This is a genomic window from Aquitalea sp. ASV11 (assembly GCF_016429185.1).
Lineage (GTDB): Bacteria > Pseudomonadota > Gammaproteobacteria > Burkholderiales > Chromobacteriaceae > Aquitalea > Aquitalea pelogenes.
This window is the reverse complement of the sequence record NZ_JAELUD010000027.1, coordinates 1-50,705: the sequence shown is the minus strand read 5'-3', so window position 1 is coordinate 50,705 and position 50,705 is coordinate 1. Positions and strand designations below refer to the sequence as shown.

General features: G+C 58.7%; 47 protein-coding genes. 27 read left to right on the top strand and 20 right to left on the bottom strand.

Annotation, left to right across the window (positions count from 1 at the left end; translation table 11 throughout):
- Positions 1-204, top strand: a 204-nt coding sequence (locus JHD62_RS10770; protein WP_199102884.1) for a hypothetical protein, incomplete at its 5' end; no start/stop codon positions are given.
- A 756-nt stretch (positions 205-960) separates the two neighbouring features.
- On the opposite strand, the gene JHD62_RS10765 is transcribed toward JHD62_RS10770, so the two are convergent.
- The 6 genes from JHD62_RS10765 to JHD62_RS10740 all read right to left on the bottom strand — a co-directional run bounded on the left by JHD62_RS10765 (position 961) and on the right by JHD62_RS10740 (position 6,468).
- Positions 961-1,218, bottom strand: coding sequence for a hypothetical protein (locus JHD62_RS10765; RefSeq protein WP_199102883.1), 258 nt, complete (start codon positions 1,216-1,218; stop codon positions 961-963).
- Between the two features lie 390 nt (positions 1,219-1,608).
- Complete coding sequence (locus JHD62_RS10760; protein WP_199102882.1) at positions 1,609-1,989, bottom strand: hypothetical protein; 381 nt, start codon at positions 1,987-1,989, stop codon at positions 1,609-1,611.
- A 243-nt stretch (positions 1,990-2,232) separates the two neighbouring features.
- Positions 2,233-2,751: a hypothetical protein gene (locus tag JHD62_RS10755; protein WP_199102881.1), complete on the bottom strand. Its 519-nt coding sequence runs from the start codon at positions 2,749-2,751 to the stop codon at positions 2,233-2,235.
- A 195-nt stretch (positions 2,752-2,946) separates the two neighbouring features.
- Positions 2,947-3,438, bottom strand: a complete 492-nt coding sequence (locus JHD62_RS10750) for a hypothetical protein (protein WP_199102880.1) — start codon at positions 3,436-3,438, stop codon at positions 2,947-2,949.
- 799 nt (positions 3,439-4,237) lie between these two features.
- A complete protein-coding gene (locus JHD62_RS10745) occupies positions 4,238-5,419 on the bottom strand; it encodes an FAD-dependent monooxygenase (RefSeq protein WP_199102879.1) in 1,182 nt (393 codons plus the stop codon).
- 116 nt (positions 5,420-5,535) lie between these two features.
- Complete coding sequence (locus JHD62_RS10740; RefSeq protein ID WP_199102878.1) at positions 5,536-6,468, bottom strand: LysR family transcriptional regulator; 933 nt, start codon at positions 6,466-6,468, stop codon at positions 5,536-5,538.
- A 248-nt stretch (positions 6,469-6,716) separates the two neighbouring features.
- Between JHD62_RS10740 and JHD62_RS10735 the strand changes: the two genes are divergently transcribed.
- From JHD62_RS10735 to JHD62_RS10715, 5 genes are all read left to right on the top strand, one after another.
- Positions 6,717-7,328, top strand: a complete 612-nt coding sequence (locus tag JHD62_RS10735) for a short chain dehydrogenase (protein ID WP_199102877.1) — start codon at positions 6,717-6,719, stop codon at positions 7,326-7,328.
- Positions 7,329-7,398: 70 nt separating this feature from the next.
- Positions 7,399-8,283, top strand: a complete 885-nt coding sequence (locus tag JHD62_RS10730; protein WP_199102876.1) for a DMT family transporter — start codon at positions 7,399-7,401, stop codon at positions 8,281-8,283.
- Positions 8,284-8,486: 203 nt separating this feature from the next.
- Positions 8,487-9,560: a carbonic anhydrase gene (locus JHD62_RS22580; protein WP_233160845.1), complete on the top strand. Its 1,074-nt coding sequence runs from the start codon at positions 8,487-8,489 to the stop codon at positions 9,558-9,560.
- Positions 9,561-9,972: 412 nt separating this feature from the next.
- Positions 9,973-12,639, top strand: coding sequence for a bifunctional acetaldehyde-CoA/alcohol dehydrogenase (gene adhE / locus JHD62_RS10720; protein WP_199102875.1), 2,667 nt, complete (start codon positions 9,973-9,975; stop codon positions 12,637-12,639).
- Positions 12,640-12,770: 131 nt separating this feature from the next.
- On the top strand, positions 12,771-13,100 hold the full coding sequence (locus JHD62_RS10715) for a DHCW motif cupin fold protein (protein WP_199102874.1): 330 nt from the start codon (positions 12,771-12,773) through the stop codon (positions 13,098-13,100).
- A 68-nt stretch (positions 13,101-13,168) separates the two neighbouring features.
- On the opposite strand, the gene JHD62_RS10710 is transcribed toward JHD62_RS10715, so the two are convergent.
- Together JHD62_RS10710 and mfd are read right to left on the bottom strand one after the other, a co-directional pair.
- Positions 13,169-13,879 (bottom strand): ATP-dependent Clp protease proteolytic subunit, encoded by a 711-nt coding sequence (locus JHD62_RS10710; RefSeq protein ID WP_199102873.1) that lies wholly within the window; start codon positions 13,877-13,879, stop codon positions 13,169-13,171.
- Positions 13,880-14,058: 179 nt separating this feature from the next.
- Positions 14,059-17,457, bottom strand: coding sequence for a transcription-repair coupling factor (gene mfd, locus JHD62_RS10705; RefSeq protein WP_199102872.1), 3,399 nt, complete (start codon positions 17,455-17,457; stop codon positions 14,059-14,061).
- A gap of 185 nt (positions 17,458-17,642) precedes the next feature.
- Here mfd and JHD62_RS10700 point away from each other — a divergent pair, with 185 nt between their 5' ends.
- From JHD62_RS10700 to JHD62_RS10645, 12 genes are all read left to right on the top strand, one after another.
- On the top strand, positions 17,643-20,927 hold the full coding sequence (locus JHD62_RS10700; protein ID WP_370541054.1) for an EAL domain-containing protein: 3,285 nt from the start codon (positions 17,643-17,645) through the stop codon (positions 20,925-20,927).
- An 84-nt stretch (positions 20,928-21,011) separates the two neighbouring features.
- Complete coding sequence (gene rlmB, locus JHD62_RS10695) at positions 21,012-21,767, top strand: 23S rRNA (guanosine(2251)-2'-O)-methyltransferase RlmB (RefSeq protein ID WP_199102871.1); 756 nt, start codon at positions 21,012-21,014, stop codon at positions 21,765-21,767.
- A gap of 375 nt (positions 21,768-22,142) precedes the next feature.
- The gene (locus JHD62_RS10690; protein ID WP_199102870.1) at positions 22,143-23,639 is read left to right on the top strand and encodes a multicopper oxidase family protein; all 1,497 of its coding nucleotides are present in this window, start codon (positions 22,143-22,145) and stop codon (positions 23,637-23,639) included.
- A gap of 77 nt (positions 23,640-23,716) precedes the next feature.
- Positions 23,717-24,043 (top strand): metal-sensitive transcriptional regulator, encoded by a 327-nt coding sequence (locus JHD62_RS10685; RefSeq protein ID WP_199102869.1) that lies wholly within the window; start codon positions 23,717-23,719, stop codon positions 24,041-24,043.
- A 96-nt stretch (positions 24,044-24,139) separates the two neighbouring features.
- Positions 24,140-24,415, top strand: a complete 276-nt coding sequence (locus JHD62_RS10680; RefSeq protein ID WP_199102868.1) for a hypothetical protein — start codon at positions 24,140-24,142, stop codon at positions 24,413-24,415.
- A gap of 154 nt (positions 24,416-24,569) precedes the next feature.
- On the top strand, positions 24,570-24,947 hold the full coding sequence (rpsF, locus tag JHD62_RS10675) for a 30S ribosomal protein S6 (protein ID WP_089085557.1): 378 nt from the start codon (positions 24,570-24,572) through the stop codon (positions 24,945-24,947).
- An 18-nt stretch (positions 24,948-24,965) separates the two neighbouring features.
- The gene (priB, locus tag JHD62_RS10670) at positions 24,966-25,265 is read left to right on the top strand and encodes a primosomal replication protein N (protein WP_199102867.1); all 300 of its coding nucleotides are present in this window, start codon (positions 24,966-24,968) and stop codon (positions 25,263-25,265) included.
- Positions 25,266-25,270: 5 nt separating this feature from the next.
- Complete coding sequence (rpsR, locus tag JHD62_RS10665) at positions 25,271-25,498, top strand: 30S ribosomal protein S18 (RefSeq protein ID WP_011137185.1); 228 nt, start codon at positions 25,271-25,273, stop codon at positions 25,496-25,498.
- Positions 25,499-25,516: 18 nt separating this feature from the next.
- The gene (rplI, locus tag JHD62_RS10660) at positions 25,517-25,966 is read left to right on the top strand and encodes a 50S ribosomal protein L9 (RefSeq protein WP_045847268.1); all 450 of its coding nucleotides are present in this window, start codon (positions 25,517-25,519) and stop codon (positions 25,964-25,966) included.
- Between the two features lie 281 nt (positions 25,967-26,247).
- Positions 26,248-27,687 carry an FAD-dependent oxidoreductase gene (locus tag JHD62_RS10655; RefSeq protein WP_199102866.1) on the top strand — a complete coding sequence of 480 codons (1,440 nt, stop codon included), beginning with the start codon at positions 26,248-26,250 and terminating at the stop codon, positions 27,685-27,687.
- 18 nt (positions 27,688-27,705) lie between these two features.
- The gene (locus JHD62_RS10650) at positions 27,706-28,077 is read left to right on the top strand and encodes a nuclear transport factor 2 family protein (RefSeq protein ID WP_062788203.1); all 372 of its coding nucleotides are present in this window, start codon (positions 27,706-27,708) and stop codon (positions 28,075-28,077) included.
- Positions 28,078-28,148: 71 nt separating this feature from the next.
- Positions 28,149-29,393: an aromatic amino acid transport family protein gene (locus JHD62_RS10645; protein WP_199102865.1), complete on the top strand. Its 1,245-nt coding sequence runs from the start codon at positions 28,149-28,151 to the stop codon at positions 29,391-29,393.
- A gap of 90 nt (positions 29,394-29,483) precedes the next feature.
- On the opposite strand, the gene JHD62_RS10640 is transcribed toward JHD62_RS10645, so the two are convergent.
- Positions 29,484-29,813, bottom strand: a complete 330-nt coding sequence (locus JHD62_RS10640) for a DUF2322 family protein (protein WP_199102864.1) — start codon at positions 29,811-29,813, stop codon at positions 29,484-29,486.
- A 382-nt stretch (positions 29,814-30,195) separates the two neighbouring features.
- Entirely contained in the window at positions 30,196-30,777 is a 582-nt protein-coding gene (locus JHD62_RS10635) for a hydrolase (protein ID WP_233160844.1), read from the bottom strand.
- Positions 30,778-30,958: 181 nt separating this feature from the next.
- Here JHD62_RS10635 and JHD62_RS10630 point away from each other — a divergent pair, with 181 nt between their 5' ends.
- The 3 genes from JHD62_RS10630 to JHD62_RS10620 all read left to right on the top strand — a co-directional run bounded on the left by JHD62_RS10630 (position 30,959) and on the right by JHD62_RS10620 (position 35,156).
- The gene (locus JHD62_RS10630; protein ID WP_199102863.1) at positions 30,959-33,787 is read left to right on the top strand and encodes an FAD-binding and (Fe-S)-binding domain-containing protein; all 2,829 of its coding nucleotides are present in this window, start codon (positions 30,959-30,961) and stop codon (positions 33,785-33,787) included.
- A 341-nt stretch (positions 33,788-34,128) separates the two neighbouring features.
- The gene (locus JHD62_RS10625; RefSeq protein ID WP_131358193.1) at positions 34,129-34,641 is read left to right on the top strand and encodes a GNAT family N-acetyltransferase; all 513 of its coding nucleotides are present in this window, start codon (positions 34,129-34,131) and stop codon (positions 34,639-34,641) included.
- On the top strand, positions 34,638-35,156 hold the full coding sequence (locus JHD62_RS10620) for a GNAT family N-acetyltransferase (protein WP_199102862.1): 519 nt from the start codon (positions 34,638-34,640) through the stop codon (positions 35,154-35,156). The genes JHD62_RS10625 and JHD62_RS10620 overlap by 4 nt, the downstream gene beginning before the upstream one ends.
- A gap of 285 nt (positions 35,157-35,441) precedes the next feature.
- Here the strand turns inward: JHD62_RS10620 and JHD62_RS10615 are convergent, their stop codons facing one another.
- The 10 genes from JHD62_RS10615 to purM form a co-directional block, all read right to left on the bottom strand.
- Positions 35,442-36,686, bottom strand: coding sequence for a uracil-xanthine permease family protein (locus JHD62_RS10615; RefSeq protein ID WP_089085571.1), 1,245 nt, complete (start codon positions 36,684-36,686; stop codon positions 35,442-35,444).
- A 54-nt stretch (positions 36,687-36,740) separates the two neighbouring features.
- Positions 36,741-37,382 carry a hypothetical protein gene (locus tag JHD62_RS10610; RefSeq protein WP_370541053.1) on the bottom strand — a complete coding sequence of 214 codons (642 nt, stop codon included), beginning with the start codon at positions 37,380-37,382 and terminating at the stop codon, positions 36,741-36,743.
- Positions 37,383-37,482: 100 nt separating this feature from the next.
- Positions 37,483-38,115, bottom strand: coding sequence for a uracil phosphoribosyltransferase (upp, locus tag JHD62_RS10605; RefSeq protein ID WP_045847282.1), 633 nt, complete (start codon positions 38,113-38,115; stop codon positions 37,483-37,485).
- 130 nt (positions 38,116-38,245) lie between these two features.
- Positions 38,246-39,091 (bottom strand): EAL domain-containing protein, encoded by an 846-nt coding sequence (locus JHD62_RS10600; protein WP_199102861.1) that lies wholly within the window; start codon positions 39,089-39,091, stop codon positions 38,246-38,248.
- Between the two features lie 154 nt (positions 39,092-39,245).
- Positions 39,246-39,557, bottom strand: coding sequence for a Grx4 family monothiol glutaredoxin (gene grxD, locus JHD62_RS10595; RefSeq protein WP_045847283.1), 312 nt, complete (start codon positions 39,555-39,557; stop codon positions 39,246-39,248).
- A gap of 93 nt (positions 39,558-39,650) precedes the next feature.
- Positions 39,651-41,009: a chloride channel protein gene (locus tag JHD62_RS10590; RefSeq protein WP_199102860.1), complete on the bottom strand. Its 1,359-nt coding sequence runs from the start codon at positions 41,007-41,009 to the stop codon at positions 39,651-39,653.
- A gap of 105 nt (positions 41,010-41,114) precedes the next feature.
- Entirely contained in the window at positions 41,115-42,368 is a 1,254-nt protein-coding gene (locus JHD62_RS10585) for an RsmB/NOP family class I SAM-dependent RNA methyltransferase (protein ID WP_199102885.1), read from the bottom strand.
- A gap of 5 nt (positions 42,369-42,373) precedes the next feature.
- A complete protein-coding gene (locus JHD62_RS10580) occupies positions 42,374-43,540 on the bottom strand; it encodes a DUF3108 domain-containing protein (RefSeq protein ID WP_199102859.1) in 1,167 nt (388 codons plus the stop codon).
- A 12-nt stretch (positions 43,541-43,552) separates the two neighbouring features.
- A complete protein-coding gene (gene purN / locus JHD62_RS10575; RefSeq protein WP_199102858.1) occupies positions 43,553-44,182 on the bottom strand; it encodes a phosphoribosylglycinamide formyltransferase in 630 nt (209 codons plus the stop codon).
- A 94-nt stretch (positions 44,183-44,276) separates the two neighbouring features.
- A complete protein-coding gene (purM, locus tag JHD62_RS10570) occupies positions 44,277-45,314 on the bottom strand; it encodes a phosphoribosylformylglycinamidine cyclo-ligase (RefSeq protein WP_062788176.1) in 1,038 nt (345 codons plus the stop codon).
- A 304-nt stretch (positions 45,315-45,618) separates the two neighbouring features.
- Between purM and hda the strand changes: the two genes are divergently transcribed.
- The 6 genes from hda to JHD62_RS10540 all read left to right on the top strand — a co-directional run bounded on the left by hda (position 45,619) and on the right by JHD62_RS10540 (position 50,190).
- Positions 45,619-46,296, top strand: a complete 678-nt coding sequence (gene hda / locus JHD62_RS10565) for a DnaA regulatory inactivator Hda (protein WP_045847287.1) — start codon at positions 45,619-45,621, stop codon at positions 46,294-46,296.
- Positions 46,293-46,979 (top strand): HAD family phosphatase, encoded by a 687-nt coding sequence (locus JHD62_RS10560; RefSeq protein WP_199102857.1) that lies wholly within the window; start codon positions 46,293-46,295, stop codon positions 46,977-46,979. The genes hda and JHD62_RS10560 overlap by 4 nt, the downstream gene beginning before the upstream one ends.
- Before the next feature lie 64 nt (positions 46,980-47,043).
- The gene (locus tag JHD62_RS10555; protein WP_199102856.1) at positions 47,044-47,922 is read left to right on the top strand and encodes an ATP-binding protein; all 879 of its coding nucleotides are present in this window, start codon (positions 47,044-47,046) and stop codon (positions 47,920-47,922) included.
- Between the two features lie 2 nt (positions 47,923-47,924).
- Positions 47,925-48,800, top strand: coding sequence for a DMT family transporter (locus tag JHD62_RS10550; protein WP_233160846.1), 876 nt, complete (start codon positions 47,925-47,927; stop codon positions 48,798-48,800).
- Positions 48,801-48,817: 17 nt separating this feature from the next.
- Positions 48,818-49,759: a Nudix family hydrolase gene (locus JHD62_RS10545; protein WP_199102854.1), complete on the top strand. Its 942-nt coding sequence runs from the start codon at positions 48,818-48,820 to the stop codon at positions 49,757-49,759.
- A gap of 2 nt (positions 49,760-49,761) precedes the next feature.
- On the top strand, positions 49,762-50,190 hold the full coding sequence (locus JHD62_RS10540) for a hypothetical protein (RefSeq protein WP_199102853.1): 429 nt from the start codon (positions 49,762-49,764) through the stop codon (positions 50,188-50,190).
- Positions 50,191-50,705 lie beyond the last annotated feature (515 nt).

Sequence of the window (50,705 nt, the reverse complement as noted above, 5' to 3'; positions counted from 1 at the left end):
CCCCCCCCCCCCCCCCCCCCCCCCCCCCCCCCCCCCCCCCCCCCCCCCCCCCCCCCCCCCCCCCCCCCCCCCCCCCCCCCCCCCCCCCCCCCCCCCCCCCCCCCCCCCCCCCCCCCCCCCCTTTACACCCCCCCCCCCCCCCCCCCCCCCCCCACATCTTACTGTTCGTCGGCAGCGTCAGATGTGTATAAGAGACAGGGATAAAACGCGTTGGTGTCATGGTTGATTCAATTTTCATTCATTCTGTTTTGATAATATGTTTTGAACAAAATAGTGGGCAGTCTCTATTTACTAACAGTTGATAAGTCAATGTTTTGGATTGAACTTGCGCGAATAAAAGAACTTTCATCTCATTTGTTAGTACGGCTCTATCAAAATCAGAGCTTTCTGAGTTAATTCATGCGGATGACTCAATGTAAGCTACGTTTATGTTAAAAAAGTCATGCCATTCGCAATTGCTACAATTGCCAAGATTGGAATTTATTAGTTGTATGTAAAATTTATTCCTTGTTCTTATGCAAGAAGCTTGGTATATGAATGAATGACTTTCTTTGTTGTATTTATAATTTTGAATGCGTACTAGCGATTTATTTTTATTAAAAAATGCAACGCTTTGTGAAAAGCAATATGAGTCACTATTTTCATTATTTTTGTTTATGCATGTTGAAGTGATTATTATCATATTTTTATCGCAATTTAATAGGTCAATGTTTGCGTAGTATGTTTTTGATTCAAGTTTTTTATTTGTTATTGATTCTGCTTGTGTGGCTTCACTGATGTGTTGTTGTAAAAATATTGATATTATGATTAATTTGTATTTTGATAATGGTATTTGATTTTTCATATTTTTACTCATCATAAAATCTTTGTAAAAGCGGGTTGAAATTTTTGGCTTTTTCTATTGTCTGTCCGCATGATTCACCATTTTCAATGTCATCCCAAAAACTTTATATAGGTTTGTCATTGCTTTCTACTTGTTTCTGTGCATGGGTAGACGTTTGAAATCCTTAAACATCCATCTGTTATCTCTTCTTCGCTGCATATATATTCATAATTATTTTTATTATTACTTCTGTATATAGGGTGGCAAAATCCTGGACCTTCTATTCTAAAGTCAATATTTTTACCATCTATAATCTCTGTTGCACTAACTCCCATGATATTAAATTTACGTTTTATAGTTCCATCGAAATTCTTTTCATATAGGTAAGTGTGCATACCTGTACTTCCTGATGTGCATGTATTCCCAATTGAGATTATTATTCTTAATGTGTCTTTGAGGTTGGATTTTATCTTGGTAATATTAAATTTCAATTCACCACAGCCATTTTTGTCAATCAGATTATTTCCTCTATTTTCAATTGCTAAATCATTTATGATGAAATTTATTTCTGCTAAAGTTGCGCCAGTACCAACTAGCTGTTTTTGAAAATATCAAAATTTCCAGCGTTTGTGTAACTGCTCATTAAAAGTGTAATTAAAATTAATTTTACTTTGGGTGGTATTGTATTCATTGGGTATATGTAAATTTCTTTGGATATTTTCAATTGTAAAGTGTTGATGTGTCTTGATGATATATTTGTGGTTTTGGTTTTGTGGTATTCATTTTTAATATTCAGGTTTGATGATGTAAACTTTCCGGTTTGCATCTACTTTAAAGTTGTTCCATAGATGTAAATAGCTTATTTCATCAATATAAGCTGTTACTTGTAGTGTGCATGTACTGCTTTGTTTGAAGACTATATTTTGAAGTAAAAATGCGAAGCGTGTTGTTTTCGGAAGCTTTGAAGCTAGATTGCGAAATGCATTACTTTTGGTAACTATTTTTATGCTGGCATTTATTAAAATCTTTTTTTGTGATGACGAAATGCTTTTGCATTCTTTGGGTAGAAATGCTCCTGCAAATAGCGTTGGAGAGTTAGTGCTTGCAAAACAAGTGATGGTTATTGCAATGATGCATATGGTTTGTGTGAGTTTGCTTTTTTTCATTAAAGTGTCTCATTAATATGCGCATTAATTGGCTCTATATTGCATGGTACTTGGTGTAAGTATCTTGTTGGTTAAGATAATGCAAAAAATCTATACTCCCATTTTTATGGAAAAAGCCATGTGCGTATGGAAAGTTCAGTTGGTAGGGGGGAATAAGCATCTTTATTAAAGGTGGAGACGTCATTATCTCCGGGCAATGTTCTGTTCACGTTCGCTCATGGTTGTCTCTGGTGTTGATGGGTGTTAGTTAATAGATATGATTTTTCCATCTGTTAAAATAAATTCTCCTCTTAATTTTTTATTGCATCTTTTATTGTGTTTATATAATATTGCGAAGCCTAAAATTTTGTAATTGCCATTGTTCAATGTTTGGGCTGGTGTCTCTACCCTCGTTCCTGGTAATGTGATTCCATATCTAATTGGGAAATCATTAATCGTTCCGCTGCCCATTTGTCTTGTTGCTAGTGAATTCAATGACCAGTAGTACGTATTGCTTTCTATGCTATTTTTTTTGTGAGACACTTTTTCAACTAAAATGCTATGAAGCTCAGCATTGTCATCATTCTCTCTTCCTGCGATATCGATATAAAAATTATTGGTGTTGTCTTTGTAGGTAATGGTTTTGGCGAAATTGTCACACAGGCTTGTCGAGTAAGAGTCGCATCCATTTAATCCGCTGCAAATAAATATGCTTGAGATAAATTTAAAAAAATACCGCTTCAGAATTTGAACTTTATGAGTTGGCCATCTATTAAAATTCATATTTATCTCCGACGGCGTAATTTGTGCTGTTAAATCGCATTTAGTACGGTGGTGGTTGTGTCTTGTAGGAGTGGTTTGATGGTAATGAGTATTTGTTTGGTAATGTACAGTATTGTTTTGTATAATTCTTAATTGTGACTAATGGGTGGTTGATATTTCCATGGACAGTGCCTGGCATCCATGGGTGAGAAAGTTTTATTTATCTATATTTTCTATTGAATTGTTTGAAAATTTAAATTTCCCATTTAATCTATATGAATTTATCTTGCTATTTTCAGGGAAAACTACGGCGCCAATAATTGTGTATGTTCCATTTGTAATTTTTACTGGAGCTATGTCTAGTTTCATGTATTCTGAAAGATGTCCGTATTTTATTGGAAAGTCATTTGTTTTTTCGTAAATATTTCTTGCGGCACGAGACCCAATTGACCAGTAACTGTTTGACCCTATTACATTTCCGTTCAATTTTCGAATGGACATTAATTGAATTTTAATATATTTATTTTTATATTTTTCAGGAATATCTATGATGAGTTCATTATTTTTTCCTATGTGGGCGGTTGCTGTGATCCAAGACTCGCATTGAAGTAATGAGCAGGGATGGCATCCCGATAGTGCTACTAAAATCAGCAAATTCGCTAGGTATGTATGCTTACGATAATATGAGTTATGTATCATTGCCTTCATGCTTAATGATGAGATTCATTGGTAAGTTATGGTTTTGATTCTGCTTATGTAAATAGTCTGTTGGGACAGTATGGTTTTGGTGGCAAGGAATTGAGCGAATTTGGCTAACCCTTAGTGTCATGATTCAGTATCGTAAATGTGATGCTCCAGTGTAAAAGGAAAAATCTATTAAATTGAAATGAAGAGAGTATTTATATAAAGAATGGTAGTTTGATCTGAATTGAGAGGATGGCCAATCGGTGTGCTGATTCTGGCTAAACTTTTTTGGAATTTTCTTGTTATTGCTTATGTTGCCATTTTGCGTAATGAAAAATGATTTTTTAATTGGCTTGGCTGACTCATTTACTGACGTTGCTGTGGCATGGCTGAATGTTGCAACAAGTAATATAAAGTGAATGAATAATGCTCGCGCGTGTAATGGTGGCTGTGTAAGGGTGATGCGTGGCGATTGCAGGCTATTTGTGCCGCATGCGGTTTGCCTGTACTGGTTGCGCTTGATGCAGTGAAATGGGGAGGTAGTGTGTTGGCTCGGGTTGCTCTTACGCTGTGCGCAATTTCACTTTCCCTTGGCTATGGTGTAGCCGCGATTTCCTGGGATTGAATGCAGGCAGGGTGTTGAGGCAAAAGTAGCGCTTGGTGAATGATGCGGACGCATGTGTGTCGCTAAGTGGTTTCGGCGTGTTGCAGAAGGCTTGTTGACCGCCAAAGGGCGGGTATGGGGCTGCTTGGGAGGTATTGAGGCAACAGTAGGCACAACAGGGCCTTTCGGCTCTGCTGTGCCGGAAGCGCACAGGCTGTCTTAGCGCGGCAAGCCCAGCGCGTAGCGGATGACTTCGCGTTTGAGCGGGCCGGCCTTGTCGGCCAGTTTCAGCCCCAGTTTGCGGGCGGCCTTGAGCGGCGGGATGTTGTTGCTGAAGCCGAAGCAGAAGGCGTCCATGCCGGTCTGCATGGCCAGATTGGCCGGTTTGCGTCGCCGCTCGTAGGCTTTGAGCACGCTGATATCGGCAAAGTCGCGGCCTTCGCTGACGGCGCGGCTGATGATGTCGGCCAGTTCGGCCACATCCTGAAAGCCAAGATTGACCCCTTGCCCGGCCAGCGGGTGAATGGTGTGGGCGGCGTCACCGGCCAGCACCACGCCATCCTTGGCATACGTCGCCGCATGGCGACGGGTGAGGGCGAAGGAGCCGCGTGCCAGCAGCTGGCGGATGCCGCCCAGCTTTTGCGGGAAGGTGGCACTGAAGGCGGAAACCAGTTCTTCGTCGCTCAGTGCCACCAGGCGCTTCACTTCGGTGGGCGTGTTGTACCACACCAGAGAGGCATGTGGGCCGGTGAGCGGCAGGAAGGCTTGCGGGCCGGTGGCGGTAAAGCGTTGCCAGGTGATGTCCTGCTGGCCGTATTCCATTTCGCAGCTGGCCACCAGCGCATGCATGGGGTAGTCCCAGCTGGTAATGCCGATACCGGCTGCATCGCGCACCTGGGAGCGGGCTCCATCGGCTGCCACCAGCAGGCGGGCCACCAGCACGGTGCCGTCTTCCAGTGTGACGCGGGATGCCTTGGGCGAGTAGACAATGCTGGCAATGCGCGCCGGGCAGATATAGCGGATGTCGTCTTTTTCTTGCAGGCAGGCGGTGGTGGCCAATTGTACGATGCGGTTTTCCACGATGTGCCCCAGTGCGTCCACACCGGCTTCGGCGGCATCAAACAGGGTGCCGTTCTGTTCCTGGTCTTCCCATACCTGCATGCGGCGGTAAGGGGCGGCGCGCATGGCAAGGATGCGTGGCCAGGCGCCCAGGCGCTCCAGCAAGCGGGCCGATGCCGGGCTGATGGCGGAGACGCGCAGGTCCGGTGCCTGTGCCGGGTCAAACGCCGGGGGAGCGGTTTGCTCCAGTACGGCCAGCTTCAGGCCCTTGCCACTGAGTGCTGCGGCCAGGGCGCTGCCCACCATGCCCCCGCCGACGATCAAGATATCCAGATGTTCCATTACGGCCCTCATGCGGCGCATTGCGCCTGATTCTCGTTGCAGTATTGCGCGCGATTGTGCCAAAGGCGGGTACTGCCGGCTTTGGTCTGGATCAAGCGCGGGGCAGGTGCGCGGCTTCAGTCGCCGGAGTACAGCGGGCGCTCTTCCAGCACGGCGCGCAGGCGCGGGGTGACATGCTGGATGAAGGCTTCGTATTTTTTCGGCAGGGGCTGGCGGTAGGGAAATACCAGATACACCGGCCAGCTGCCGCCTTGCCAGCCCGGCAGTACCCGTACCAGATGCCCGCTTTCCAGATAATGGCTGGCCACATAGTGCGGCAGCAGGGCCACGCCGTGGCCGGCAATCAGGCCGGAGATGAGCGAGGCGTACTGGTCGCAGACCAGCATGGGGCGGGTGGTGATGGATTTGAGTTCGCCGTCTTTTTCCAGCCGCCATTCCCGGCCATAGACATGATGGCTGTTGAGCAGGATGCGGTGGCGGCACAGGTCGTCCGGGCTGTTAAGCGGCGGGGCCTTGGCCAGATAGTCGGGCGAGGCGTAGGGCGCTTCCCAGACAAAGCCCAGCGGCTTGGCCACCAGGCGGTCGTCGTGCACATTGCGTGAGCGGATGCAGAAGTCGACGCCGTCGTTGATCGGGTCTTGCAGGCGGTTTTCCGCACGCAGCTCCAGTTCCAGATCCGGATGGCAGGCTGCCAGTTCGGACAACATGGGAGCCAGCAGGTACTGGGCAAACGAGGCGGTGGCGCTGATGCGCAACGGGCCTTCGATCAGGCCCTGCGCTTCTTCGATATCAGGCCCTACTTTTTCCAGCATCTCGCGCAACTGGCGGGCATGCGTCGCCAGGCGCCGTCCGGTTTCGGTCAGTGCCACGCGGCGGGTATTGCGCAGCACCAGCACGGTGCCAAGCTGCTGTTCCAGCTCTTTCACCAGCTGGCTGATGCGGCTTTTGGCGCAGCCAATGTCATCGGCGGCAGCGGTAAAACTGCCTTTGCGCGCCAGCGCATCAAAAGCCAGCAGGGCATCGGGCGATGGAGTGGGATTTGTTTTCATGGCAGAACAGTGCGTGGTAAGGGCGATGTATTTGACGGCGTTTTTCACGATATTAGCATAGGGCTACCCAGTTTCCTGAACAGTGCCAGGAATTTTCTTAACATGCCGTCGGTCAGACAGGCTTATTTTGTATTGTTTTAAATTTTGAACATTGAAGTCATTTTGTTAGGATTATTCTGTGAAATTGTCCTGTGTATGATTGATTGGCATTATTTTCAGAACGATGCTTAATCAAGAAAGGCAAGACAATGAAAGTATTGGTTATTGGTGGACGTGGTGTTATCGGTAGTGCCGTGGTGGCATTGTTGTCAACAGAACATGAGGTGCTGGTGGGCGGGCGTCATGATGCTGAGGTGCGGGTGGACATGACTGACCCGGCCAGCATTGAGGCCATGTACCAGGCGCATCCAGACCTGGACGCGGTGGTGGTGACCGCCGGCCATGTGCCGTTCAAGCCCTTGCAACAGCTGAGCGAGGACGATTGGCAGTCGGGCCTGCATGACAAGCTGATGGGGCAGGTGCGTCTGGTGCAGATCGGTGCGCGCCATCTGCACGCGGGGGCGGTATTCGTGCTCACTTCCGGCCTGTTGGAGCGCGAGCATATCCTTGGCGGCAGTTGCGCCAGCGTGGTCAATGCCGGTCTGGCGGCCTTTGTGCGCTCGGCGGCACAGGAGTTGTGGGGCCAGGCGCGGGTGAATCTGGTCAGCCCCGGTGTCGTGGCGGGGGATAAGCGTGGTGCCGGGGCCTTTGCCGGTTTCATGCCGGTGAGCCGTGAGCAGATTGCCCAGAGTTATCTGCGCGCCCTGACCCAGCCCCTGACTGGCAAGGTGCTGGAAGTCTTTCCCGAAGTCACGCACTAAGGCCGGATGTGGGAAAATGAGCGCCGCCGGTGATACGCACCGGCGGTTTTTCTTTTGCCATGGATTGCTCATGTTGCCCACTTTTGCGCTCAGCGCCGCCATGCTGCTCTGGGCCAGTGCCTTTATCGCGCTGAAAATCGTCTTTGTCGTGTTCGACCCGCTGGCGGTGCTGTTTGCCCGCATGGTGCTGGCCAGTTGCTGCATTCTGCCCTTGTTGTGGCAGCGGGCAGAGCGTTGGCGTTACCAGCGTGGCGACTGGCGCTGGATGCTGGCCATGGGCCTGGCAGAGCCCTGTCTGTATTTTCTGTTTGAAGCCCAGGCGCTGGTGAATACCAGTGCGGCACAGGCATCGGTCATCACTGCCACCCTGCCTTTGCTCACCGGGGTGGGGGCCATGCTGTTCCTGCATGAAAAAATGAGCCCGCGTGCCTGGCTGGGGCTGGTCATTTCCTTTGCCGGGGTGCTGTGGCTGACGCTGGACAACCAGGTGTCCGCCCAGGCGCCCAACCCGGTCTTGGGCAATGCACTGGAGTTTTGCGCCATGTTGTGTGCCACCGGCTATGTGCTGATTGCCAAGCGCCTGTCGCGTCGTTATTCGGCGCTGGCCATTACCGGCATGCAGACGGTGCTGGGCAGCGTCTGGTTTGGCCTGGCGCTGCTTAGCCCCTGGGGCCATTGGCCCAGTCATTTTCCACTCTGGCCCAGCCTGATGGTGGTGTACCTGGGGGTGTTCGTCACCCTGGGGGCATATGGCCTGTACACCTGGGCTGTCAGCAAGATGCCGGTGTCGCGGGCATCGCCCTTCATCAATCTGATTCCCTTGTTTACCGTCCTGCTGGCGTGGTGGCTGCTGGATGAAACCCTGGTTCCGGCGCAATGGCTGGCCTGCCTGTTGGTGCTGGGTGGGGTGTTGCTGGGCGAGGGAAGGTCTTCTGCCAGACAGTCTGAAGGTTAAGTTTGGTAAAAACTGGTCGATATGGCAGATAACGATGTGCTGTACCATCGTCTGCACAAGGGTTAACGCGGCGTTGTCAGCGAACTGACACTATAAATAGCACAGGTCTTGTCGGCGGAAACCGCCGATCAGCCATTCTCTCCGACCGGGGGCGGTTCCAGAGTGAATGGCTTCTCTAAATCAATAACAGGATGCTAGGCGTGATGAACAAGACATGGCAGATCCGTTCGCGGCAGGCGGCGGTCATACTACTCGGGAGTGGTTTGCTGGTAACCGTGGCGCAGGCCGAAGAAAAGGCTGCGGCAGCAGCCGAACACGGCAAGCCCATTGTCTTGCCGGGCAAGCAGGCGGCATCAGCCGCAGCGGAAGCACCGACCAAGACCATCGTGTTGCCGGGCAAGCTGGCTGCATCCATGGCAGCTGCGCGCGCCAAGCCCAAGGAGCCGGAAACCCTGCAGCCTGAAGTAAAGCAAGGGGCGGCACCTCTGCTGAAAGCACCAGTGGGCCCGAGCCCCGAGGTACATGCCCCCGGCGGTAGCGTGCACGAGGCCAGGCGTGCGGCCAAGCCACGCCGGGCCAAAGCCAAGCCCAAGGCGATGGAGCGCAAGCCGGAGGAGAGCAGCCATGACGAACACGGCCATGGCTCCGAAGTGCAGCAGGTGCGTACAGCCGTAAGCACCATCCTGCATGACAACAGCGATTACATGGCGCACCACAAGGCAGCCTACTTCAAGACCTTTGCCGACAAGCAGACCCCGCGCGCAACCGTGGTGACCTGCTCTGATTCGCGGGTGCAAAGCGAGGTGATGGACAAGAGCGCCGTCAACGACCTGTTCATGGTGCGCGACATCGGCAACCAGCTGGCCACTGCCGAGGGCTCGGTGGAATACGGCGTGCGCCATCTGCACACCCCGCTGCTGATTTTTGTCGGCCATGCCGCCTGCGGTGCCATCAAGGCTGCTTCAGCCGATTACAGCAAACTGGAGCCTGCCATCCGCAAAGAGCTGGCCACCATCAACATTCCGCAGGGCATCGACCCCACCGATGGTGCGCTGCTGAATGTGAATAACCAGGTGGAAAGCGCCATCCTGAAGTTCTCCGGCGAGGTGGAAGCCGGGCATCTGGCCATCCTGGGCGCGTTCTATGACTTCCGCAACGATTTGCACCAGGGGGCGGGCAAGCTGATCATCACCAATCTGAACGGTGAAACCGAGCCGGGCAAGATTCGCGAACTGATGAAGCAGGGCCAGTATTTCAAATACAGCTTCATGCGCTGACCGCTGCGCAGCTGCCTGACCAACACCGCCACCGCGTAGACCCGCGCTGGCGGTTTTTCTTTTTGTACGGCCTGTTTTTGTAAGTGACAGACTACAGGCTGACTGAAGCGGACTTTGAATGATTTGCCAGTTCATGCTGTTTTTCGTCGCTGGCGACTTATTTACTTGGCCTGGCGCAAAACGATGAACAGATAAAAAGAGTAATCTGCCTTTAATAATGATTTTTCCAGTAAAACAAAGGCGCTGGCCTTGTTTGTCTGACAATTTTATTTGCATGGTTGTAGTGGATTAATTACAGTATGCAGGGCTGTATATTCAGTTTGTATTTGGCAAAGCCTGCCGGATGAATACGGCGATAAACTGAATGTCATGCAGCCCGGGCAGATTTCTTTTTTGTCATTGGAGTCGTGTCATGTCGGTATCTTCATTGGAACAACTCGATGCGCTGGTAGCGCGTGTCAAACAGGCCCAGGCGGTTTTTGCCGAATTCTCCCAACAGCAGGTGGATGTGATTTTCCGCAGCGCAGCGCTGGCCGCGGCGGATGCGCGCATTCCGCTGGCGCGCATGGCGGTGGAAGAAACCGGCATGGGGGTGATGGAAGACAAGGTGATCAAGAATCACTTTGCCTCCGAGTACATCTACAACAAGTACAAGGATGAAAAGACCTGCGGCGTGCTGTCGGAAGACGACAGCTTCGGCACCATCACCATTGCCGAACCCATTGGCATCCTGTGCGGCATTGTGCCCACCACCAACCCCACCTCCACGGCCATTTTCAAGGCGCTGATCGCGCTGAAAACCCGCAATGCCATCATTTTCTCGCCCCATCCGCGGGCGCGGCGTTCCACTTGCGAAGCAGCGCGGCTGGTACTGGAAGCTGCCGTGGCTGCCGGTGCACCGCAGGACATCATCGGCTGGATAGACGAGCCTAGCGTGGAGTTGTCCAACGCGCTGATGCAGCACCCGGACATCAACCTGATTCTGGCCACCGGTGGCCCCGGCATGGTGAAAGCCGCGTATTCCTCCGGCAAGCCGGCCATTGGTGTGGGGGCGGGCAATACCCCGGCGGTGATCGACGAAACTGCCGACATCAAGCGCGCCGTGGCCTCCATCCTGATGTCCAAGACTTTCGACAACGGCGTGGTATGTGCGTCCGAGCAGTCAGTCATCGTGGTGGACAGCATTTACGAGGCGGTGCGCGAACGCTTTTCGCGCCATGGCGGTTACATTCTCAGCGCGCAGGAAACCGCCGCCGTGGCGGGTGTCATCCTCAACCGTGGCAGTCTGAATGCTGCGATTGTCGGCCAGAGCGCGGTGAAAATTGCCGCCATGGCCGGCATTGCCGTACCGGCCGACACCAAGGTGCTGATTGGCGAAGTGAGCGACCTGAGCAATGACGAAGCCTTCGCCCACGAAAAGCTGTCGCCCACGCTGGCCATGTACCGCGCCCGCGATTTTGCCGATGCCTGCGACAAGGCCGCAGCGCTGGTGGCACTGGGTGGCATCGGCCACACCTCGGCGCTGTATACCGATCAGGACTTGCAAGGCGAGCGCATCCGCTATTTTGGCGACAAGATGAAAACCGCGCGCATCCTGATCAACACCCCGTCCTCGCATGGTGGCATCGGTGATTTGTACAACTTCAGCCTGGCGCCGTCGCTGACACTGGGTTGCGGTTCCTGGGGCGGCAACTCCATCTCGGAAAACGTCGGCCCCAAACACCTGATCAACAAGAAAACCGTGGCCAAGAGGGCGGAAAACATGCTGTGGCACAAACTGCCCAAGTCCATTTACTTCCGCCGTGGCTGCCTGCCGGTGGCACTGGAAGACCTGGCTGGCAAAAAGCGTTGCCTGATTGTGACCGGGCATTATCTGCTGGAGCACGGCTTTGTCGATGAGCCGGTGCGCCTGCTGAAAAAAATGGGCCTGGAAGTGGAAGTGTTCTTCGATGTGCCTGCCGACCCCACGCTGGCGGTAGTGCGCAAGGGGGCCGAACTGGCCCATGCCTTCCAGCCGGACGTGATCATGGCGCTGGGCGGCGGCTCGCCAATGGATGCGGCCAAGATCATCTGGGTGATGTACGAACACCCGGAAGTGCATTTTGCCGATCTGGCGCTGCGCTTCATGGACATCCGCAAACGCATTTACCAGTTCCCCAAGCTGGGCGGCAAGGCCATGCTGGTGGCGGTGCCCACCACCTCCGGCACCGGCTCGGAAGTCACGCCGTTTGCCGTGGTGACCGATGAAGTGACCGGGGTGAAATACCCGATTGCCGACTACGAACTCACCCCGCACATGGCCATTGTTGATGCCAATCTGGTGATGGACATGCCCAAGTCGCTCACCGCCTTTGGCGGCATCGACGCGGTGACGCATGCGCTGGAAGCCTATGTGTCGGTGATGGCCAACGAATACTCCGACCCGCAGGCCCTGCAGGCGCTGAAGCTGCTGAAGGACTACCTGCCATCGGCCTATCTGAACGGCGCACGCGACCCGAAAGCGCGCGAGCAAGTGCATAACGCCGCCAGCATTGCCGGCATCGCCTTTGCCAACGCCTTCCTGGGCGTATGCCATTCCATGGCGCACAAGCTGGGTGCGGAGTTCGGCCTGGCGCATGGTCTGGCCAATGCCTTGCTGATCAGCAATGTCATCCGCTACAACGCGGCTGATATTCCGACCAAGCAAACCGCGTTCAGCCAGTACGACCGGCCCAAGAGCGTGGCGCGCTATGCCGAAATCGCCCGTCATCTGGGGCTGGAAGGCGAACGCGATCACGAGCGGGTGGAAAAACTGGTGCAGTGGGTGGACGAGCTCAAGCAGATGCTCAACATCCCCATGTCGATTCAGGCAGCCGGAGTGGAAGAGGCGGACTTTCTGGCCCGGGTCGACCAGTTGGCCGAAGCGGCATTTGACGACCAGTGCACCGGGGCCAATCCGCGTTATCCCTTGATCAGCGAACTCAAACAGCTGCTACTGGACAGCTACTATGGCCGGGCCTGGTGCGAAGCGCATTTGCGCGATGCCGCCAGCGATGTTGCCGTGGTGCGCAAGTCCAAGGGCAAGCTCAAGACCGTGTGACGGCGGGCAAGCAAACCTGTCAACACCAGACCAGCCCGGAGCATGCTCCGGGCTTTTTCCTGCCCGCTGCATGCCATGCCGGGTGTGCTGGGTTAAGCTGTCTGCTTGACCAGCCCGTGATGGAGCGCAGCATGCAAATCGACACTATTCCCTTTGGCGTGACCGACTGGTCGGCCATCACCGCGACCGAGCACCCCGGCGAAAGCGGCATGGCGCTGTGGCGCACCTGCCAGTTCGGCAATATCCGTGTACGCATGGTGGAGTACAGCCCCGGCTATGTGGCCGACCACTGGTGTCGCAAGGGTCATATCCTCCTGTGTCTGGAAGGTGAACTGCTGACCGAGCTGGCCGATGGCCGCCGTTTCATGCTGACCCCCGGCCTGAGCTATCAGGTGGCTGATGAAGCCGAGCCGCACCGCTCGTCAACCCGGACCGGGGCGCGGCTGTTCATCGTGGATTGAGCGCGGCCCATCACACCCCTGCGGTGTGGTGTCTGCTTGCCACAGGGTCATTACGCTATTTTGTGGCCTCAGGCGGGCTTGCTCTTGCGGCTGCTGCGTGCCGGTTTGGCGGCGTCGGTTTCGCTGGCGCTGACCGGTACCGGTTTCACCTTGGTCCGCGTGTCTTTGGGCTTGACGGCGGGTTCTCCTTTTTGCAGATGCAGCAGGCGGCGGCGGATGTCGTCGGTATCCAGCCAGATATCCTCGCCCTTGCTGATGCGTTCCAGTTCCTGATCACTCAGGAAGGGGCGGCAGACATTGCGCATCACCTTGTCGAACCATTTGCGGCTGGCCATCACCTGCGCTGCCTGTTCGTTACCCTTGCCCACCGAGGCGGATGAGTAGTTGTGGAACATCAGCTGGCAGGTGTCATGTACGATCAGCTCGTCGCCGGCCAGGAAGATCAGCGCGCCCATCGAGTAGGCGCGGGCTTCCAGAATGGTGATGACGTGCGCCTCGCTGGCGGCGATATTGTTGATGATCTGCAGGCCGGTATCGAAATTGCCGCCGGGGGTGTTGAGGTGCAGGAAGATCAGGTCGGTGGCACTGGCTGTGCGCAGGGTGTACAGCAGGTCGGTGTACTGGATGGGATCGACAATTTCACCGGACAGATAGTAGGAAATCTGCCGGATCACACCTTGTGATTCATAGCGGCGGAAGGCTGGCAGTTTCACATCGTCGTCTTCGTCGTCGTCAGTGCTGCGGTCTTGCAGCGGGGCGTGGTAACGGGAGTGGGTCATCGCATTTTCCTGTTGTTGTAAGGATGAGGAAGGCTGCGTGTTGCACTGTCAGTGTAGCCCTGCCACCACAAGAGCGACCAGCCTGTTTCCTACCTGTTTTGCGATATGGCAATGCAGGAAACAGAAAAAACGCCTGCGGCACCGGGCAGCAGGCGTTGTCGGCTGAGATCGGACCAAACCTAGCCCAGCTCTTTCAATAGCTCCTTCACCCGCACCACGCGCAGGCCCACTTCTTCTATCTTCGACTCCACCCGCAGCTTGTCCTGCCCGGCCAGTTTGTAGTTCTTCTTGCTCTGGATCAGCTGGATGATTTTCATCGGGTCGATCGGCGGGTTCTTGATGAACTGCAGCTGGATGGCCACTTCGCTGGCGTCCAGTTTGGCCACGCCCAGGGGCTTGGCCAGCAGGCGCAGGCGATGGCTTTCGATCAGCGTTTTCACCGTTTGCGGTGGCAGGCCGAAGCGGTCAATCAGCTCCTCGTGGATGGCGTCGATGTCCTGCTCGGTTTCGCAGGTGGCCAGGCGCTTGTACAGCACCAGCCGTTCATGCACGTCCGGGCAGTAGGCATCCGGCAGCAGCGCCGGGCTGTGCAGATTGATTTCGGTGGTGACGCCCAGCGGTGCGTCCAGGTCCGGCTCGCGACCTTTTTTCAGGTCGCGCACCGCTTGTTTGAGCATCTCGGTAAACAACGAGAAACCCACTTCCTGCATTTCGCCCGACTGGCCTTCACCCAGCACTTCGCCCGCACCACGGATTTCCATATCGTGCATGGCCAGATAGAAACCGGCGCCCAGCTCGCCGGACAGCTGGATGGCTTCCAGCCGTTTGCCGGCGTCCTTGGTCATGCCGTCCGGGGTGAGCAGATAGGCATAAGCCTGATGATGGCTGCGACCCACCCGGCCACGCAGCTGGTGTAGCTGGGCCAGACCGAACTTGTCGGCACGGTTGATCAGGATGGTGTTGGCATTGGGAATGTCGATGCCGGTTTCGATGATGGTGGAGCACAGCAGCACGTTGAAGCGCTGCTGCAGGAAGTCACGCATTACCTGTTCCAGCTCGCGTTCGCGCAACTGGCCGTGGGCCACGCCGATACGGGCTTCCGGCACCAGTTCTGCCAGTTTTTCCTGCATGTTGGCAATGGTGTCCACTTCGTTGTGCAGGAAGAACACCTGACCGCCACGCTTGAGTTCACGCAGGATGGCCTCGCGGATGACGCCGTTGCTGGCCGGGCTGATGAAGGTTTTCACTGCCAGGCGGCGGTTGGGCGCAGTGGCGATGACCGAGAAGTCGCGCAGTCCTTCCAGCGCCATCGACAGCGTGCGCGGAATTGGCGTGGCGGTGAGGGTGAGCACGTCCACATTGGCGCGCAGGCGCTTGAGCTGCTCTTTCTGGCGTACGCCAAAGCGGTGCTCTTCGTCGATGATTACCAGCCCCAGGTTCTTGAACTGTACGTCCGGCTGCACCAGCTTGTGGGTGCCGATGACAATGTCCACCGTGCCCTCGGCCAGGCCCGCCAGCGCGGCCTTGCTTTCCTTGGCGCTGCGAAAGCGCGACAGCTCGGCAATCTTCACCGGCCAGTCGTTGAAACGGTCGGAGAAATTCTGGAAATGTTGCTCGGCCAGCAAGGTGGTGGGCACCAGCAGCGCCACCTGCTTGCCGCCCATCACCGCGACAAAAGCGGCGCGCAGCGCGACTTCGGTCTTGCCAAAGCCCACGTCGCCGCATACCAGACGGTCCATCGGCTTGCCGCTGCACATATCGTGGATGACGGCCTCGATGGCATTGGCCTGGTCTATGGTTTCTTCAAAGCCGAAACCGGCGGCAAAGGCGTCGTAATCGTGGTGGGACAGGGTGAAGCTGTGGCCTTCGCGCGCGGCGCGCTGGGCGTAGAGGTTAAGCAGCTCGGCGGCGGTATCGCGCGCTTTTTCGGCGGCTTTCTTCTTGGCCTTCTCCCAGGCCGGATTGCCCAGCTTGTGCAGCGGGGCTTGCTCGGACGGGCCACCGGCATAGCGCGAGATCAGGTGCAGCTGGCTCACCGGCACATACAGGGTGGCATTGTCGGCGTATTCCAGCTGCATCAGCTCGGTTTCGCCTTCGCCCAGGTCCATCGACACCAGGCCGATATAGCGGCCAATACCGTGCTGCTCGTGTACCACCGGGTCGCCGGATTTCACTTCGGCCAGATCGCGCAGCATGGAGTCCGAGCTCATCTTCACATGGCGGCGGCGGGTGTGGCTGCGCGCAATATGCTGGTACAGCTCGCTCTCGGTAATGATGGACAGCGGCGGTTGTTGCTGGGCAAAGCCGGAATACAGCGGGGCCACCACCAGCGCCAGCGGCATGTTGCCATTGGCAAACTCCTGCCAGTTGTCGATCAGTTGCGGCTTGATGCCATGTTCCTGCAGGAACTGCACCATGGTTTCGCGCCGTCCCAGGCTTTCTGCCGTCAGCAGCACGCGCTGGCCGCTGCTTTGCAGATAATGCGCCAGCTTGTGCAGCGGGTTGTCGGCGCGGCGCTCGACGGCCAGATCCGGCAATTGCAAGACGGTGCTGTCTGCATCGGTAGCGGGAATCTCGATGCGCGAATAAGGTTTGATGCGGCCAAGGAATTCGTCCTGACGCAAGAACACATCGGCCGGTGGCAGTACCGGGCGTTCCGGGTCGCCCTGTGCCATGTGGTAGCGGTTCTGTACGTCTTTCCAGAAGGTGTCGGCGGCACCGGCCACGTCGCGGTGCAGCACCACCAGGGCGGATTCGCCCACGTAGTCGAACAGGGTGGCGGTTTCGTCGAAGAACAGTGGCAGGTAGTACTCGATGCCGGCAGGGAACAGATTGGCCGATACATCTTTATAAATGCGACTCTTGGACGGGTCGCCTTCCACGCGTTCGCGATAGTGCTGGCGGAAGGCGGTGACACCGCTTTCGTCCGCCGGATATTCGCGTGCCGGCAGCATGCGGATTTCCGGCACCGGGTACAGCGTGCGCTGGCTGTCCGGGTCGAAGGTGCGCAGGCTGTCGATTTCCTTGTCGAACAGGTCTATGCGGTAGGGCAGGGTGCTGCCCATGGGGAACAGGTCTACCAGACCGCCACGAATGGAAAACTCGCCCGGTGCCATCACCTGGGTGACGTGACTGTAGCCGGCCATCACCATGTCGGCGCGTAGTTGCTCCACATCCAGTTGTTGCTTGCTTTGCAACAAAAAGGTGCGGCCCAGCAGGTAGCTGACCGGCGAGAGCCGTGTCATGGCGGTGCTGACCGGTGCAATCACCACCTGGCATTCGCCGCGATGGATTTGCCACAAGGTGGCCAGCCGCTCGCTCACCAGCTCGCCGTGCGGCGAGAAATGGTCGTAAGGCAGCGTCTCCCAGTCAGGCAGCAAGGCCGCCTTGATGTCGGGGGCAAACCATGGCAACTCGGCCTTCAGTCGTTGCGCGGACTGGGCATCGGCAGTCAGCACCAGCAGGGTGTGGCCGGCCTGGGCCAGGCCTGCCAGTACGGCAGCATCCAGGCCATCGGGCAGGGCAGGGCAGCGGGTCTTCTGACCGGCGGGGGCAATGCGAGGCAGTGTGTCCAACATTCTTCTTCACATTCGTGGATCTGCGAGTATTATACCAGCGGGCATTTCACGCCATGGGTGTGTTTGCCATCCATTTACAAGAGGCCACAAGGCCCGCGACCCGCCACATATCCGTACCTCATACCAATAATCACCGCCCGGCATTGCCGGGCATGGACGGACTGTGGCTGTAAAGGATTGGGAGAGTGAAAACTAAGGGGATGTTTGCCGGCTGGCTGGCTTTTGCCGTGTTTGCCGCCAGCTTGTTGCTATGGCCCAGGAGCGCCCTGGGTGAGATTCCTTTGTACGGTTTCCTGCCACACGGCCTGTTTGCCGGCTGCCTGCTATGGCGCGGCTTGCGCCGGGTGTGGTTCTGGCCGCCGGCAGCCCTGCTGCTGACCAGCCAGTGTTTGCCATGGCCATGGGCGACCGCCCTTAGCCTGTCCTTGCTGCTGCTGCTGCCGGGCGCACACTTGTTGCGCGCTTCACCGGCCACTTCAACCGATGGTTCGGCCATCTCCCGCTTGTTGCTGAACCTGCTGGAGGTGTGTGCCTATTTCACCGCTCCGCCCATCGCCTTGCTCGGCGTCTATTCCTTCTGGCATGGCAGTTTGCCCGAGGTATTGCAATGGATGGCGCAGGCCGGTGCCTGCTGCATGCTGGCCATGACTTCCTGCCTGCCACTGCTGCGGTTGAGCAGCCTGCCTGACCGGCGTCGCTTGCTGGAGTTGCTGGTGATCTTGCTGGTGATGCTGGCGGTGTGGGCATCCATGGTGAGCAATGCGCAAGACCTGCCCATTCCGCGCCCGGTACTGTTTTTCCCCTTGATGATCTGGGCGGCCTTCCGTGGCCGCTTGCTGGGTGCCTGCCTGTCCGGTGGCTTGCTATGCCTGTTATTGTCGCTGCCCGGTTTTTTCCCCGGTCTTTACCTGTATGCCGGCAGCACCGAGCTGATGACCGAAACGGCGCTGTGCCTCACCTTCATCGTGGCTTCCTTGCTGGTGGCAACGCTGAGTGATGTGCACCGCCGCAAGGAAGACGAGCTGAACGAATTCCGCTCGCGGGTGGAGTCGCTGGTCAACAACAGCCCCAACATGATGTCGCTCAAGGGGCTGGATGGGCGCTTCCTGCTGGCCAACCGCGCTTACAGCCGCATGCTGGGCGTCACCGAATACGCCATGGTGGGCCGCCTAGTGAGCGATTATTTTGCTCCTGAAGATGCCAAGCGCATCCAGCAGCAGGACGAAGTGGTACTCAATTGCCTGGAGCCGCGCCAGTTTGAAGAAAGCTTCACTACCGGTGGCAGCACCTTCACCATGCTGGTGACCAAGTTTCCGCTGTTCGACAGCCAGGGTCGCCCGGCCGGGGTAGGCAGCGTGGATACCGACATCACCCGTACCCGCGAAGAGCAAAAAGCCAAGAAGGAAGCCGAGGAAAAATACTGGGCGCTGGTGGAACAAACCCTGGTGGGTATCTACATCCTGCAGGACGAGCGGCTGGTGTACGTCAACCCCAAGCTGGCGGATATTGTCGGCTATCGTCCGGAAGACATGCAGGACATGCCGCTGGAAAGCCTGCTGCCGCCCAGCGAGGCCAGCCGCATCCGGCTGCAGATCAAGCGCCGCCTGCGCGACAACATCCAGGTGATGCACTACACCACCCGCGCCATCAGTCGCGATGGCCATCTGGTGGATCTGGAAGTCCACAGCCGTCTGGTGGAGTACGACGGCAAGCCCGCGTTGATTGGCGTAGTGGTGGACATTTCCGACCGCATTGCCGCCGATACCAACCTGAAGCTGGCGGGCAAGGTGTTCGAAAATTCAGCGGAAGGCATCCTGATTCTGGACGCCGACACCCGCATCATCGCCGTCAACCATGCCTTTACCCGCATTACCGGTTACCAAGAGGGTGAGGCGCTGGGCAAGCTGTCGCGCATCTTCAGTGAAAACGACGACGCAGTCAGCCAGCAAATGCTGGAAGCCCTGGCGCAGCACGGCCACTGGCAGGGTGAAATGCGCGACCGGCGCAAGAATGGCGACTGGTATCCGGCCGAGTTGTCCATTTCACTGGTGCGCGATGACGGCGGCTTCCTCAGCAACTACGTGGCGGTGTTTTCCGACATCACCGTGCGCAAGCAGGCCGAAGAGCGCCTGCAGTTTCTGGCCAATCACGACCCGCTCACCCGCCTGCCCAACCGCAGCAGCCTGATAAGCCGGCTGGAACAGGCCATTGTCGACATGAGCGGCGAGCCGACCCCGCTGGCTGTGATGTTCATCGACCTGGACCGTTTCAAGCTGATCAACGACTCCTTCGGTCACCAGTCCGGTGATGAACTGCTGCGCGAAATTGCCATTCGCCTGTCCAATTCGGTGGGCGAGCGCGGCCTGCTGGCGCGGCAAGGTGGCGACGAATTCACCCTGCTGCTGACCGAATTTGCCGATCAGGCCGAACTGGCGGCGCTGGCCGAAGACATCCTCACCGTGCTGGGCCGTGGTTTGCGACTGGAAGAACACGAAGTGTTTGTCACCGGCAGCATCGGCATCAGCGTGTTCCCCAATGACGGCACCGATGCGCGCAGCTTGCTGAAAAACGCCGATGTCGCCATGTACCGCGCCAAGGATGCCGGCAAGAACACCTACCAGTTCTTTGACGCAGAGATGAATACCCAGACCTTCGAGCGTCTGCTGCTGGAAAACGGCATGCGCCAGGCGCTGGAGCGGGGCGAATTCGAACTGCACTACCAGCCGCAACTCAATGCCGCCAGCCGCGACATGTCCGGGGTGGAAGTGCTGATCCGCTGGCGTCACCCGCAACTGGGGCTGATTCCGCCACTGCGCTTCATTCCGCTGGCCGAAGAAACCGGCCTGATCAAGCCGATTGGCGACTGGGTGCTGCAGGAAGCCTGCCGCCAGATCAAGGCCTGGGACGATGCCGGACTGTTCGTGCCGCGCGTGGCAGTCAACCTGTCGGCGCGTCAGTTCGAACAGACCACACTGGTGGAAAATGTGGCGCGTGCCTTGCAAACCACCGGGCTGGATGCCAGCCGGCTGGAACTGGAAATCACCGAAAGCATGATCATGCAGAACCCGGTGGAAGCCGTGCACCAGCTGGCCGAACTGAAAGCACTGGGCGTGTGGCTGTCGATTGACGACTTTGGCACCGGTTATTCCTCGCTGTCGCATCTCAAGCGCTTCCCGCTGGATACGCTGAAAATCGACCGCTCCTTTGTGGATGGCCTGCCGGGCGACGAAGATAATGCCGCCATTGCCGAAGCCATCCTGGCCATGGCCAAGAAGCTCAAGTTCAAGGTGGTGGCCGAAGGGGTGGAGAATGCCGCCCAGGCAGACTTCCTGGAACTGAAAGGCTGCACCTTGTTGCAGGGCTATCACTTTGGCAAGCCGGTGCCGGCGACGGAGTTCCCGCAACTGGCCGAGCAACTGGCCAAGTCGGCCCGTCTGGCCGTACTGGCCGACTGGCAGGGCGGTCTGTGATGGGCAACGGGCAGCGGTTTGGCAGCAAGCGCCGCCCTTTGCAGCTACAATAGCGCCCATTCCCGTTTACAAGGCTTCAAGCGCATGAGCAACAAGCGACTCATTCACGGCTTTCATGCCATCAACGCCCGCTTGTGGCAGAACCCGAAAAGCCTGATCGAAATCTGGCTGGCTGGCGGCCGCCACGATGAGCGTGCCAAGGCCGTGCTGGAAAAAGCCGGCGAAGAAAGCATCAAGCTGCACATTGTCGACAAGGCCAGGCTGGACAGCATGAGCGGCAATGCCCGCCATCAGGGCGTGGTGGCGATGATTGACGCCAGCCGCAACCATGTCGACCTGGACGACGTGCTGGAAAACCTCAACGAACCGCCGCTGCTGCTGATTCTGGACGGCGTGACCGACCCGCATAACCTGGGTGCCTGCCTGCGTGTGGCCGACGCCATGGGCGCCCATGCGGTGATTGCCCCCAAGGACCGCTCGGCCGGGCTGAATGCCACCGTATCCAAAGTGGCCTGCGGTGCCGCAGAAGTCATCCCCTACATTACCGTCACCAATCTGGCACGCACCCTGCGCGACCTGAAAGACGCCGGGGTGTGGATTGCCGGCACCACCATGGAAGCCGATACTGATCTGTTCCATGTGGATGCCGCAGGCCCGCTGGCCTGGGTGATGGGCTCGGAAGGCGAGGGCATGCGCCGCCTGACGCGCGAGCACTGTGACGTGCTGGTGTCCATTCCGATGTGTGGCACGGTGGAAAGCCTCAATGTGTCGGTGTCCTCCGGCATGGTGCTGGCCGAAAGCCGCCGCCAGCGTGTGCTGGCCGCCGAAAAAGTCCGCTGAACCCACGACACCTCATCTCGAAACCCCATGCCACGGCATGGGGTTTCTGTTTATTGGCCCCCTCACACATGCGGTAATGAAAGTGCGAGGGGGAAGAGATGGCAAGGCTGCGCAATCAGGTAGTGAGTTGGAGGGCCCTGCTTTGCCGTGTCCGGTGCAATCGCACCAGATGGCTTTGTCGGCAGCCTGCACATGCCACGGCATGTCGTTTTTTTGATGCAGGACAGTTTTTTGTCATCGCGTGGATCACTTGCGGAACCAGGCTGGCTATACTCTGCTCTACTGGTTTTATACCCTTGGGGGGTATTTAAGATGCGTGATGAGTACGCCGGATCATGCCTGCCACGCTGAAGCCCCCACTGACGGAGTCAAGACATGGACAGAAGACATTTCCTGCACTGGAGCAGTGCGCTGGCGCTGGCACCGCTGCTGGCACGCAAGAGCTGGGCCGCTGGCATGGCCGACATGCCGGGCATGGATCACGCGGCCATGGGCCACGGCGCAAGCGCCAGCATGCCCGTTGCCGACAGCCTGGGCCTGCCGCGTGGCCTGCCTTTACCGGCCCTGTCCATGCTGGCCAATCAGGGGGGCAGCGGCCAGTTTGTCGGCCAGTTGCAGGCAGCGCCGGTCAGCCTGCCGCTGTTGCCGGGCCAACCTGCCACTACCTTCTGGGCGTATAACGGCCAGATTCCCGGCCCGGCCATCGTGGCCTGGGAAGGGGACGAAGTGAACATTGCTTTTGCCAATAAGCTGCAGCAGCCCAGCACCATCCATTGGCATGGCATGCCGGTGCCGGCAGAGCAGGACGGCAATCCGCACAACCCGGTACTGCCGGGCCAGCAGCATGCCTACCATTTCCGTCTGCCACCAGGCAGCGCGGCCAGCTACTGGTATCACCCGCATCCACATGGCTATACCGCGCAGCAGGCTTATATGGGGCTGGCCGGGGTATTCGTGGTGAAAAGCCACAACGACCCGCTGGCTCATCTGCCTGAGCAGTGGCTGGTGTTGTCCGACCTGAAGCTGGATGCCCATGGCCAGATTGCGGATAACAGTGCCGCCGACCGGCATGATGGCCGCGAAGGCCAGTTCGTGCTGGTGAATGGTGGCTGGCAGCCGGTCATTGCGCTGGCTCAGGGCGAGCGGCAGCGCTGGCGCATCTGGAATGCCAGCAGCGCCCGCATCCTCAAGCTGGCCTTGCCCGCGCACGAAGTGCAACTGGTGGGCACCGATGGCGGGCTGATTGGCGCGCCACGCCACATTGATACGCTGATGCTGTCGCCGGGAGAGCGGGCGGAAATTGTCGTGACCGGACGCTTTACTACAGGCCAGCCATCCGCTCTGCAGGCACTGCCCTATAACCGTGGCAAGGCCATGAGCCCGGAGCAGGGCGAAACCCTCACCCTTGCCACCATCCGCCAGGCAGGCAGCAAGGCCACCGCCCCGCTGCCGGGCACACTGCGCGACATCACCGCGCTCGGCACGCCTGCGGTAAAGCGGGTGGTCAACTTCAGCGAGAACATGGCCAACCCGGCGGCGATGTTCCTGATCAACGGCAAGAAATTCGACATGAACCGGGTGGATTTCACCGGCAAGGTCGGCCAGATCGAAGAATGGGACATCGTCAGTCAGGCGCACATGGACCACCCCTTCCACATCCACGGCACGCAGTTCCAGGTGATAGCCCGCACCGATGACGGCGTATGGCAAACCGAGCCCTTTCTGGCCTGGCGTGATGTGGTGAATATTCCGGCCGGTGAAACCGTGCGGCTGCGTTTTGTGCAGACCATGCCCGGCCTGCGCATGTTCCATTGCCATATTCTGGAGCATGAGGATGCCGGCATGATGGCCATGCTGGATGTCCGCACATAACGCAGCCAGGCACAACAGCACAGGGCTGCCGGTGTTACACTGGCAGCCCTGTTTTCAATCCAGAATGCGGAGTCTGCATGAGCCTTGCCCCCAAAAACGACGACTGCTGCCATGGGCAGCAGGAATCCAGTGGCAAGAGTGTGACCCAGCCCAACAAGGCGGCCCTGCTCAAGCGGCTGGCCAGAATTGAAGGGCAGGTGCGCGGCATCAGCGGCATGGTGGAGTCCGACCGTTACTGCGTGGACGTGCTGACCCAGGTGGCGGCAGTCAAGTCGGCACTGGACGCCGTGGCCATGCAGTTGCTGGAAAACCACATGAAGGGTTGTGTCAGCCGCGCATTGCAACAAGGCGATGCAACCGGCATGGTGACCGAGCTGATCGATGTGGTGAAAAAGGTGCGCTAGGGCGCGGAACGCCCCAATCAACGCAGGCTTCATCAACGATTGCTCCGCCTTGTGGAATACTCGGGTTTCCCCACCTGCCCATGGAAACCCACCGCCATGAAAATCCTTCTGCCAGCGCTGGCTGGCCTGCTGTTGTCTCCCTGGCTGATGGCCGATCCGCTCCCGTTCGAACAATTCATGCGCCTGCACCGCGGCATGTCGGCCAGCGAGCTGGCGCAACTGGCGGGCAAGCCCGACTACACCCGTCCGGACCCGACAGGCAGTGGCGATACCGAGCTGTTCTGGCTGGGCGACATCGACCTGCCCTATACCACGGTGATCACCCTGCATCAGGGCCTCGTCAGCGATATTCACCGCAACAAGCGCCTGTAGTTGTTGCGCTTTGACTGCGCGGCTTGTCATCCGGCCCAGGTATACAGCCGATTTAGTTTGCCCCGGCCTGATTAAGTGCGTAGAATGCTGCGGTTTCACTACCTTGCTTTTTGCAACCGCATGGCAAAAAGCTAAATAGCCATAAGGAGTTAACATGCGTCATTACGAAATCGTGTTCATCGTCCATCCGGACCAGAGCGAACAGGTTCCGGCCATGATCGAGCGCTACAAGGGCATGGTTCTGGCCGCTGAAGGCAAGATCCACCGTCTGGAAGACTGGGGCCGTCGTCAACTGGCTTACCCGATCCAGAAGCTGCACAAAGCCCACTACGTTCTGATGAACGTAGAGTGCCAGTCCGAAACCCTGGCCGAGATCGAGCACGCCTTCAAGTTCAACGACGCTGTTCTGCGTCACCTGACCATCAAGCTGGACCGCGCCATTACTGAAGCGTCCCCGATGATGAAGGACGAAAAGGCTAAGAACCTGCTGGATTCCCAGCAGCCGGCAGCCGAGGCCGAAGCTGCTGCCTGATAGGCAGGAGTGAAGGACTTGCAGAACCGTCTGGTATTGACCGCGACGGTCGAACGCGAAGAAGACCTGCGTTACACCCCTGCCGGTATTCCGGTAGTGGAAATGTGGGTCCGGCACCAGTCAAGACAGGCTGCCGGCGGGTTCGAACGGGATGTGGCCTGTGAAATCCAGGCCGTGCTGATTGGTGAAGACGCCCGGCGTATTGCCGGCAAACTGGCAGGAAACACGGTAACGCTTACCGGCTTTCTGTCCCAGCGCAGTCTGAGGAATCCGCGGTTGGTACTCAATATCGAATATGTTGAATTTGTAAAAGGTTAGTCAAAATGGCTCGTCAACTCTTCAAGCGCAAGAAGTTCTGCCGCTTCACGGCAGAAGGCATCAAGGAAATCGACTACAAATCCGTTGATCTCCTGAAAGACTTCATCGCCGAAAACGGCAAAATCATCCCGGCTCGCATTACCGGTACCAAGGCTCGCTACCAGCGTCAGCTGACCACTGCTATCAAGCGTGCTCGCTTCCTGGCTTTCCTGCCTTACACCGATCAACACTAAGCCGGGAAAGGACTTAAGATGCAAATCATTCTGCTCGAAAAAGTTGCCAACCTGGGTCAACTGGGTGACGTGGTAAAGGTTAAGAACGGTTACGCCCGTAACTTCCTGATCCCGCAAGGCAAAGCCAAGCGCGCTACCGAAAACAACCTGAAAGAGTTCGAAGCTCGTCGCGCCGAACTGGAAGCCAAGCAAGCTGAAATCCTGGCCGATGCCAAGGTTCGTGCTGAAAAGCTGGCTGAAGCTGTTATCACCATCGCGCAAAAAGCCGGTGTTGATGGCCGTCTGTTCGGTTCCGTGACCAATGTGGACGTGGCTGAAGCCGTGACCGCATTCGGCGTGGAAATCAAGCGTTTCGAAGTTCGCCTGCCGAACGGCCCGTTCAAGGCCATCGGTGAGTACGACATCGAAATCGCCCTGCACCACGACGTGGTTGCTCCGATCAAGGTTGTTGTGGTCGGCCAAGCCTGATTCCCTTACCCGGAATTGTGCTGCACGGAAAAAGCCCGCTTTTGCGGGCTTTTTTCATGGGCTGACGGTTTTCCCTGCTCCATCCCAAGCCCGATCTGCACCGTCAGGATCAAGAAGCATGAGGTTTGCTTCAGTCTGCTTTCCATTTGCTGTTTCAGTTTTTTCCCATCAATTTGACTGGTCTTTTCAAATAAGCTCCCTGCTGTCCATCTTCGGGCCGAGCATGCACTGGCTGTGCGGCACGCTACGGCCCCGTATTTGCAGTCGAGGAGCATTGCCGCATGTCATCTGTCATTACCCGATGCAGTCAGTTCAGCAGCTGGCTGAGCGCTGCGCTGGCACAGGAAAATCCGCTCGTTCCCACTCCCTTGACGCAGCATGTCAATGCCGATGTCTGCATTGTCGGCGGTGGATTTACCGGTCTGTGGAGTGCCATCCGTATCAAGGAAGCCAGCCCGGAAACCGAGGTTGTGATTGTCGAAGCGCGGATGTGTGGCAGTGGTGCCAGTGGCCGTAATGGCGGTTTTGTGCTCAGCCTGTGGGCCAAATACCAGTCGCTGGCCAAGATGTGTGGCGAGGCCGAAGCCTTGCGCCTGTGCCAGCTGTCGTCACAAGCCATTTACGAGCTGGAGACCTTTTGTCAGCAGAATGGCATTGATGCCCAGCTGCGGCTGGATGGCTGGCTGTGGGCTGCCACCACCACCGCCCAGCTAGGTAGTTGGGAGGGCACAGCCAGCCAGCTGGAGCACCTGGGGCAATCTCCCTTTTTGCGTCTGGCTGCGGGACAGGCGGCGCAGCTTGCTGGTTCTGCCCTGCATCTGGATGGCGTGTTCGAGCCGGTGTCAGCCTCCATTCAGCCGGCCATGCTGGCGCGTGGCCTGCTGCGCCATGCTCTCCAGCTTGGGGTCAAGGTGTATGAGTCCACCCCGATGCAGCGGCTGGAAGCAGGTTCCCCGGCACGGGTGGAATGTCCACAGGGCAGCGTGCGTGCCGGCAAGGTGATTCTGGCCATGAATGCCTGGGCTGCGCAGTTTGCCGACATCCGCAAGGCTTTTGTCGTGGTATCCAGCGATGTGGTGATGACGCGTCCCTTGCCTGACTTGCTGGAGTCTATCGGCTGGACCAATGGCATGACCATCTCCGATAGCCGCATGCTGGTGCATTACTATCGCACCACGCCCGATGGCTGCATTGTTTTTGGCAAAGGCGGTGGTAGCGAACAACTGGTGTACGGGAGCCGGCTGGCCGACAAGCTGGACGGGCCATCAGGCATCGCCGACACGGTGGCTGCCCACTTGCGCCGTGCCTATCCGGGAGTGCAGGCCGCCGATGTTATCAGCAACTGGACCGGCCCTATCGACCGTACCCATAACGGCTTGCCGCATTTCGGTGCGCTGCCGCAGCAAGCAAATGTCTTCTATGCCATCGGCTACTCCGGCAATGGCGTTGGCCCCTCCATGCTGGGCGGCCGCATCCTGGCGGCGCTGGCACTCGGACAGGACAACGAATGGGCGCGCTGTGGCCTGGTGCAAGGCCTGCAGCGCGACTTTCCTCCCGAACCCATACGCTATATCGGTGGCCGTCTGGTGCGCCATGCCGTCGGGCAGGTGGATCTGGCGGCGGATGAAAACCGCCAGCCATCCTGGTTGATGCAGCAATTGAGCAAGCTGGCTCCCGCCGGCCTGTCGCCAACCAGGAACACCACTTCCCAATCCCGCTAGACTCATCTGGAGAACCTCATGTCTTGCTCATCGGATATCGAACAGATCCGCCAGGCACTCACTGCCTATTACCACGCCTTGTATTACGGCCGGCCGGAAAAACTGGAAGAAGCATTCCGCCCCGATGCCATCTTGCTTGGCGATGTTGACGGTAACGAGTCGCGGCTGGACCAGACGCAATACCGCAATCTGCTGCAAACCCGAGTTTCGCCGCATGCCCAGGGCGAGCCCTATGGCCTGCAGATTGGCGAAATCCGTCTGTGCGGCAATGCCGCCATGGCGGAGCTGCAAACGCCTTTGGCCGGTAAGGTTTTCACCGATTACGTCTCGCTGTTCAAGCGCCAGGGGCGCTGGCGTATTGCATTCAAGCTGTATTCCCATCCGCAGTGAAACCTGTCGCCAGCCGCGTCAGTGTGGTTGCCACGCTGACCGGCTGATTCTTGCACTTCCACGGAGCTTCCATGCATTCAAGTGAACTGGCGGCAGAGCCGTCCCATGCAGACTCTGGCCTGCTGGTGCAGCCCATCAGCAGGCTGGAAACCATAGGCATCATTTTTGGCACCAATATCGGGGCGGGCGTACTGGGCATGGCCTTTGCCGCACGCAAGACAGGTTATGTCCCGCTGTTGCTGTGCCTGGCACTCACCTGTGTGCTGTGCACCATCACCATGCTTTACCTGACGGAGGTGGCGCTGCGTACCCGTGGCAATCATCAGCTCAGTGGCCTGGCACGCCGTTATCTGGGCGGAGTGGGCGGCTGGCTGTTGTTTCTGGCGGTGGCTGCCAACAGCTTTGGCGCGTTGACGGCCTATATGGCAGGCAGTGGCAGCATCATGCTGGATTTGCTCGGTGCTTATGGCATGAGCAGGGAGCTGGGTAGCATCCTGTTCATCGTGCCGTCGGTGGCGGTGTTGTATCTGGGCCTGAAGGTTCTGGGGGCCGGTAACAAGCTGATCAGCATCAGCATGATTGTCATCATCCTGGCACTGATTCTGGCGTCCATCGTCAGCCAGGATGCGCGGCTGAGCAATCTGTGGCTCAGTCACTGGCAATATGTGGTGCCGGTATTCAATCTGGCGGTATTTGTGTTCGGCGCGCAGTTTCTGGTGCCAGAGCTGGTGCGGGGTAATCTGACAGCACCACGCAAGCTGCCCGGTCTCATCATGGCCGGCATGGCGCTGACCTTTGTCTTTGTCGCGCTGATTCCGGCTTCGGTGATTGCCCTGGTCGGCAGCGACAACCTGACCCAGGTGGCCACGCTAAGCTGGGGCAGGGCGCTGGGGCAATGGGCCTATTACACCGCCAACATCTTTGCCTTGCTGGCCATGCTGACTTCCTACTGGGGGCTGGGTGGGTGCCTGTTCACTAATATCTTCGACCACTTCCGCCTGGGAAGCGAACAGCAAAAAGGCAAACGCCTGCTGGTGCTGGTTGTGGTTGCACTGCCGCCTTTCCTGCTGGCGTACTCGGGTATTGCCAGCTTCGTCAATGCGCTGTACTTCGCCGGTACATTTGGTGGCGTACTGATGGGCATCATCCCGGTCTTGTTGCTGAATGCGGCACGGCGTCGGGGCGATGTTGGCAGTGAATTTGTCTGTGGCTGGTATGCCCACTGCAGCGTGCAGTGGCTGATTGTCGCCACCTTTTTCTTCAGTGGGGTGTATGCGGTGGTATCGCTGTTTGGTGTGCTGCCGGAGAGCTGGTAACACGGTACGATGCCGGTTTATGGCGAGCGTAGCCGCATGTGTTGACCGACCTCGCGCAGGCGGAGTCGGTCACGTGGACAGGCTGGTGGCTTAGTCGCTTTCCAGCACAATACGGGCACGCAGGCCAGGTGCGCCGTCTTCGGCAATGGCCAGCAGGCGGTCGATATTCGGATGCTTGCCCGGATACAGGCGCGCATCGGCAGTATGTTCCGCATACAGCTGCAGGCCTTCCAGGGCTGCTGCGCGGTTGATATGGCTGTGCTTCTTGATGAGGGCATGGTAAACCCGTACCGAACCGGCAGTGCCCGGCTTGTTTTCCAGACGGGTGAGGGTTTCGCCGGCAGCATCCAGCAGCACGATGGCGGCGATGCCATCGGTGGTTGGCAAGGTTTCCAGAATATCCTTGAAGGTGGTGGTCATGCGGTGGGTTTCCTGCTTGTAATAAAGAGTTGTCGGGTTCAGCCAGCTGATGCTAGCACAAGAGCACCAGTCGCCAGAGGGTAGGGGCTTGCGCCATTCTGGTCGATTCATGCCCTGAATTGGTGCGTGCATATTGTCTGCCCGGTAGGCGGGCTTGCATTGGCCGGTACTGAAAATTGACATATTCAATATTATCAAAGGCTTGTCATTTCTGGCACGCCATTTGCTATATGTGATGCAGTAGCTGGCGACGGGTGATTGCTCCCTCCTCCTTGCAATCACCGTCCTGCGCCAGTCTGCAAAGGAGAAAACAGAGCGGCATAGCCGCCACCGGCCGGTCTGGCCGAAGAGACCACTCTTCGGCCAGACGACCAACCTGCCTTCAGCCCGGTTGAACGCCCATCAGGTATTTGCGGCTCATGGCCTTGAACAGTTCACTGCCGGCAACGCCCAGCATTTCGAACAACACCATTTCCCGACTGACCAATACTGCCCCTGCTGCCTGCATGCGTTGCAAGCCCAGTTGCTTGTCGCTGTCGCGGCGGCTGGCCACCGCATCGGCCACCACAAACACCTGTTTGCCTTGTGCCAGCAGTTGCAGCACCGTCTGCAAAACGCAGACATGCGTTTCCATGCCGCAGACGATCACCTGTTTGCGCGCCAGCAGGCTGTCTGGCAGGCAGTCGGCGGCAACACAGGAAAAATGCAGCTTTTCCACGACGGCGGCTTGCGGTGCCAGTGCCAGCAGGCTGGCTTCGGTGTGGCCCAGGCCGCGTGGATATTGTTCGGAAAACACAATGGGCAGGCCAGTGTCGTGCGCCACACCCACCAGCCACAGGCTGGCTGCCAGCATGGCGTCGGCCTGGTCCACCGCCGGTAACAGCTTGTCCTGGATATCCACTACCAGCAATGTGGCTTGATCAATCTGCATCAACATGTCGCTGCCCCTTTCTGTGCTTTTCATCGGTAAGCCTTCCGGCTGACAGGGTAATCCCTTGATGGGCAGAAATGCCAGATGTGGCACTATGCCGCTTCAACATTCTTGGGACCGTTCACCTGCCATTGCAGTTCTGCAAGCGGGTGACGTGCGCAACCTGGCGTGGCAAGCCGACACAGAGCAGCTGCCCGCGCCGCGGAGAGAGTTCATGCTGCAAGGTGCTTACCGGCTGTTTCACCAAGCCATTGTCGAAGTGATCGACCCCAAGCGGGTATTTAGCGACCCGCTGTCCACCCTGGCCTACGGGACGGATGCGTCCTGTTACCGGCTGGTGCCCAAACTTGTCATCCAGACACACTCCGAGGCCGAAGTGCAGGCAGTGCTGGCACAGGCTGCGGCATTGAAATTGCCGGTCACCTTCCGTGCGGCGGGTACTTCGCTGTCCGGCCAGGCGGTGAGCGATTCCATTCTGGTGGTGGCCAATCATGGCTGGAAAGACCTGCAAGTCCTGGATGACGGGCATGCCATCCGTCTGCAGCCGGGGGTGATCGGCGCGGCGGCCAATGCGGCACTATTGCCGTTTGGCCGCAAGATCGGTCCGGACCCGGCCACCATCAACTCGGCGATGATAGGCGGCATTGTCAGCAACAACTCCAGCGGCATGTGCTGCGGTACGGCGCAAAACACCTACCAGACCATCAAGAGCCTGCGACTGGTGCTGGCTGACGGCACGGTGCTGGATACCGGCGCTGCCGCCAGCGTGGCGGCCTTCCGCCAGTCCCATGCCGGGCTGCTGGCCGGGCTGGGTGCACTGGCTGCGCGTATCCGCGCCGATGGCGAGCTGGAAGCGCGCATCCGCCGCAAGTACAAGATGAAAAACACCACCGGCTACAGCCTGAATGCGCTGGTGGATTTTGCCGATCCGCTGGACATGCTGCTGCACCTGATTGTCGGCAGCGAAGGCACGCTGGCTTTTGTGTCCGAGGCGACTTACCACACGGTGGAAGAGCTGCCCAACAAGGCATCGGCGCTGGTGCTGTACCCCACCATCAAGGACGCCTGCGATGCCATCCAGTTGCTGGCCCAGCACAAGGACGTGGTGTCTTCGGCCGAGCTGCTGGACCGCGCCAGCCTGCGCTCGGTGGAAAACAAGGCCGGGGTGCCGGCCGAACTGAAAACGCTGGGCGATGAGGCTGCCGCCATCCTGATTGAAACCCGTGCCCGTGATGCCGTGTCACTGACCGCACAGATTGACGCCATTTGCGGTTATATCGCGGCCATTCCCAATCTGTCCGGCATCCGCTTTACCGACGTGGCCGAGGAATACACCCGCTTGTGGAATATCCGCAAGGGCATGTTCCCCAGTGTGGGTGCCATGCGTGCTGCGGAAACCACCGTCATCATCGAAGACGTGGTGTTCCCCATCGAACATCTGGCCGAAGGCACGCTCAAGCTGCAAGCCTTGTTCCGCCAGTACCATTACGACGAAGCCATCATCTTCGGCCATGCGCTGGAAGGTAACCTGCACTTCGTGTTCACGCCCAATTTCTCCGGCGAAGCCGAAATCAAGCGCTACGAAGCCTTTATCGAGGACGTGTGCAAGCTGGTGGCGGTGGAATACGAAGGCGCGGTCAAGGCCGAGCACGGCACCGGCCGCAATATGGCACCGTTTGTCGAGATGGAATGGGGCCCGGCGGCGTATCGCATCATGCAGGAGCTCAAGGCCCTGTTCGACCCGGATGGCATCCTGAACCCGGATGTGATCATCACCCACGACAAGCTGCTGCATATCCGCAACCTGAAGCCGATTCCCACCGCCAACACGCTGATCGACAAGTGTATCGAATGCGGCTTCTGCGAAGTGATGTGCCCCAGCCGCGCCATTACCCTGTCGCCGCGCCAGCGCATTGTGGCCAACCGTGAAATGGCCTCGCTGGAGCAAAGCGGCAAGGACCCGTCCCGGCTGGATGCATTGCGTGAGAGTTACCAGTTTGCCGGTGATGAAACCTGTACCACGTGTGGTTTGTGCGAATCTGCCTGTCCGGTGGGCATCAATACCGGTGCGCTCACCAGCCAGCTGCGCCAGCAAAACCTGAGCGATACCGGCTGGGCAGTGGCCAATACCCTGGCCAGCCACTACGACACCGCCACGGCGGGCGCACGTCTTGGCCTGCGCGCACTGCAAACCGTGCAAAGCGTGGCCGGTAATGCTGCCACCGGCCTGCTGATGCGCAGCCTGCGCCGGGTGGTGGGGCGCCGTATTCCGTACTGGACGCCATACTTCCCGCGTGCTGCCGGCAAATTGCGGCTGGATGCTGGCAAACAGGGCGAACGCAAGGTGGTGTACCTGCCATCCTGCCTGACACGCACTTTTGCGCCGGCCAAGGCGCAGCCGGACCAGCGCCCGCTGAACGAGGTGGTGGCCTCGGTGCTGGGCAAGGCCGGTTACCAGATTCTTTACCCGCAACAGATGGATGGCCTGTGCTGTGGCACGCCGTTCAAGTCCAAGGGGGCAGTGGATGCCGCCGCCAGCAAGCTGTCCGAACTGGAAGCGGCCTTGCTGCAGGCCAGTGACAATGGCCGCTGGCCGGTGATTGTCGACAATGGCGTGTGTACCGCCAGCATGCTCGAAGGGCTGCAGGACACGCGTCTGCAAGTGTACGACGTTACCCGTTTCGTGCAGGAGGTGGCCGCCGAATATCTGGTCTTCACCCCGCAGCCAGAAAGCGTGGCGCTGCACGTGGTGTGCTCCATGCGCAAGACCGGCCAGGCCGCCATGCTCAATGCCCTGGCCAAACGCTGCGCCAGCACGGTGGTCGAGCCGCAGGGCATTACCTGCTGCGGCTTTGCCGGTGACAAGGGCTTCAGCCATCCGGAACTCAACAGCAGTGCGCTCACCGGCCTCAAGGCACAGGTGAAGGACTGCGGCAGCGGCTTCTCCAATAGCGTCACCTGCGAGATCGGCCTGTCCGCCAACGGCGGCATTCCCTACCAGAACCTGATGTATCTGGTGGACAAGGCCTGTCGCAGCCGCTGATCTGTAGTCCTGTCATCAATCGACAGCCCCGTTTCCATCATGGAACGGGGCTTCGATTATTGCCTCTCTCGCTTTCTGGCATGAAAGCGAGGCACCCTTGCAAGGCAAGGGCGGGGGGATTGGGAATAGACGGGAAGGCTGCGGAAGTAATATGTGAGTCGAAAGGCCCGGCTTTGCCGGGTCCAGTGCAATCGCATCAAATGGCTTTGTCTGCAGCCTGCAGCCCCGTTTCCATCATGGAACGGGGCTTTTGTTTGATCAGCTGGCTTGTAACACCCTGCTGCTGTTTGTCATGATGGCGGATTGACTGTCTGTAACTGGCTGCAAGGGAGCAATCGCGCATGAGTTTTCATATCCGCCGCATCGAGCCGGAAGACGCCGCCGCCATGGCGCGCTTGCAATCCGCCCCCGGCGTGGTACGCCATACTTCACAGCAGCCCTATCAGTCGGCCGCCGACTGGCAGCAAAAATTGCAGCAGCTGTCCCCATCCTGTCACTGGCTGGTGGCCTGTGATGCTGCCGACGAAGTGATAGCCAGCGCCGGGCTCACCATCCTGCCGCAGGCGCGTTGCCGCCATGTGGCCGACCTGTTCCTGCTGGTTCGTGATGAATGGCAGGGCAAGGGCGTGGGGCGTGCCCTGATGCAGGCCTTGCTGGAGCTGTCCGATAACTGGCTGGGGCTGATCCGGTTGCAACTGATGGCCCAGCAGGACAATCAGCGCGCCATTGCGCTGTACGAGCGCTTTGGCTTCCAGCATGAAGGCGTGGTGCGGCAGGACATCCTGCAAGACGGACGCTATGTGGACAGCGTGGTGATGGCACGGCTGCACTGGCCGGCAGGAGGTCAGGCATGAGCCAGTTTCACCTTCGCAAACCGGGGCCGGCCGATGCCGCGGCACTGCGCGCCCTGATGAGCGATCCGCTCTGTTACGGCAATACCCTGCAGCTGCCCTATCCCTCCATGCAGCTGTGGCAACAGCGGCTGGCGGGCAATGACCCACTTCACCATGCACTGTTGCTGGAAACCGCGGAGGGCCAGGTGATTGCCCATGGTTCCTTATGGCGGGAATGTGCGCCAAGACTGGCGCATGGGGCCAGCCTGGGCATAGCGGTGCAGCGCGAATGGCAAGGGCAGGGCGTGGGCTCTGCCTTGCTGCAGGGTATGCTGGACCTGGCCGATAACTGGCTGGGCCTGCACCGGGTGGAACTGACGCTATTCACCGACAATGCCGCTGCGCTGGGCTTGTACCGCAAACATGGCTTTGTCGAAGAGGCCTGTTTGCGCGCCTATGCCTTGCGCGCTGGGCGTTATGAAGATGTGTTGAAAATGGCAAGACTACGCCCCATGCCCTTGCATGGCGTGCGCTAGCGGCAGGACAAAAAAATAACGCCATCGACAGATGGCGTTTTCAATGTCACAACAAAGGAGTTTGCTGTCTGCCCCTGACGGCAGTGACTTGCTGATGCACGGCAAGCCCTGAAGAAACTTCAACAGAGTGTCGACATTATCCAATCTGCCTGGCAAGCTGTCGTTCATCATCCGGACATGAAGCGGTAATATTGCGACGTGTCTGATTTATATAAAGAAAAAGCGCGGATAGCCCGCGCTTTTGTCTTTCTCAGGCAGTCGTGTCCGATCGCCTTGATCAAGTACTTAGATGTCCTGCCCTTCGACAATGCCATCATGGCTGGCTGAGGACTTGGGCAGAATCAGGTTCAGCGCCATGGCCAGAATCGAGCACAGGCCCACGCCGGCCAGTTCCAGCCCGCCCAGTTTCAGCGTCAGGCCACCGATACCGGCAGTCAGCACTACCGAAATGATCACCAGATTGCGCGGTTGCATCAGGTCCACCTTGGCTTCAATCAGCGTCTTCAGGCCGATGGAAGCGATGGTGCCGAACAGCAGCACCATGATGCCGCCCATCACCGGCATGGGGATGGATTGCAGCAGCGCATTGAACTTGCCAAAAAAGGCCATGCAGATGGCAAACACGGCGGCCCAGGTCATGGTCACCGGGTTGAAGTTGCGGGTAATCATCACCGCGCCGGTCACTTCGGCATAAGTCGTCACCGGTGGGCCACCGATCAGGCCGGCCACGCACACACCCAGGCCATCACCCATCAGGGTGCGATGCAGGCCCGGCGTCTTGGTGAAGTCCTTGCCGGTGACGCCGCCAATGGCCATCACGCCACCGATATGTTCGATGGAGGGAGCAATGGCTACCGGCAGCATGAACAGCGCGGCAGACCAGTTGACCTCGGGGCTGTGGAATACCGGGGCGGCAAACCACGGCGCATTGGCCAGCTTGGCAAAATCCACCACGCCCATGAAGGCAGCGGCGATATAGCCCACGGTGACGCCAGCCAGAATCGGCACCAGCTTGAACATGCCGCGCGCGTAAATGGAAACGATGACGGTGGTGGCCAGCGAAATCGCAGCCAGCAGCATGGAGGTTTCATACGGCATGATCTGCTTGCCGCCAGCCTGACCCATGGCCATGCCGGAGGCTGCGGTGGCGACCGACAGGCCGATGATCATGATGACCGGGCCAATCACCACCGGCGGCAACAGTTTGTTGACCAGCTCCATGCCGCGCCAGCGCACGATGGCGGCAAACACGAAGTACATGAAACCGGCGGCAAACAGGCCGAACATGGTGGCACCCTGGCCCCAGGTATGCATGGAGTAGATGATGGGGCCGATAAAGGCAAAGGAGCTGCCCAGGAAAATGGGTACCTGACGACCGGTACACAGCTGGAACAGCAAGGTGCCGATGCCGGCACCAAGCAAGGCCATGGCCGGGTTGAGGCCAGTCAGCAGCGGAACCAGAACCAGTGCGCCAAAAGCGACGAACAGGATCTGGGCGCCGGAGATGGCCACCTTCACGTGTTGGAACATAATGGGATTTCCCTGTTTTTGTTGAAATTGAAATGGGCTTGGTCTGACGCTGACTCAGACCGTGCAATACATGATTGCCTGGGCAATGATGTTGTTCTGCTCCCGCGCCAGCTCGCTGTGCTGCCTGAAGTCCCGCACCATGGCCTGTACCCGTGAATAGGTATCAAAGTTGGGTAGCGGGCGATAGGCAATGTCCACGCCCAGCCGCGCCGCCACCTTCTTGATGGTGGTGGGCTTGATGCACACATGCACATCCGGCTGACTGTAGGCCAAAAAGCAGGTCACCACCGGCCACTTGGCCGGATTGGCATTGCCGTCATTGCGGCACAACTGCAGTACCTCGACAAAGTCGGCAAAGCTGTCCGGGCCAAACTGGTGCAGCAGGCGATACAAGGCCTGGGCAAACGGCAGGTGTACATCGCGAAAGCCCAGGTAATTGCGAAAAGCCATCTTCTCGAAGGTGCTGACCGTAGTGCTGCGGCCGATGATCTGGCGACAGGTTTCGCTGATGGCGGCAAGGTTGCCGTCGCTTAGCGCCTGCTGCATGGTCGTGGCGGCCAGTCCCTGGCTGCACAGCGTGATGACGCTGTCCACGCTGCGGTGCTTTCTGGCCAGTGCCTGCCATGCCGCGTCCTGCAAGCCATCGGGAAAGCGCAGCAAAAAATCCTGATCAATCGCCTGATGCGGACTCAACACGGTAGGTCTTCCTTGTGCATGGGGCTGGGGTTGCAAGGCCTGCAAAAAACGCCGCTACTTCGGCTGAAGGTGAGCGGCGTGTTGTGGGCATGGGCAGGACTCAGATGTGCTTGGTGCCGAAAATCTTGTCACCGGCATCACCCAGCCCCGGGATGATGTAGCCGTTTTCATTCAGATGGCTGTCCAGCGATGCCGCGTACAGTTGCACGTCCGGATGGGCATCGTTGACCACCTTCACGCCTTCCGGCGCTGCGACCATCACCACCGCCTTGATCTGCTTGCAGCCTTTGCGCTTGAGCAGTTCGATGGTGGCCACCATGGAGCCGCCGGTTGCCAGCATCGGGTCGATGATGATGGCGATGCGCTCGTCCAGGCTGTCGACGAATTTCTCGAAGTAGGACACCGGCTCCAGCGTTTCTTCGTTGCGGGCCAGGCCCACCACGCTGATTTTGGCGGAAGGCACCAGATCAAGCACGCCGTCCAGCATGCCGATGCCGGCGCGCAGGATGGGAACGACAGTGACTTTCTTGCCCTTGATTTGCTGTACGTCGATCTTGCCGCACCAGCCGTCGATGGTGGTGGCTTCCAGTTCGAAGTCGCGTGTGGCTTCATAAGCCAGCAGGCGTGCCAGTTCCTGGGTGAGCTGGCGGAATTTCATGGTGCTTATGTCGCCTTCGCGCAGCAGACCCAGTTTATGTTGCACCAGCGGATGGTTGACTACGTGGATATTCATTTTTTTGGTCCCAACCCTGTGAAAAAGCTGCCGATGCCGGTCTTGTGAACCGCAGTGGCAGCTTGTTTCAGATATGCGAAACCGGCCTTGTTGCCGCGGCCGGTCTTTGAATGAGGTATGGGGCGATATTCTACCGCTTTTCCCAGCTGGAAATCCACGGGATTAACCCTGATGCAGGCAATGGCGCCGAGCAGATATAACCCTGCACCGCAGTGCAAGCCAGTTCCGTCAGGACGGAGAGGTCCCCGGCGTCTTCCACACCCATGCCAATGGTCTGCAGGCCTTCACGTTGCCCCAGCTCCAGGGCTTCTTGCAGGATGGCACGCAAGTGCTGGTTATCCCCTGCGCCGTGGACAAAGGCCCGGTCGGTTTTCAGGCCGCTGAAGTGACTGGACTTGAGTTTGTCGGTCAGCCCCACGCCAATGCCGAACTCATCCACCATTACGCCAAAACCGGCCTGGCGCAGTGTAGCCAGCTGGGTGTCGGCTACCGTCCAGTGCTGGCGCAAGGTGCTCTCGGAAAACTCCAGAGTCAGGTTGGCTGGGGTCAAGCCTGCCAGACGTGTTTTCTGGGTAAGGTGGGAGGTCAGTTGCGGGTCGGCCAGCAACTGGGCCGAGAGGTTGATCGATACATTCAGGTCGAAACCCTGATCCAGCCAGTCGCGGCAGGCATACAGGGACTTTTCCAGAATCAGTTCTGTCAGCTCGCGAATCATGCCGCGCTCTTCCATCACCGGCACAAAGGTGATGGGGGACAGCACGCCCAGCGCCGGGTGACGCCAGCGCGCCAGCGCTTCGGCACCGATCACGCGGCGGGTCTGGATGTTCACAATCGGCTGGAAATAAGGCACCAGCTGGTCGTTGACCAGGGCTTTCCAGATTTCATCAATCGGCATGGCCGTGCCACCGTTGGCAGTCAACGGGCTGGCGCTTTGGTCCGGAGCGGCATAGAAGCCGTCAGCTTGGGAGGAGGTCATGTCTGTCAGGTATCCGCTACGAAAAGGGCGCTGCCTTGCCTGTCTGTCATGGCTGAATTGTAAGACAGGGAATTCCGGGTGGATATGTTCATCTTCAAAATGCCGCAAAAAAACCCGGCATGGCCGGGTTTTGGCAAATACGGTGCGACCTGGCTTACAGGCCTTCCAGCACCTGTTGCAGTTCGCCAGACTGGTACATCTCGTACATGATGTCCGAACCGCCAATGAATTCACCCTTCACGTACAGCTGCGGAATGGTCGGCCAGTTGGAGAATTCCTTGATGCCCTGGCGGATTTCCGGGTCTTGCAGCACGTCGACGGTCTTGATGGTTTCGACGCCACAGGCTTTCAGGATTTGCACTGCGCGCGAGGAAAAGCCGCACTGCGGGAACTGGGCCGAACCTTTCATGAACAACACAACCGGATTTTCGGTAACGGTCTGCTTGATGATTTCCTGGGTATCCATGGGGAATTCCTTGCTGTGAAAGGGCCGGCGCCGGGCTGACCCTGAATACTTGACTGAATCAATGGGTTATTGTACGTAAGCGGGCCGTCCCGGTCAATTTGCCTGATGGCGTGCGCGCAGCTGGCGCAGGAATATCTCGGCCTGGCCGTCATACAAGGCATGCCGGTTCATGAAGCGCGACACATTGGCTGCCACCAGAGCAGTTGCCATCAGCGGGATGATCATGCTGGACGAAGACGAAGTCATTTCCATCACGATGACAAAGCCGGTCATCGGTGCGCGGGTCATGCCGGAGAAAAACGCCACCATACCCAGCAACACCATGGCGGCCTGGGGCAAAAACGGCAGCAACAATGACATGTTCAGGCCAAAGCCCGCCCCCACGGCGAGGGAGGGGGCAAACATGCCGCCGGGTGCGCCGCTGATATAGGTGATGATCAGCGACAGCAGCTTGAGAATACCGTATTCCTGCATGCTGCTGCCGCCACCTTCAATGATTTCCTTGGCACGGAAATAGCCGGTGCCAAAGGTGATGCCATCGCTGCCAATGCCGATGACGGCCAGCAGCAAGCCACAGGCAATGGCAAACAGGATGGGGTAGTGGCTGCGCCAGTCATGCAAAGGACCGGGCAGGCGGTTGGCCAGGGCCAGAATGGCACGTGAAGTCAGCCCGCCGATGATGCCGCCGACGATGCCGCATACCGGAATGGCCATCCAGCCCGAGCGCAACTCCAGTGCGACGGATACCACGCCGAAGTAGTTGTAATCGCCCAGTACGGCAATGGCGGTGATACCGGCCAGAATCACCGACAGCAGGATGGTGGAGCTGGCACGCTGGTCGAAGGTGCGGCCCATTTCCTCGATGGCAAATACGATGCCGGCCAGCGGGGTATTGAATGCCGCTGCCACACCTGCTGCGGCACCGGCCAGAATGAAACTGCGTGCCACGCCTTCATGGCGCAAGGCGGCTTCGCGGTTGAGGGAATACTTGATGGCAGCACCCACCTGCACGATGGGGCCTTCATAGCCCATGGTGGAGCCACAGCCCACGCCGATCAGTGTCAGTACCATCTTGCCCACGGCAGCCCGCATGGTCAGGATGCGCGCACGCAGCGCATGCATGCCCGGCTGCATGGCAATGATGGTTTGCGGAATGCCGCCACCACCGGCACCTTCAAAGAAGGTGCGCAGCAGCCAGACGGACAAACCCAGCCCGGCGGGGGTAATCAACAGCGCCCAAAACGGCGATTGATCGTAGATCTGGTAGAACAGCTCGTGCGACAGATGGCTGCCATTGGCAAACACGGCGGCCACCAGGCCGATGAGGATGGCAGCAATCCAGATGGGAGCCCGACGCCGCCACAATCCCACGGACAAATACAGGTATCTCAGGCGGCGGCTGGCGCGCAGGCCGTGCTGGCCCAGGCGCCGGGCGACTCTGGAGTCGGACATGGGGGTGGGAACTCCATCGGTTTATCAAGAGAGTAGCAGAGCCGAAACGCAAATCATTCTGGATTGAACAGTATTTTCGATTCTGCTAATACTCTAATGATAAGGTCAATCTGCTTTCCTGACCAGAACCGCGGCAAAGAAACCGTCAGAATTATGCAAATGCGGTTTCAGTTCCAGATAATTACCGATTTGCAGCGGAATTTTCTGTTCGGCCAGTGCGGCATCCATCGGCAGCAGGCTGAAGTCCGGATGTGCGGCCAGGAAGGCTTCCACGATGTCGCGGTTTTCCTGCGGCAGCAGGCTGCAGGTGGCATACACCAGACGGCCGCCCACTTTGACCAGACGGGCTGCCGACGCCAGGATGGCGGTTTGCTTGGCGTTCAGCTCGGCTACGCTTTCCGGGCTTTGGCGGAATTTCAGGTCCGGGTTACGGCGCAGGGTGCCAAGGCCGGAGCAGGGGGCATCCACCAGCACGCGATCCGCCTTGCCGGCCAGACGCTTCACCTTGCTGTCGTTCTCGTGTGCCAGCAGTTGCGGATGCACATTGGACAGGCCGGAGCGGGCCAGACGCGGCTTGAGGTTGGCCAGACGCTTTTCCGACACGTCAAATGCGTACAGTCGGCCGCTGGAAGCCATTTGTGCGCCCAGCAGCAGGGTCTTGCCACCGGCACCGGCACAGAAGTCCACCACCATTTCACCACGACGCGCGCCGGTAATCAGGCCCAGGAGCTGGCTGCCTTCATCCTGCACTTCGATGGCACCGGACTTGAACAGCTCATACTTGCTCAGCGAGGGTTTACCTTGCAGGCGGATGCCAATCGGGGAGTACGGAGTAGGTTCGCAGGGCATGCCGTCGGCGCGCAGACGGTCGATGACTTCATCGCGCTTCATTTTCAGGGTGTTGACACGCAGGTCGAGCGGGGCGGGTTCCATCAGGCCCAGGCCCAGTGCCAGCACGTCTTTCGGGTCTTTTTCTGCCAGACGCTCGATTACCCATTCCGGCAGTTCGGCTGCCACGGACAGGCTGTCTTCCAGCGTCTTGCCCTTGACACCACCCAGCCATTCGCGTTCGCCTGCGCTGGTGCAGTCAGCCATTTCCTTGATGTTGAGCTTTTGCAGACGCATCAGCGCCACCATGGCCAGGCGGCGCGGCGTGGCTTTTTCCGGGGCGATGAGGGCGCGGAACTGGATCAGGCGGCGCAGGCAGCCAAAAGCGGTTTCGGCAATCAGGTGACGGTCGTTGGAACCCAGCTTCACGTTTTCGCGGAAGTAGGCGGACAGCACGGCATCTGCCGGGCGGTCGAAGCGGGTCATCTGGCTGATGACGGTTTCGATATGTTTCAGTTGGCTATGGCTGATATTCATTAACGGTTATTCCGGGTCATGGGGCGAGCGGGCAGGCGCCATTGCTCGGTGCCGTCAACATTGATCAGCACGGCGCGCAGTTCCACCCGCTTGCTTTTGTCGATGCGCGAAATGCGCACCGGCAGGTTGGAGAAATCCGGAGCCAGCCAGAATTCGGTGATGTCATCCTCGCCCTTGGCGCGGAACACAATCACCCGGATCTTGCCGGAGCCGGTGTCGTAATCGGTTTCGCCACTGGGGGTCATCGGATAGTCGTAGACCTTTTTCCCGGTGGTGATCTGTAGCGGGGCAGTGCCAAGCTGGCCGCCCTTCAGGCCCAGCTGGAAAGCCAGGCTGAATACATCCTGCGCCCCGCTGCGCAAGGCGATTTCCTTGTCTCCCTGGTCGCCAAAATGCAGCATGCCGGCAGACCAGTCAAAGCGGGCGGATTCCTTGGCTTCCTGGCCTACCCAGGCTTGCAGGCTATCCGGTTGCAGGCCTTGTTTGCCCAGTTGTCCTTGCGAAAGGTAGCGCCTGTTTCCGCCCACCAGCGGATTGAAGCGGATTTCCAGCGTGTAGCGGTGGCCATCCTGTTGCCAATCCAGACCGCCGCTGCCCACCATCGCACCATTATAGAAGGTCTGGTAGCCAAGTTTGGCCCGTGCCGGGAAGCGGTGCAGTGCGCTGGCCGGGGTCAGATAACCGGCCGGCCTGTCGTTATTGCTGGCTGCTGCTGCGCTGGCTTCTTCTGCCTTGGCGTGCTTTTCCGGCTTTGTTGCCGGGTGTTCTGCCTCCGGCATGCTGGCCTCGGCACGCTTGCTGCTTTCTGTGGCCGGCTGACTGGCATCTGCCAGGTCGGCTGGATGTTCCGCCGCTTTGTCCGCTGCTGTGTCTGCCTTGGCCTGCACGCCTGAAGCATCGCGTTTGGGCTTGCGCCTTTTCGCTGCCGGATGATGCGACACCGAACCTGCAGCGGGGCCAAGTGGTAGCAGTCGGGCAGTGGGTACTGCGGGTGGTGCTGGTGTATCCAGTGCCAGCGCCTGCATCTTGACGTCAATCTTGCGTAAAGCCTGATCCGGCGGCAGCTCGATGACGGCATCGGGCAGCAGGCCCGAGCCCAGCATGGCCAGATGCACCAGTACCGAGAGCAGCAAGGCAAGGGCAAAGACCCGCAGCGGTGTCTTCATGCGGATACGGTATTACGGCGCCGGTGCCATCAGGCTGCCGGCCGGTTGTGTCGGCGAGGCCACGCGGCCATCAATAATGTTCAGTTCATCGGCGACAAAACGGCGTACGGCATCGGGGTAGAGCTGGTGTTCCAGCTGCAATACCCGCGCGGCCACGCTGTCCGGGGTGTCATCCGGCAGCAGGCTGACCACGCCTTGCGATACGATGGGGCCGTGATCCAGTTCGGCGGTGACAAAGTGCACGGTGCAACCTGCCACCTTGCAGCCCATTTCCAGCGCCCGCGCGTGGGTATGCAGGCCGGGGAAGGCCGGCAGCAGCGAGGGATGGATGTTGAGCATGCGGCCTTCGTAACGACGGGTGAAGCCGGCGGTCAGGATGCGCATGAAACCGGCCAGCACCACCAGCTGCGGCTGGAAGCCATCAATGACCTGGGCCAGTGCGGCATCGAAGTCCTCGCGGCTGGCATAGGCCTTGTGGTCCACCACGGCCGTGGCAATGCCACGCTCGGCGGCCCAGGCGAGGCCAGCGGCATCAGGGCGATTGGATATCACCGCCGCAATGCATGCGCCGGGGATATTGGCGTCGACAATGGCCTGCATATTGGAGCCACGGCCGGAAATCAGAATGACGATATTCTTCATGGGTCAACATGTCTGCGGCAGCCACAATGCCTGCCGGTAAAAAAACAAGCGCCGCCAGCAGTGCTAGCGGCGCCGTTTGGTGTCACTGCCGGACTCAGGAAATCTGGGTCTGGTGTTCGTCACCATTGCGGGCGCGCACAGTGCCCAGGCGATGTACGGTTTCGCCTTCCTGCTGCAGCAGGGCAGTGGCAGCAGCCACGTGCTCTTCGGCCACAATCACTACCATGCCGATGCCACAGTTGAAGGTGCGGTACATTTCCTGGCTGTCCACGTTGCCTTCTTTTTGCAGCCACTGGAACAGCTTGGGCAGCTCCCAGCTGTTGGCGTCGAGCTGGGCAACCACATTGTCCGGCAGTACGCGCGGGGTGTTTTCGGTGATGCCGCCGCCGGTGATGTGGGCCATGCCTTTTACCGGCAGGGTCTGCATCAGCTTGAGCAGCGGTTTCACGTAGATGCGGGTCGGCGCAATCACGGCGTCACGCAAGCTCTTGTCGCCATCAAAGGCGGCGTCCAGATCCGGCTGGGCGCGGTCGATGATCTTGCGAACCAGGCTGTAGCCGTTGGAATGCACACCGTTGGAACCCAGGCCCAGGACAACATCGCCCGGCACGATGGTACGGCCGGTGATCACCTGGCTTTTTTCCACCACGCCGACAGCAAAGCCGGCCAGATCGTATTCGCCCACCGGGTACATGCCCGGCATTTCAGCGGTTTCGCCGCCGATCAGTGCACAACCGGCCTGTTCGCAACCGGCGGCAATGCCCTTGATGACGTCGGTGGCTTGCGGTACGTCCAGCTTGCCGCAGGCGAAGTAATCCAGGAAGAACAGCGGCTCGGCGCCCTGTACCAGAATGTCGTTCACGCTCATGGCGACCAGATCGATGCCGACGGTGTCGTGGCGGTTCCAGTCAAAGGCGAGTTTCAGCTTGGTGCCCACGCCATCGGTGCCGGAAACCAGGACGGGCTCTTTGTACTTTTTGGAAATTTCCACCAGTGCGCCGAAACCGCCGATACCGCCGAGAACTTCCGGGCGCATGGTGCGCTTGGCATAGGGCTTGATGTTTTCGACGAGCGCGTCGCCGGCGTCGATATCCACGCCTGCATCACGGTAACTGAGGGACTGGGTGCTCAAGGTAAACTCGCTTTCTGCTAACTTGAAGTATTTTCACGTCAAGCTTTCGCTGATGCGAAAGCACTGTATTTTAACTGAATTTCCTCGGGAAAGCTGCGCTAAGTTTGCAATGTGTTGTCCGGATGCGTGCCGGGCAGGCTGGGGGAGCGGCAGTTGGCAGGGTGCGCTGGCACGACGGGAGTATGCAGACTGGCGATTTTATACAACAACAAGCACTAAACAAATGCCATGCAGCGGTTTCGCCAAGCAGGCATCTCAGCGTAAAATTGCTGTCTGACTTCAATCGGCCCACACGACCTTACTCTTGGACCAGCTAGTACTAGACCTGACCCCCACGCCGCTGCCGGCTTTCGACAATTTCCTGGCCCAGCGCAACCGCGAGGTGATTACCGCCCTCACGGCGGAGGATGGCGAGCGTTTCATTTATCTGTGGGGCGAGCCGGGCAGTGGCAAGACGCATCTGTTGCAAGCCTGGATTGCCCACGCCGAGCGGCTGGGCCGTGCTTCCATTTATCTGGATGGCCAGAAAGAGCATTTGCCGGACTTTGCCCGTGAAGCCAGCTTCATCGCCGTAGACCATGTCGACGACCTGGCACCGGACGACCAGATCACCCTGTTCTCCTTTTATAACTCCCTGAAGGAGAGCGGCGAAGGCCGCCTGCTGATGGCCGGGCGCAAACCGCCGATGGCTGCCGCCGTGCGTGACGACCTGCGTACCCGCCTGGGCTGGGGACTGGTGCTGGAAGTAAAGGCCCTGTCCGACGACGACAAGCTGGCTGCGCTGCGCACCCATGCCGCCAACCGCCAGCTGGCCATTGCCGACGATGTGTTCCGTTACCTGCTTACCCACTGGCGGCGCGACCTGTCCAGCCTGATCGGCATGCTGGACATGCTGGACCGCTATTCGCTGGCGCTGCGCCGCCCCATCACCGTGCCGCTGGTGAAAAACGTTTTGCAAACCGCGAGTTCTTCCGACACATGACCCAAGCACGCAATCTGGCCCTGTTTGACCTGGACAACACCCTGCTGATCGGCGACTCCGATTTCGAATGGCCGCGCTTCCTGATCAAGCGTGGCATCGTGGATCAGGCTTACTACGACCACCGCAACAACCATTTCTACGAACAGTACAAGGCCGGCACGCTGAATATCGGCGAATACCTGGAATTTGCGCTGGAACCGCTCACCCGCTACGACAACCAGGAACTGGCGGCACTGCATGCGGCTTATATGGATGAGCACATCCGCCCCATCATTCCGCAAGCCGCGCGTGACCTGCTCAACCTGCATCGCCAGCAGGGCGATGAAATCCTCATCATCACCGCCACCAACCGCTTCATCACCGGCCCCATCGCGGCCGAACTGGGCGTGGATGACGAACACCTGATCGCCATCGACCTGGAACGCACCGCCGATGGCCGCTACACCGGCAAGCACACCGGCGTGCCCAGCTTCCAGGCCGGCAAGATCACCCGGCTGGAAATGTGGCTGGCCGAACGTGGCCAGACGCTGGCCAGCTATGGCCGCAGCTTCTTTTATAGCGATTCGCACAACGACCTGCCCTTGTTGTCCATCGTCAGCAACCCGGTGGCAGTCGATCCGGACGACACCCTGCGCCAGCATGCCAAGGAGCAGGGCTGGCCGATCATCAGCCTGCGTAGCTGAAATAGCGCATCAATAGTTCAGACAGTCTGGCTACGGCCAGACTGTTTTTGTATGGAGAGATGATATGGAGCAACTGCAAGCATTCCTGGCCCGCGCCGAAGCCCTGCTGGCCCGTCTCGAACCCCTGTTGCCCCCGGCCCGGCCCGAGCCGGACTGGAGTGCAGCGGCCTACCGCTGGCGGCGTCAGGGCATGGCCGGCTGGCTGGAGAGTGTCAGCGAGCCGCACACTCTGCCGCTGGCACGGCTGACCCATATCGACAATCAGCTCAAGCTGCTGGTGCGTAACACCCGCCAGTTCGTCAAGGGCAAACCGGCCAACAATGTGCTGCTGACCGGTGCGCGTGGCACCGGCAAATCGTCACTGGTGAAAGCCTTGCTGCCGGAATTTGCCGACAAGGGCCTGCGCATCATCGAGGTGGACAAGGAGCATCTGTCCGATCTGGCCCAGATCATGGCGCTGGTGGCCGGGCGCAAGGAGCGCTACATCCTGTTTTGCGACGACCTGTCGTTTGAAGACGGTGATGACGCCTACAAGGCACTGAAAACGGCGCTGGATGGCGGCCTGGCGCGCCGGGCGGAAAACATGCTGGTGTATGCCACCTCCAACCGCCGTCACCTGATGCCGGAAAAACACAGCGAAAACCGCGAAGGCTGGGTCAGCGATGGCGAAATCCATCCGGGCGAAGCCATCGAAGAAAAAGTGTCGCTGTCCGACCGCTTCGGCCTGTGGCTGTCGTTTTATCCGTTTGATCAGGACGCCTACCTCGCCGCTGTCAAAACCTGGCTGGAGCACTTCGGGCTAAGCATGGACAGCGAAGCCGAACGCGCCGCCCTGCAATGGAGCCAGCTGCGTGCCAGCCGTTCCGGCCGGGTAGCCTGGCAGTTTGCCAATGACTGGGCCGGGCGTAGTGCCAAGGAACGCAAGGCGGAGCTGGGCAAGTGAGCATGACGGCCGCCGCCAGCATGCCGTCGCAGCACAAGGCGCGCGGCATCCTGCTGTACAGTCTGGCCATCTTTTTGCTGGCGGTGATGGATGCCAGCGCCAAATGGCTGACCCATGGCTATCCGGTGGGGGAGATCATCTTCTTCCGCTCGCTGTTTGCCCTGCCCATCCTGCTGGTGCTGGGCTTGCGTCACAGCAGCGCACCGGCCCGGCTGCTGGCCACCGCCCATCCGTGGCGGCATCTGCTGCGTGGCATGGTGGTGCTGGTCACTATCGTCACCTTCTTCATTGCCTTGCGCCATCTGCCCCTGGCCACGGTGACGGTGATCACCCTGTCGAATCCGGTATTCATGCTCTTGCTCAGCCTGGTATGGCTGGGCGAGCGCGTTGGACGACGGCAATGGCTGGCGGTGGCACTGGGCCTGCTGGGTGTGCTGGTGGTGTGTGGCTGGTCCGGCCTGCAGTTCAATGTCTACAGCCTGCTGGCGGTGGGTTCTGCATTGTCTTATGCCCTGGCCTCGCTGCTGACGCGCCAGTTGTCGGCCACCGACAGCCCGGCCACCATTGCCATGCTGGGAACGCTGATCATGCTGGTTGTCAGTGCGCTGACTGCCGGCAGCGACTGGCAGCTGCCCGGCTGGGGCGACTGGCTGGTACTGCTGTTGCTGGGCCTGAGCGGCGGGTTGGCCAATTTCGTCAACGCCCTGTCACTGCGCTATGTGCAGCTGTCGGCGGTGGCACCGCTGGAGTACAGCATCCTGCTGTGGGCGGCCGCACTGGGCTATCTGTTTTTTGGTGAAATGCCCGGCATCACCACCTGGCTGGGCGGTGCACTCATCATCGCCAGCGGCGTGGTGGTGGCCCGTGAGAAACATTAAGGCAAACAATAATCAACATGCATTCCGACAAGAAAATCATCGAAGTGGTGGCGGGCGCGCTGATGCGACCGGATGGCAGCTTCATGCTGGGTAGCCGGCCGGAAGGCAAGCCCTATGCCGGTTACTGGGAATTCCCCGGCGGCAAGGTGGAGCCGGGCGAAAGCGCCATGCAGGCACTGGTGCGCGAGCTGCAAGAAGAAATGGCCATCACGGTGACCCATGCCACGCCCTGGCTGACCCGGGTGCATCACTACGAACATGCATCGGTACGCTTGCACTTCTTCCGGGTATGGGACTGGCAGGGCGAGCCGCAACCGCAAGAGGGACAACAGTTTGCCTGGCAAGCACCGGGTGAAACCAGTGTCGAGCCCATGCTGCCGGCCAACGGGCCGATTCTCAAATCCCTGCAACTGCCCGCGCTATATGCCATCACCTGTGCGCATGAAATCGGTGTGGCCGCCCAGTTGCAGGCGCTGGCTGATGGCCCGGCATACGCGCTGGTGCAAGTGCGCGAACCGGACATGAACCGGCAGCAGCTACAGGCCTTTGTCACCGATGTGGCTGCCATCGTGCATGCGCGCGGCGGCAAGGTGGTGGTGAATGCCGATCCGGACTGGCTTGCAGGCTGGCCGGTGGATGGCGTGCATCTGAATGGCAGCCGTCTGCGGCATCTGCAGCAGCGGCCGGATTTTGCCTGGGTAGGGGCGTCGGTGCACAGCGCCGCCGAGCTGCAACTGGCTGGTGAGCAGGGCCTGGATTACGCCTTGCTGGGCCATGTCCAGCCTACGGCCAGCCACCCCGGCGTCACCCCGCTGGGCTGGGCGGGCTTTGCGGCGGTATTGGCAGATGGCATTCCGCTGCCGGTGTATGCGCTGGGCGGTTTGCAGCAGCAGGATCTGCCACCAGCCCGCCAGCATGGTGCGCACGGCGTGGCGCTGATGCGAGGGGCATGGCAATGACGATGAATCTCAAACAGAAAAAACTGCTGTTGATTGGCGTGGCCCTGATATTGCTGGCGGCACTCAAGGGGGGGCTGATCTGGTGGTATTTCCAGCACAAGCAACAAGCCGCTGTGCCGGAGTCGCTGGCCTGCAATGTCACACTGGGTGCGTGCAGCCTGCCGGACGGTGGCAGCCTGCGTTTTGTCACGCCTCCGCAAAACGGCAAGCCTTTTGTCATGCGGCTGGAAGGGGTGACTGCCAGCGAACCCAGCGTGGAGTTCGCCATGGCAGACATGGACATGGGCTTCAACCGTTATCGCTTTGTTGCTGATGGTGCCAACTGGCAGGCGCGCATCACCTTGCCGGTATGTGTCACGGGCAGCCGATACTGGATTGCCACCCTGCATCTGGGGGACAAGGCTTACAGCCTGCAGTTCCAGGCGCAGTAGCGCAGGTATCGATCAGCACGCAAAGGCTCCGGGAGGGGCCTTTTTTGTGGAAAGTGTGGGTTTGGGCTGAGGCTGTTCCGGTAGTGATACTGGGCTAGATGCCGCAGATGCTGACTAATTTCCACCGCACCGACGCAGCCACCGGGCGGGCCCTGTCGGGCAGCCGCAGGCCATGCTTGCCGGGGTGGCCTTGGAGGTGAAGGAGGGCTTGGCCAGGCAAGCTCTCCTTCCCGTTCGCCGCGCGGAAGCGGCGTGGAAAAGATCATCCACGTGAGCGGATGCAAAGCCTGTTTCGACTTGGCAATGGCAACCCGATTTTCATCCAGCGCCACTGCGTTTAACTTCGCGGGTCTCGCCCCGCTGGCGAGGTACTTTGCTTTTGCTTCGCCTGTATAGACCGGAGAGATAGCTGACAGGTGTGCGAGGACATGGGTGACACTTTCGCGAGACCTTTCACTCGCGGAATAAACATGCCCTGGAAAGCCCAAAGCATCATGGATCTGAGAGAAGAGTTT

Bases quoted from the DNA above. Each gene is read 5' to 3' on its own strand.
- JHD62_RS10765 (WP_199102883.1), bottom strand. From the start codon at position 1,218: ATGCACACTTACCTATATGAAAAGAATTTCGATGGAACTATAAAACGT.
- JHD62_RS10760 (WP_199102882.1), bottom strand. From the start codon at position 1,989: ATGAAAAAAAGCAAACTCACACAAACCATATGCATCATTGCAATAACC.
- JHD62_RS10755 (WP_199102881.1), bottom strand. From the start codon at position 2,751: ATGAATTTTAATAGATGGCCAACTCATAAAGTTCAAATTCTGAAGCGG.
- JHD62_RS10750 (WP_199102880.1), bottom strand. From the start codon at position 3,438: ATGAAGGCAATGATACATAACTCATATTATCGTAAGCATACATACCTA.
- JHD62_RS10745 (WP_199102879.1), bottom strand. From the start codon at position 5,419: ATGGAACATCTGGATATCTTGATCGTCGGCGGGGGCATGGTGGGCAGC.
- JHD62_RS10740 (WP_199102878.1), bottom strand. From the start codon at position 6,468: ATGAAAACAAATCCCACTCCATCGCCCGATGCCCTGCTGGCTTTTGAT.
- JHD62_RS10735 (WP_199102877.1), top strand. From the start codon at position 6,717: ATGAAAGTATTGGTTATTGGTGGACGTGGTGTTATCGGTAGTGCCGTG.
- JHD62_RS10730 (WP_199102876.1), top strand. From the start codon at position 7,399: ATGTTGCCCACTTTTGCGCTCAGCGCCGCCATGCTGCTCTGGGCCAGT.
- JHD62_RS22580 (WP_233160845.1), top strand. From the start codon at position 8,487: ATGAACAAGACATGGCAGATCCGTTCGCGGCAGGCGGCGGTCATACTA.
- adhE (WP_199102875.1), top strand. From the start codon at position 9,973: ATGTCGGTATCTTCATTGGAACAACTCGATGCGCTGGTAGCGCGTGTC.
- JHD62_RS10715 (WP_199102874.1), top strand. From the start codon at position 12,771: ATGCAAATCGACACTATTCCCTTTGGCGTGACCGACTGGTCGGCCATC.
- JHD62_RS10710 (WP_199102873.1), bottom strand. From the start codon at position 13,879: ATGACCCACTCCCGTTACCACGCCCCGCTGCAAGACCGCAGCACTGAC.
- mfd (WP_199102872.1), bottom strand. From the start codon at position 17,457: ATGTTGGACACACTGCCTCGCATTGCCCCCGCCGGTCAGAAGACCCGC.
- rlmB (WP_199102871.1), top strand. From the start codon at position 21,012: ATGAGCAACAAGCGACTCATTCACGGCTTTCATGCCATCAACGCCCGC.
- JHD62_RS10690 (WP_199102870.1), top strand. From the start codon at position 22,143: ATGGACAGAAGACATTTCCTGCACTGGAGCAGTGCGCTGGCGCTGGCA.
- JHD62_RS10685 (WP_199102869.1), top strand. From the start codon at position 23,717: ATGAGCCTTGCCCCCAAAAACGACGACTGCTGCCATGGGCAGCAGGAA.
- JHD62_RS10680 (WP_199102868.1), top strand. From the start codon at position 24,140: ATGAAAATCCTTCTGCCAGCGCTGGCTGGCCTGCTGTTGTCTCCCTGG.
- rpsF (WP_089085557.1), top strand. From the start codon at position 24,570: ATGCGTCATTACGAAATCGTGTTCATCGTCCATCCGGACCAGAGCGAA.
- rpsR (WP_011137185.1), top strand. From the start codon at position 25,271: ATGGCTCGTCAACTCTTCAAGCGCAAGAAGTTCTGCCGCTTCACGGCA.
- rplI (WP_045847268.1), top strand. From the start codon at position 25,517: ATGCAAATCATTCTGCTCGAAAAAGTTGCCAACCTGGGTCAACTGGGT.
- JHD62_RS10655 (WP_199102866.1), top strand. From the start codon at position 26,248: ATGTCATCTGTCATTACCCGATGCAGTCAGTTCAGCAGCTGGCTGAGC.
- JHD62_RS10650 (WP_062788203.1), top strand. From the start codon at position 27,706: ATGTCTTGCTCATCGGATATCGAACAGATCCGCCAGGCACTCACTGCC.
- JHD62_RS10645 (WP_199102865.1), top strand. From the start codon at position 28,149: ATGCATTCAAGTGAACTGGCGGCAGAGCCGTCCCATGCAGACTCTGGC.
- JHD62_RS10640 (WP_199102864.1), bottom strand. From the start codon at position 29,813: ATGACCACCACCTTCAAGGATATTCTGGAAACCTTGCCAACCACCGAT.
- JHD62_RS10635 (WP_233160844.1), bottom strand. From the start codon at position 30,777: ATGAAAAGCACAGAAAGGGGCAGCGACATGTTGATGCAGATTGATCAA.
- JHD62_RS10630 (WP_199102863.1), top strand. From the start codon at position 30,959: ATGCTGCAAGGTGCTTACCGGCTGTTTCACCAAGCCATTGTCGAAGTG.
- JHD62_RS10625 (WP_131358193.1), top strand. From the start codon at position 34,129: ATGAGTTTTCATATCCGCCGCATCGAGCCGGAAGACGCCGCCGCCATG.
- JHD62_RS10620 (WP_199102862.1), top strand. From the start codon at position 34,638: ATGAGCCAGTTTCACCTTCGCAAACCGGGGCCGGCCGATGCCGCGGCA.
- JHD62_RS10615 (WP_089085571.1), bottom strand. From the start codon at position 36,686: ATGTTCCAACACGTGAAGGTGGCCATCTCCGGCGCCCAGATCCTGTTC.
- upp (WP_045847282.1), bottom strand. From the start codon at position 38,115: ATGAATATCCACGTAGTCAACCATCCGCTGGTGCAACATAAACTGGGT.
- JHD62_RS10600 (WP_199102861.1), bottom strand. From the start codon at position 39,091: ATGACCTCCTCCCAAGCTGACGGCTTCTATGCCGCTCCGGACCAAAGC.
- grxD (WP_045847283.1), bottom strand. From the start codon at position 39,557: ATGGATACCCAGGAAATCATCAAGCAGACCGTTACCGAAAATCCGGTT.
- JHD62_RS10590 (WP_199102860.1), bottom strand. From the start codon at position 41,009: ATGTCCGACTCCAGAGTCGCCCGGCGCCTGGGCCAGCACGGCCTGCGC.
- JHD62_RS10580 (WP_199102859.1), bottom strand. From the start codon at position 43,540: ATGAAGACACCGCTGCGGGTCTTTGCCCTTGCCTTGCTGCTCTCGGTA.
- purN (WP_199102858.1), bottom strand. From the start codon at position 44,182: ATGAAGAATATCGTCATTCTGATTTCCGGCCGTGGCTCCAATATGCAG.
- JHD62_RS10560 (WP_199102857.1), top strand. From the start codon at position 46,293: ATGACCCAAGCACGCAATCTGGCCCTGTTTGACCTGGACAACACCCTG.
- JHD62_RS10555 (WP_199102856.1), top strand. From the start codon at position 47,044: ATGGAGCAACTGCAAGCATTCCTGGCCCGCGCCGAAGCCCTGCTGGCC.
- JHD62_RS10550 (WP_233160846.1), top strand. From the start codon at position 47,925: ATGACGGCCGCCGCCAGCATGCCGTCGCAGCACAAGGCGCGCGGCATC.
- JHD62_RS10545 (WP_199102854.1), top strand. From the start codon at position 48,818: ATGCATTCCGACAAGAAAATCATCGAAGTGGTGGCGGGCGCGCTGATG.
- JHD62_RS10540 (WP_199102853.1), top strand. From the start codon at position 49,762: ATGAATCTCAAACAGAAAAAACTGCTGTTGATTGGCGTGGCCCTGATA.